The organism is Streptomyces sp. NPDC058697 (genome assembly GCF_042715345.1).
Taxonomy (GTDB): domain Bacteria; phylum Actinomycetota; class Actinomycetes; order Streptomycetales; family Streptomycetaceae; genus Streptomyces; species Streptomyces liliifuscus.
The window spans coordinates 56908-113785 of the sequence record NZ_JBHXSU010000001.1 but is presented as its reverse complement, the minus strand read 5'-3'; the positions used below and the strand labels follow the sequence as shown (position 1 = coordinate 113785).

General features: G+C 70.1%; 51 protein-coding genes (2 of these 51 running past the window's edge). 23 read left to right on the top strand and 28 right to left on the bottom strand.

The genetic code is table 11. The features are described 5' to 3' along the window. Nucleotides 1-594, bottom strand: the 5' portion of a protein-coding gene (locus tag ACFWXQ_RS00490; RefSeq protein ID WP_383948191.1) for a hypothetical protein. The gene continues 525 nt to the left of window position 1, outside the view; 594 of the gene's 1119 nt are visible here — the first part of the coding sequence; the start codon lies at nt 592-594; its stop codon lies beyond the left edge, outside the window. A 161-nt stretch (nt 595-755) separates the two neighbouring features. Continuing rightward, entirely contained in the window at nt 756-1673 is a 918-nt protein-coding gene (locus tag ACFWXQ_RS00485) for an SMP-30/gluconolactonase/LRE family protein (RefSeq protein ID WP_383948193.1), read from the bottom strand. Between the two features lie 131 nt (nt 1674-1804). Here ACFWXQ_RS00485 and ACFWXQ_RS00480 point away from each other — a divergent pair, with 131 nt between their 5' ends. The 3 genes from ACFWXQ_RS00480 to ACFWXQ_RS00470 all read left to right on the top strand — a co-directional run bounded on the left by ACFWXQ_RS00480 (nt 1805) and on the right by ACFWXQ_RS00470 (nt 5100). After that, nucleotides 1805-2242 carry an Lrp/AsnC family transcriptional regulator gene (locus ACFWXQ_RS00480; protein ID WP_383948207.1) on the top strand — a complete coding sequence of 146 codons (438 nt, stop codon included), beginning with the start codon at nt 1805-1807 and terminating at the stop codon, nt 2240-2242. Between the two features lie 96 nt (nt 2243-2338). After that, entirely contained in the window at nt 2339-4390 is a 2052-nt protein-coding gene (locus tag ACFWXQ_RS00475; RefSeq protein ID WP_383948195.1) for an NAD(+) synthase, read from the top strand. Nucleotides 4391-4515: 125 nt separating this feature from the next. Then, on the top strand, nt 4516-5100 hold the full coding sequence (locus tag ACFWXQ_RS00470; RefSeq protein ID WP_383948198.1) for a cysteine hydrolase family protein: 585 nt from the start codon (nt 4516-4518) through the stop codon (nt 5098-5100). 31 nt (nt 5101-5131) lie between these two features. Here ACFWXQ_RS00470 and ACFWXQ_RS00465 read toward each other — a convergent pair whose 3' ends face one another. The 5 genes from ACFWXQ_RS00465 to ACFWXQ_RS00445 form a co-directional block, all read right to left on the bottom strand. Next, on the bottom strand, nt 5132-6073 hold the full coding sequence (locus ACFWXQ_RS00465; RefSeq protein WP_383948201.1) for a TauD/TfdA dioxygenase family protein: 942 nt from the start codon (nt 6071-6073) through the stop codon (nt 5132-5134). 517 nt (nt 6074-6590) lie between these two features. Continuing rightward, entirely contained in the window at nt 6591-7217 is a 627-nt protein-coding gene (locus ACFWXQ_RS00460) for a BlaI/MecI/CopY family transcriptional regulator (protein WP_383948204.1), read from the bottom strand. A gap of 333 nt (nt 7218-7550) precedes the next feature. Next, a complete protein-coding gene (gene argG / locus ACFWXQ_RS00455) occupies nt 7551-9005 on the bottom strand; it encodes an argininosuccinate synthase (RefSeq protein WP_266756234.1) in 1455 nt (484 codons plus the stop codon). A gap of 207 nt (nt 9006-9212) precedes the next feature. Then, complete coding sequence (locus tag ACFWXQ_RS00450) at nt 9213-9788, bottom strand: hypothetical protein (RefSeq protein ID WP_383956951.1); 576 nt, start codon at nt 9786-9788, stop codon at nt 9213-9215. Between the two features lie 451 nt (nt 9789-10239). Next, on the bottom strand, nt 10240-10776 hold the full coding sequence (locus ACFWXQ_RS00445; protein WP_383956956.1) for an AAA family ATPase: 537 nt from the start codon (nt 10774-10776) through the stop codon (nt 10240-10242). 81 nt (nt 10777-10857) lie between these two features. Here ACFWXQ_RS00445 and ACFWXQ_RS00440 point away from each other — a divergent pair, with 81 nt between their 5' ends. The 5 genes from ACFWXQ_RS00440 (at nt 10858) to ykgO (ending at nt 15824) form a co-directional block, all read left to right on the top strand. Further along, nucleotides 10858-11514, top strand: coding sequence for a maleylpyruvate isomerase N-terminal domain-containing protein (locus ACFWXQ_RS00440; RefSeq protein ID WP_386267194.1), 657 nt, complete (start codon nt 10858-10860; stop codon nt 11512-11514). A gap of 334 nt (nt 11515-11848) precedes the next feature. After that, nucleotides 11849-14653, top strand: coding sequence for a M4 family metallopeptidase (locus tag ACFWXQ_RS00435; protein ID WP_386267192.1), 2805 nt, complete (start codon nt 11849-11851; stop codon nt 14651-14653). Nucleotides 14654-14820: 167 nt separating this feature from the next. Continuing rightward, nucleotides 14821-15225, top strand: a complete 405-nt coding sequence (locus ACFWXQ_RS00430; RefSeq protein WP_383945967.1) for a VOC family protein — start codon at nt 14821-14823, stop codon at nt 15223-15225. Between the two features lie 146 nt (nt 15226-15371). After that, a complete protein-coding gene (locus ACFWXQ_RS00425) occupies nt 15372-15632 on the top strand; it encodes a type B 50S ribosomal protein L31 (protein ID WP_383945965.1) in 261 nt (86 codons plus the stop codon). Between the two features lie 69 nt (nt 15633-15701). Beyond that, on the top strand, nt 15702-15824 hold the full coding sequence (ykgO, locus tag ACFWXQ_RS00420) for a type B 50S ribosomal protein L36 (protein WP_383945962.1): 123 nt from the start codon (nt 15702-15704) through the stop codon (nt 15822-15824). Between the two features lie 94 nt (nt 15825-15918). On the opposite strand, the gene mgrA is transcribed toward ykgO, so the two are convergent. Next, nucleotides 15919-16962 (bottom strand): L-glyceraldehyde 3-phosphate reductase, encoded by a 1044-nt coding sequence (mgrA, locus tag ACFWXQ_RS00415; protein ID WP_383945959.1) that lies wholly within the window; start codon nt 16960-16962, stop codon nt 15919-15921. A 255-nt stretch (nt 16963-17217) separates the two neighbouring features. On the opposite strand from mgrA, the gene ACFWXQ_RS00410 reads away from it, so the two are divergent. Next, nucleotides 17218-17799, top strand: a complete 582-nt coding sequence (locus ACFWXQ_RS00410) for a snapalysin family zinc-dependent metalloprotease (RefSeq protein WP_383945956.1) — start codon at nt 17218-17220, stop codon at nt 17797-17799. A gap of 114 nt (nt 17800-17913) precedes the next feature. On the opposite strand, the gene ACFWXQ_RS00405 is transcribed toward ACFWXQ_RS00410, so the two are convergent. Continuing rightward, nucleotides 17914-18051: a hypothetical protein gene (locus tag ACFWXQ_RS00405; protein ID WP_169801986.1), complete on the bottom strand. Its 138-nt coding sequence runs from the start codon at nt 18049-18051 to the stop codon at nt 17914-17916. A gap of 178 nt (nt 18052-18229) precedes the next feature. Between ACFWXQ_RS00405 and ACFWXQ_RS00400 the strand changes: the two genes are divergently transcribed. Further along, nucleotides 18230-19984 carry a serine/threonine-protein kinase gene (locus ACFWXQ_RS00400; RefSeq protein WP_383945953.1) on the top strand — a complete coding sequence of 585 codons (1755 nt, stop codon included), beginning with the start codon at nt 18230-18232 and terminating at the stop codon, nt 19982-19984. A 37-nt stretch (nt 19985-20021) separates the two neighbouring features. Here ACFWXQ_RS00400 and ACFWXQ_RS00395 read toward each other — a convergent pair whose 3' ends face one another. Both ACFWXQ_RS00395 and ACFWXQ_RS00390 read right to left on the bottom strand, forming a co-directional pair. Then, complete coding sequence (locus tag ACFWXQ_RS00395) at nt 20022-21470, bottom strand: M1 family metallopeptidase (RefSeq protein ID WP_383945950.1); 1449 nt, start codon at nt 21468-21470, stop codon at nt 20022-20024. Nucleotides 21471-21534: 64 nt separating this feature from the next. Further along, a complete protein-coding gene (locus tag ACFWXQ_RS00390) occupies nt 21535-22248 on the bottom strand; it encodes a hypothetical protein (protein WP_383945947.1) in 714 nt (237 codons plus the stop codon). A gap of 306 nt (nt 22249-22554) precedes the next feature. Here ACFWXQ_RS00390 and ACFWXQ_RS00385 point away from each other — a divergent pair, with 306 nt between their 5' ends. The 3 genes from ACFWXQ_RS00385 (at nt 22555) to ACFWXQ_RS00375 (ending at nt 26597) form a co-directional block, all read left to right on the top strand. Next, entirely contained in the window at nt 22555-24780 is a 2226-nt protein-coding gene (locus ACFWXQ_RS00385; protein WP_383945944.1) for a glycoside hydrolase domain-containing protein, read from the top strand. A gap of 31 nt (nt 24781-24811) precedes the next feature. Continuing rightward, nucleotides 24812-25522, top strand: a complete 711-nt coding sequence (locus tag ACFWXQ_RS00380) for a hypothetical protein (protein ID WP_383945970.1) — start codon at nt 24812-24814, stop codon at nt 25520-25522. A 169-nt stretch (nt 25523-25691) separates the two neighbouring features. After that, nucleotides 25692-26597, top strand: a complete 906-nt coding sequence (locus ACFWXQ_RS00375; RefSeq protein WP_383945942.1) for a helix-turn-helix domain-containing protein — start codon at nt 25692-25694, stop codon at nt 26595-26597. 108 nt (nt 26598-26705) lie between these two features. Here the strand turns inward: ACFWXQ_RS00375 and ACFWXQ_RS00370 are convergent, their stop codons facing one another. Continuing rightward, nucleotides 26706-27521, bottom strand: a complete 816-nt coding sequence (locus ACFWXQ_RS00370) for an SAM-dependent methyltransferase (RefSeq protein ID WP_383945939.1) — start codon at nt 27519-27521, stop codon at nt 26706-26708. Between the two features lie 355 nt (nt 27522-27876). On the opposite strand from ACFWXQ_RS00370, the gene ACFWXQ_RS00365 reads away from it, so the two are divergent. Next, nucleotides 27877-28983 carry an NAD(P)/FAD-dependent oxidoreductase gene (locus tag ACFWXQ_RS00365; protein ID WP_383945936.1) on the top strand — a complete coding sequence of 369 codons (1107 nt, stop codon included), beginning with the start codon at nt 27877-27879 and terminating at the stop codon, nt 28981-28983. A gap of 149 nt (nt 28984-29132) precedes the next feature. Beyond that, nucleotides 29133-30533 carry a cytochrome P450 gene (locus ACFWXQ_RS00360; RefSeq protein ID WP_383945933.1) on the top strand — a complete coding sequence of 467 codons (1401 nt, stop codon included), beginning with the start codon at nt 29133-29135 and terminating at the stop codon, nt 30531-30533. Nucleotides 30534-30556: 23 nt separating this feature from the next. Here ACFWXQ_RS00360 and ACFWXQ_RS00355 read toward each other — a convergent pair whose 3' ends face one another. The 5 genes from ACFWXQ_RS00355 to ACFWXQ_RS00335 all read right to left on the bottom strand — a co-directional run bounded on the left by ACFWXQ_RS00355 (nt 30557) and on the right by ACFWXQ_RS00335 (nt 34763). Then, a complete protein-coding gene (locus ACFWXQ_RS00355) occupies nt 30557-31804 on the bottom strand; it encodes a MalY/PatB family protein (RefSeq protein ID WP_383945930.1) in 1248 nt (415 codons plus the stop codon). A 111-nt stretch (nt 31805-31915) separates the two neighbouring features. Next, nucleotides 31916-32407, bottom strand: coding sequence for a DUF6069 family protein (locus tag ACFWXQ_RS00350; protein ID WP_386267187.1), 492 nt, complete (start codon nt 32405-32407; stop codon nt 31916-31918). 20 nt (nt 32408-32427) lie between these two features. Next, entirely contained in the window at nt 32428-32697 is a 270-nt protein-coding gene (locus ACFWXQ_RS00345) for a hypothetical protein (protein ID WP_383945925.1), read from the bottom strand. A 5-nt stretch (nt 32698-32702) separates the two neighbouring features. Next, entirely contained in the window at nt 32703-33716 is a 1014-nt protein-coding gene (locus tag ACFWXQ_RS00340) for an RNA polymerase subunit sigma-70 (protein WP_383945922.1), read from the bottom strand. 306 nt (nt 33717-34022) lie between these two features. Further along, nucleotides 34023-34763: an SDR family oxidoreductase gene (locus ACFWXQ_RS00335; protein ID WP_383945919.1), complete on the bottom strand. Its 741-nt coding sequence runs from the start codon at nt 34761-34763 to the stop codon at nt 34023-34025. 95 nt (nt 34764-34858) lie between these two features. Here ACFWXQ_RS00335 and ACFWXQ_RS00330 point away from each other — a divergent pair, with 95 nt between their 5' ends. Then, nucleotides 34859-35419, top strand: coding sequence for a TetR/AcrR family transcriptional regulator (locus ACFWXQ_RS00330; protein WP_383945916.1), 561 nt, complete (start codon nt 34859-34861; stop codon nt 35417-35419). Nucleotides 35420-35794: 375 nt separating this feature from the next. On the opposite strand, the gene ACFWXQ_RS00325 is transcribed toward ACFWXQ_RS00330, so the two are convergent. Further along, entirely contained in the window at nt 35795-36799 is a 1005-nt protein-coding gene (locus tag ACFWXQ_RS00325; RefSeq protein WP_383945913.1) for a LacI family DNA-binding transcriptional regulator, read from the bottom strand. A 239-nt stretch (nt 36800-37038) separates the two neighbouring features. On the opposite strand from ACFWXQ_RS00325, the gene ACFWXQ_RS00320 reads away from it, so the two are divergent. The 5 genes from ACFWXQ_RS00320 (at nt 37039) to ACFWXQ_RS00300 (ending at nt 40780) form a co-directional block, all read left to right on the top strand. Beyond that, nucleotides 37039-37974: an amidohydrolase gene (locus tag ACFWXQ_RS00320; protein WP_383945910.1), complete on the top strand. Its 936-nt coding sequence runs from the start codon at nt 37039-37041 to the stop codon at nt 37972-37974. Further along, the gene (locus ACFWXQ_RS00315) at nt 37971-38471 is read left to right on the top strand and encodes a cysteine dioxygenase (RefSeq protein WP_383945907.1); all 501 of its coding nucleotides are present in this window, start codon (nt 37971-37973) and stop codon (nt 38469-38471) included. Before ACFWXQ_RS00320 ends, ACFWXQ_RS00315 begins: the two co-directional genes overlap by 4 nt. A gap of 660 nt (nt 38472-39131) precedes the next feature. Next, entirely contained in the window at nt 39132-39740 is a 609-nt protein-coding gene (locus ACFWXQ_RS00310) for a hypothetical protein (protein ID WP_383945905.1), read from the top strand. 160 nt (nt 39741-39900) lie between these two features. Beyond that, nucleotides 39901-40314, top strand: coding sequence for an ArsR/SmtB family transcription factor (locus ACFWXQ_RS00305; RefSeq protein WP_383945902.1), 414 nt, complete (start codon nt 39901-39903; stop codon nt 40312-40314). Further along, the gene (locus ACFWXQ_RS00300) at nt 40283-40780 is read left to right on the top strand and encodes an SRPBCC domain-containing protein (RefSeq protein WP_383945899.1); all 498 of its coding nucleotides are present in this window, start codon (nt 40283-40285) and stop codon (nt 40778-40780) included. Before ACFWXQ_RS00305 ends, ACFWXQ_RS00300 begins: the two co-directional genes overlap by 32 nt. 48 nt (nt 40781-40828) lie before the next feature. Here the strand turns inward: ACFWXQ_RS00300 and ACFWXQ_RS00295 are convergent, their stop codons facing one another. From ACFWXQ_RS00295 to ACFWXQ_RS00265, 7 genes are all read right to left on the bottom strand, one after another. After that, complete coding sequence (locus ACFWXQ_RS00295; protein ID WP_383945896.1) at nt 40829-41245, bottom strand: universal stress protein; 417 nt, start codon at nt 41243-41245, stop codon at nt 40829-40831. 1 nt (nt 41246) lies between these two features. Further along, a complete protein-coding gene (locus ACFWXQ_RS00290) occupies nt 41247-42740 on the bottom strand; it encodes an APC family permease (RefSeq protein ID WP_383945894.1) in 1494 nt (497 codons plus the stop codon). Between the two features lie 106 nt (nt 42741-42846). Further along, entirely contained in the window at nt 42847-44082 is a 1236-nt protein-coding gene (locus ACFWXQ_RS00285; RefSeq protein ID WP_383945891.1) for a saccharopine dehydrogenase family protein, read from the bottom strand. A gap of 173 nt (nt 44083-44255) precedes the next feature. Then, the gene (gene secD, locus ACFWXQ_RS00280; RefSeq protein ID WP_386267182.1) at nt 44256-46541 is read right to left on the bottom strand and encodes a protein translocase subunit SecD; all 2286 of its coding nucleotides are present in this window, start codon (nt 46539-46541) and stop codon (nt 44256-44258) included. A 63-nt stretch (nt 46542-46604) separates the two neighbouring features. Then, the gene (locus ACFWXQ_RS00275; RefSeq protein ID WP_383954825.1) at nt 46605-47072 is read right to left on the bottom strand and encodes a hypothetical protein; all 468 of its coding nucleotides are present in this window, start codon (nt 47070-47072) and stop codon (nt 46605-46607) included. A gap of 129 nt (nt 47073-47201) precedes the next feature. Beyond that, nucleotides 47202-47450 carry a helix-turn-helix domain-containing protein gene (locus tag ACFWXQ_RS00270; protein WP_383954823.1) on the bottom strand — a complete coding sequence of 83 codons (249 nt, stop codon included), beginning with the start codon at nt 47448-47450 and terminating at the stop codon, nt 47202-47204. Beyond that, nucleotides 47450-47947 carry a DUF2975 domain-containing protein gene (locus ACFWXQ_RS00265; protein ID WP_383954821.1) on the bottom strand — a complete coding sequence of 166 codons (498 nt, stop codon included), beginning with the start codon at nt 47945-47947 and terminating at the stop codon, nt 47450-47452. The genes ACFWXQ_RS00270 and ACFWXQ_RS00265 overlap by 1 nt, the downstream gene beginning before the upstream one ends. Before the next feature lie 72 nt (nt 47948-48019). Here ACFWXQ_RS00265 and ACFWXQ_RS00260 point away from each other — a divergent pair, with 72 nt between their 5' ends. Then, nucleotides 48020-48994, top strand: coding sequence for a hypothetical protein (locus ACFWXQ_RS00260; RefSeq protein WP_383954819.1), 975 nt, complete (start codon nt 48020-48022; stop codon nt 48992-48994). Between the two features lie 133 nt (nt 48995-49127). Further along, nucleotides 49128-50360, top strand: a complete 1233-nt coding sequence (locus ACFWXQ_RS00255; protein WP_383954817.1) for a cysteine desulfurase-like protein — start codon at nt 49128-49130, stop codon at nt 50358-50360. A gap of 40 nt (nt 50361-50400) precedes the next feature. Here ACFWXQ_RS00255 and ACFWXQ_RS00250 read toward each other — a convergent pair whose 3' ends face one another. The 3 genes in view from ACFWXQ_RS00250 to ACFWXQ_RS00240 are tightly spaced (at most 5 nt apart) and all read right to left on the bottom strand, a layout consistent with a single transcriptional unit that may run on beyond the window. Next, complete coding sequence (locus tag ACFWXQ_RS00250) at nt 50401-52224, bottom strand: hypothetical protein (RefSeq protein WP_383954815.1); 1824 nt, start codon at nt 52222-52224, stop codon at nt 50401-50403. Further along, on the bottom strand, nt 52221-56003 hold the full coding sequence (locus ACFWXQ_RS00245; RefSeq protein ID WP_386267179.1) for a DUF5682 family protein: 3783 nt from the start codon (nt 56001-56003) through the stop codon (nt 52221-52223). Before ACFWXQ_RS00245 ends, ACFWXQ_RS00250 begins: the two co-directional genes overlap by 4 nt. 5 nt (nt 56004-56008) lie before the next feature. Beyond that, on the bottom strand, nt 56009-56878 hold the 3' portion of the coding sequence (locus ACFWXQ_RS00240; protein ID WP_386267178.1) for an AAA family ATPase. Its footprint extends 300 nt past the window's final position; 870 of the gene's 1170 nt are visible here — the last part of the coding sequence; its start codon lies beyond the right edge, outside the window — the gene reads right to left on this strand; it ends in the stop codon at nt 56009-56011.

The following is a 56878-nucleotide window of genomic DNA, read 5'->3' as shown; positions in this document are numbered from 1 at the left end:
GGACGGCGCCTCGGTCGCCGTGCTCGGCAGCAGCGCGCACCAGCGCCACTCCCGCTTGTTCCAGTGCAGCAACCCCTGCCCGTCACTGTTGCGGCCGGAGACCCAGGCCCGCCCGTCGGGGGCGACCGTCACGCCGGTGAGTTCGGTCCCCGTGTCCTCGTACCCCGGGTACGCCACCTCCTGCCAGGTGACGCCGTCCCAGGCCAGAAGGTGTCCGTGGCCGGAGGTGTCGGTGCCGACGGCCCACGCCGCGTCGGAGGAGATGCCCGCGACGGAGTGCAGTTGTCCGGAGAACGCCAGATGGTTCACGCCGGTCCGTGTCCACGCCGTACCGTCCCAGGCCATCGCCAGGGGCCTGCCCCGTGTGGAGCCGTTCCGGCCCTCCTCGCCCACGGCCCATGCGAGCTCGGGCGCGGCGGCAGCCACGTCCAGGAGCTGCGCGGCCTCCTGCCCGTTCGGTACGGGCACGGGCTGCCAGCCCGGGGGAAACGCGGCGGCGGAGCTGCGGGCGGCCGCGAACGGCCCGGCCGCCGTGGTCAGCCCGAACCCTGCCGCGGTGCCGATCAATCCACTGACGAAGTGCCGTCTTCGCACGGGAACTTCCCTTCTTGTGCGGAGTAGGGAGGATCCACCGTTGGGCAGTACGCCGAAGAGGTCAATGCACGGAGGTGAGCATCTCGCGGCCCGTCGAGAATCGGCCGAAACACCCCGGCCGACGCTCGGGAGTAATGGTGCCGGGAAGCCCCGTACGGCCCTCACCGCACCCGGGGCAGGCCTGTCACGGACATCATGAGTGAGTAGAGCGAGGTCGTGGCCGTGATGAAGAGCCGGTTGTTCTTCGGGCCGCCGAAGGCGATGTTGGAGACCGGCTCGGGCACGCGCAGTCGTCCGATGAGCGTGCCGTCGGGGTCGTAGCAGTGCACGCCCTCGTCGAACGCGGCGGCCCACAGCCGTCCTTCGTCGTCGAAGCGGATGTTGTCGAAGCCGCCCTCGGTGTGCTGGGCGAAGACCTTGCCGTCCGAGGGGGTGCGATCCTCGTGCACGTCGAAGACGCGGATCTGTCCGGCCTTCGTGTCGGCGACGTACAACTGCCGTTCGTCCGCCGAGAAGACCAGGCCGTTCGGTCCGCCGAAACCGTCCGCGACCCGGTGGACCGCGCCGGTCACGGGGTCGATCCGATAGACGTCGCAGCTGCCGATCTCGCTCTCGGCGCGGAACCCCTCGTAGTCGCTGGTGATCCCGAAGTCCGGGTCCGTGAACCAGACGGAGCCGTCGGAGCGTACGACCGCGTCGTTCGGGCTGTTGAACCGCTTGCCCTCGAAGCGGTCGGCGAGCACGGTGACGCGGCCGTCGTGCTCGGTGCGGGTGACCCGGCGGTTGCCCTGCTCGCAGCTCACCAGCCGGCCCTCGCGGTCGAGTGTGTTGCCGTTGACGTGCCCGGCGGGGGAGCGGAAGACCCCGATCGCGCCCGTGGCCTCGTCCCAGCGCAGCAGGCGGTCGTTGGGAATGTCGCTCCAGATCAGCTGCCGCCAGGCGGGCAGATAGAGCGGCCCCTCGGCCCAGCGGCAGTCGGAGTGCAACCGCTCCAGCCGTGCGTCGCCGTTCGCGCACCGCCCGGTGCGAAAGCGCTCATCCAGGACCTCGTACAGATTGTTGAGAATCTCGCCGGGCATGGCCAACCTCTCTCCGCGCGAATCTGAGCGTCATACGGTTCCGAACGGCACACCGATCTGAACACCATTCGCTGGGATCATAATATGACCGAACCAGATATGGTGGAGGCATGGGGATGGTCAACGGGATCGTGGACGACGTCGACAGGGCGCTGATCGCGGAGCTGCAGCGCGACGCCGGACAGGCCTACGCGTTGCTCGGCAGGGCGGTCGGCCTGTCGGCGGGCGCCGCTCATGACCGCGTACGTAAGCTCCGTGAACGCGGCGTGATCCGCCGCACGACCGTGGAGGTCGACCCGGCCGCCCTCGGGCAGGGCGTGCTCGCCTTCGTCATGGTCGACTCGTCGGCCTGGATGGGGGAGGCGTCCGAATCCTTCGCCGCCATCCCCGAGATCCAGGAAGCCCACGTCATCGCGGGCACGGCCTCCGTCCTCGTGAAGGTGCGCACGGCCACCACGGAGCAGTTGCAGGACGTCCTGCGGCGGCTCTACGCGATCGAGGGCGTGAACGGGACGCAGGCTACGGTCGTGCTGGAGACGTTCTTCGAACGGCCGGTCCGCGCCGACTGATGTTGCTGGGCCGATGGAGTCGGGTGCCAGGAGGCAGCCGGGGGCCGGGAGGCGCTCCATCGTGAAACTGCTTGCTGGAAAGGGCACTTCGAAATCGTGAATCTTTGGTCGATCTACCAGCACGGCTTCGCGCGGATCGCCGCGTGCACCGGCCATGCGGCCATCGCCGACCCGCCCGCCAACGCGGAGGCGGTCCTGCGACAGGGCCGCCGATGCGCGCAGGAGGGGGTCGCCGTCGCCGTGTTCCCCGAACTCTGCCTGTCCGGCTACTCGATCGAGGACCTGCTGCTGCAGGACGCGCTGCTCGACGAGGTCGAGGCGGCGCTCCAGACCGTGGTCGCAGGGTCGGCGGACCTGCTGACCGTGCTCGTCGTCGGCGCCCCGCTGCGCCATCGCCACCGCATCTACAACTGCGCGGTGATGGTGCACCGCGGCCGGATCCTCGGAGTAGCGCCCAAGTCCTACCTGCCGAACTACCGCGAGTTCTACGAGAAGCGGCAGATCGCCGCGGGCGACGACGAGCGCGGCGGGACGATCCGGGTCGGCGGCGAGACCGTGCCGTTCGGCACGGACCTGCTCTTCGCGGCTGAGGACGTCCCGGGTCTGGTGCTGCACGCGGAGATCTGCGAGGACATGTGGGTGCCGGTGCCCCCGAGCGCGGAGGCGGCGCTCGCCGGAGCCACCGTCCTCCTCAACCTCTCGGGCAGCCCCATCACGGTCGGGCGGGCCGAGGACCGGCGGCTGCTGTGCCGTGCCGCGTCCGCCCGCTGCCTCGCCGCTTACGTCTACGCGGCGGCCGGACTGGGCGAGTCGTCCACCGACCTGTCCTGGGACGGCCAGACCATGATCTACGAGAACGGTGAGCTGCTGGCCGAGACCGACCGGTTCCCGCTCGACGACCAGTACGCGGTGGCGGACATCGACCTCGACCTGCTGCGGCAGGCCCGCCACCGGATGGGCACGTTCGACGACAACCGCCGCACCCACGCCGCGCGCACCAGCGGCTTCCGGTCCGTGTCGTTCCGGCTCGACCCGCCCGCGACCGACCTCGGACTGCGCCGCCGGGTCGAGCGGTTCCCGTTCGTGCCGGCCGACCCCAGCCGCCTCGCCCAGGACTGCTACGAGGCGTACAACATCCAGGTCACGGCTCTGCAGCAGCGCCTGGCGGCCATCGGCGGCCCGAAGGTCGTCATCGGAGTGTCGGGTGGCCTCGACTCCACGCACGCGCTGATCGTCGCCGCCCGGGCCATGGACCGCGCGGGCCGCCCGCGCAGCGACATCCTGGCCTTCACACTGCCCGGTTTCGCGACCAGCGAGGGCACCAAGGGCAACGCGCACAAGCTGATGCGTTCGCTCGGCGTCACCGCCGCCGAGCTGGACATCACGCCGACGGCCCGGCTCATGCTCCAGGAGATCGAGCACCCGTTCTCCTCCGGTGAGCCGGTGTACGACGTGACCTTCGAGAACGTGCAGGCCGGGCTGCGCACCGACTACCTGTTCCGGCTGGCCAACCAGCGTGGGGGCATCGTGCTCGGCACCGGCGACCTGTCCGAGCTGGCCCTCGGCTGGTGCACCTATGGCGTCGGCGACCAGATGAGCCACTACAACGTCAACTCCGGTGTCCCGAAGACACTCATCCAGCACCTGATCCGATGGGTCATCAGCAGCGGCCAGTTCGAGGAGGAGACCAACGAGACGCTGGCCGCGATCCTCGACACGGAGATCAGCCCGGAGCTCGTGCCGGGAGAGGAACTGCAGTCCACCGAGTCCAAGATCGGCCCGTACGCGCTGCACGACTTCACCCTCTTCCACATCCTGCGCCACGGCTTCCGGCCGTCGAAGATCGGCTTCCTCGCCTGGCACGCCTGGCACGACCAGGGCGCCGGTGTGTGGCCGCCCGGATTCCCCGAGGCCAAGCGGACGGCGTACGACCTGCCGGAGATCCGCCACTGGCTGGAGACCTTCTGCCGCCGCTTCTTCGGCTTCGCACAGTTCAAGCGCTCAGCCATGCCGAACGGTCCGAAGGTCCTGGCCGGCGGCTCCCTCTCCCCTCGCGGCGACTGGCGCGCCCCGTCGGACAGCACGGCGGCAGTCTGGCTCAGGGACCTGTCCCGCTGGGACGCGGCGCGGGAACCGGAAGGGGAGTAGACGAACCTCGGAATCGCGGACAGAGCCCCGGAATCGCGGACAGAGACCCGGAATCGCCCACCATGGCCCGGTCGATTGCCCAGACTTGCTCTTGATTCCACTGAAGAGCAGAAGGGACCGCGCGCATGGCCAACACCGCTCTCCTCGTGATGGACGTCCAACAGGTCATCGTCGACATCGCCGACGACGGCTCCGGATATCTGTCACGCCTGCGCCGGGCGATCGACGGCGCCCATGCGGCGGGCATTCCCGTGATCTACGTGGTCATCGGGTTACGGCGGGGGCAGCCCGAAGTCAGCCCGCGCAACAGGGTGCTCACCGCCGCCGTGGAGGCCGGCCTCTTCAGGGAGGGGGACCCCGGCACCGAGATCCACCACGATGTCGCTCCTAAGAAGGGCGACATCGTGGTCACCAAGCGGCGGGGGAGCGCGTTCTCGGGCAGCGACCTAGACCTGGTGCTCAGGGCTCGCGGTATCGACAGCCTTGTGCTCACCGGCATCGCGACGAGTGCTGTCGTGCTGTACACCCTGTGCCAGGCCAACGACCTGGACTTCGGGCTGACCGTCCTGTCGGACGCCTGCCTGGACACCGACCCCGAGGTGCACAGGTTCCTCACCGAGAAGCTGTTCCCTCAGTGGGCGGATGTCGTCGCCGTCGAGGAGTGGCTCAATGCTCTCGCACCGGGACAGGAACCTGTGTCCGAGGGATGAGGGACGAGCCCGTCGCTGCCGAGTGGTGAGGCTACGCGTACGGCCGGTCGCCCGCGATGGCGACCCGTTCCGCGACCCGGGGGTGCGGGGCGTAGTCGTTCACCGCGTAGTGCTGGGTCGCGCGGTTGTCCCAGAAGGCGACGTCGCCCGGCTGCCACTGGAACCGCACCTGGTACTCCGGGACATGGGCCTGCTGCGTGAGGTAGCGCAGCAGGCGGTCGCTGTCCTCGCGGTCCATGCCGGTGATCCGGGTGGTGAACGAGGTGTTGACGAAGAGCAGTCGCCGTCCCGTCTCGGGGTGGGTGCGCACCACCGGATGCTCCACGGGCGGAAAGACGTCCTGGAGCGGTACGAGCCGCTCGGGCGGGTAGAAGCGGGCGAACCCGGGGATGAAGTCGTGCACGGCGGTGGCCCCGTCGACGCGGTCCTTCACCTCCTGCGGCAGATTGTCGTAGGCGGCGGCCATGTCGGCCCACATGGTGTCCCCGCCGAGCGGCGGGACCTCGTGCAGCTGGAGCACGGCGCCGAGCGCGGGCCGCTCCCGGAAGGTCACGTCGGCGTGCCACACGTTCTCGAAGGTGGGTGCGGATCCACTGCCCTTGTCGAAGCGGACGACATCCTCACTGGAACCCTGGGCGAGCAGCGGGTTGGTCTCCAACTCCCCCCACTGCCGGGCGAAGTCACGCTGCTGCGCGGATGTCAGCCGCTGGCCGCGGAAGAACAGCACCTTCCACTCCAGCAGTGCCCGGTTCACCTCCTCGCGCAGCGCGTCCCCCAACGGCCGCGCGAGGCTGAGGCCCCGTATCTCCGCCCCGATCGTGCGTCCTTGGGGCACCACCTCGAAGTGTTCGTACGGCCGCTCCTCCCACCCCTCCGGCAGACGGCGCAGGACACGCGCGCCCTCGTACATCCCGCCCTCGGGTACGCGGGCCTCGCGCAGTGCGGGCTGTGGTCCGGCGCTCATGACAGTCATGGCTTCCAACTCCTCATGCGGGTACTTCCGATGGCAGACGCCAGGTTGCTCGGGAGATGTGCCCTCGCCTGCCGTGAACGGAGGAGTTCAGCGACACGGTGCGAACGTGCACCGGGAGTCGTCCGGGCCATGAGGAAGTGGGAGTCGGTCAGGACCGTGAGGAAGGAAGACCGGCACTGTCAGGGCGGGGGCGCGGCGAGCGACGGCTCGACAGCTGCCCGGCTAGCGGCCTGAGCGCTCGCACCCGGTCCGATCTGGGACGCGCAGTGGCCCCGTCGTGTCGAACCAGTGTCCGGTCATACCGATGAGTGTGTGAGTTCCGCCGGGCAGTGTCAACATGGCTTCGCGCGTGGGCCTGGTGACCCGCTGGTGCGGTGGCCGCGGCGGGGTGTTGTCCGCCGGGCGGCGGCCGCGTCCGGCCGCCGCTGTGCCACCTGCCCGCACCCCACGATGGGGTGAGACGTGTCACCCGGACCATGTCACCCCGACAAGGCAGACGTCAGGGACAAGGCAGAGGTCAGGCGGTGACCGGCTCCTGCTTCGCGGAGTCGTCAGCCGCAGGAGTCTCGGCCGCCGTGTAGAAGACGGACGAGCCCTGCTTGGTGCGCTGGACATGGCCCTTGGCGACGAGCCCCTCCACCGTGGTGCGCACGACCTTGGGCTTGATCTCGCGGTCGGGGTGGGCCTCGGCGAGCGCGGTGCTGATCTCCGCGGAGGACCGCGGTTCGGACTGCCGACCGAGGTGGTTGTGGATCAGCTCCACAAGGGTGGGCAGCTTCGCCCCAGGTGAAGACGCCTTCGTCTCGGGGGACTTGGCGGCTGCCTTCTTCGGCTTCGAGGCAGTTGACTTCCTGCGCCTGCCCGACTTGGTCTCGGCCGAGGCCTGTCGCGGCAGCGAAGGCCTGGCTGCCGTGACACCCTCCTCCTCGCTCGAACCTGCTTGTTCCAGGTTCTCGGCGCCCAGCGTCCGCTGCAGGTTCACCAGCAGGGACTGGTCGTGCTGCAGGGCACTCAACTGCTCCTGAAGCGCGGCCACTTCGGCGCCGATACGGTCCTGTTCCTTGGTGTTGCGCTCAAGGTCCGCAGCCACCTGAGCGGCGTACTGCGTCTTGAGTTCCGTGGTCGCTGACTCGACTTCGGACATGGCAGCTACCTCTCCTCCTGCATTGTGTGGTGCTGACGCCGGATGGTACTCGCATCATCCACGCCATGATCCTCACTGTGTGCAGGCTTGTCCTGCAGATCCATGACAGGGATACAACTGCCTTGGGCTGCATATGCCTGGGGGAGAGTGCACTCGGGTGGCGTCAGCACCTCCCTCACGTGCTGTCTCAATTTCAACGTTCAATTTCAACCTTCAAGGTGAACGCGAAGCAGGAACGGAGAGGGGGGGGGGGGGGGGGGGGGGGGGGCGCGCGCCCCCCCCCCCCCGCCCCCCCCCCCCCCTCTCCGTGGTGCGGTGCACCTCCGTGGACGGTCAGTCCGTGCCGGACTCCATCGCGGCGCGGTCCAGCAGCGCGTCCTCCTCGGAGACCTCACCGCGGGAGGCGATGGCCTCGGCGCCGCCCTCCGGCATCTCCGGCATGGTGCCGATGAGGCCGGTCGCGGCGGCCTGGGAGGCGCCGATCGCGGGGCTGCCGGTGCCGATCAGGCCGAGGCCGACGTACTGCTCCAGCTTGGCGCGCGAGTCGGCGATGTCGAGGTTGCGCATGGTGAGCTGGCCGATCCGGTCCACCGGGCCGAACGCCGAGTCCTCGGTACGCTCCATGGACAGCTTGTCCGGGTGGTAGCTGAACGCCGGGCCCGTGGTGTCGAGGAGCGAGTAGTCCTCACCGCGCCGCAGTCGCAGTGTCACCTCGCCGGTGACGGCCGCGCCGACCCAGCGCTGCAGCGACTCGCGCACCATCAGCGCCTGCGGGTCCAGCCAGCGGCCCTCGTACATCAGCCGGCCCAGGCGCCGGCCCTCGTTGTAGTACTGGGCGAGGGTGTCCTCGTTGTGGATGGCGTTGACGAGACGCTCGTACGCGGCGTGCAGGAGGGCCATGCCGGGGGCCTCGTAGATGCCGCGGCTCTTGGCCTCGATGATGCGGTTCTCGATCTGGTCGGACATGCCGAGGCCGTGCCGGCCGCCGATGGCGTTGGCCTCCATGACGAGGTCGACGGCGGAGTCGAACTCCTTGCCGTTGATCGTCACCGGGCGGCCCTGGTCGAAGCCGATCGTCACGTCCTCGGTGAGGATCTCGACCTCGGGGTCCCAGAACCGCACGCCCATGATCGGCTCGACGGTCTCGACGCCGGTGTCCAGGTGCTCCAGCGTCTTGGCCTCGTGGGTGGCACCCCAGATGTTGGCGTCGGTGGAGTACGCCTTCTCGGTGCTGTCCCGGTAGGGCAGGCCGTGGGCGAGCAGCCACTCCGACATTTCCTTGCGGCCGCCGAGCTCGGTCACGAAGTCCGCGTCCAGCCAGGGCTTGTAGATCCGCAGGTGCGGGTTGGCGAGCAGGCCGTAGCGGTAGAACCGCTCGATGTCGTTGCCCTTGAAGGTCGAGCCGTCGCCCCAGATCTGTACGTCGTCCTCCAGCATCGCCCGCACCAGGAGCGTGCCGGTGACGGCACGGCCGAGGGGGGTGGTGTTGAAGTACGCGCGCCCGCCCGAGCGGATGTGGAACGCGCCGCAGGTGAGCGCGGCCAGGCCCTCCTCGACCAGCGCGGCCCGGCAGTCGACGAGGCGCGCGATCTCCGCACCGTAGGCCTGCGCACGGCCGGGCACCGAGGCGATGTCGGGCTCGTCGTACTGGCCGATGTCGGCGGTGTACGTGCACGGGACGGCGCCCTTGTCGCGCATCCAGGCGACCGCGACCGAGGTGTCGAGTCCGCCCGAGAAGGCGATACCGACGCGCTCGCCGGTGGGCAGGGAGGTGAGGACCTTAGACATAGGAAGAGTATGCACGATGGCGCATGATCATACAAAGCCGGTTCGAGTCGGGCCGCTGGCCGCCGGTCGTCGAATACGCGAAACGCGGGGGTGGGCCAGGTCGACGAGGCCGCAGGCGTGGTGAGCTTCCTGTTCCCGGACGAGGCCGCCGTCGTCACCGGCTCCGTCCACGAGGTCAACGGCGGCCAGGCCCAGCTCTGAACGCTGTCAGGGCGTGAACGTGTCCGTGAGGCGGATGCTGTAGCCGTCCTCTTCCATCAGGACGACGGTGACGCCGAAGGGGGAGGGGTGATCCATCTCCAGTGGGGTGAAGGAGAAGTCGACGGCGGCCCGGATCGGCGGGACCAGTTCGCCGCCCTGCTGCGGCTCGGGCGCGGGAAGCCAGTCGGGCGCGGCCGACGCCTCGCCCTCGGGCGACTGGGACGAAGGCTGCTCGGCGTAGGGGAGCTGGTGGAGTACGTGGCCGCCGTCCTTCGTGGCGTGCACCATGTTCAGACAGGGCGCCGGGCCGGTGACCGGCAGCTGACAGGCCGTGGCGACGTCCTGGGTCTCCCAGACGAGAACGACTTCGTCGGCGCCGGCCGCCGCCGCGATGTTCGAGAGCTGGGCGATGCCGGTCTGCGCGTCCCTGCCGACGCTGGTGGGGCGTACCTGGATCAGACCGACGAGTTCACCGCGCACCAGCGGCATGATGACCGGGCGGGGCACGGCCCCTTCGCTCAGACCCGCGGTGTACGCGTTCTTCATCGACTCGACCAGCGTGTCCCAGATCTGCGTGTCCACGAACTTCCCCTTACCAACGACCTGTTCACGAGCACGCCGACCCTGTCACGGCAGCCGCTCGGCCGCCAGCGGCCGTGGACAGGGCCGTCGGAGCCGCCGGCTGTCGGATTCACCGGGCTGTCGGAGTCGCCGCGTCACCGCCGTGCGACGGGCGCACCGCACGCAGCGGAAAGCCCCGACTGGACGGGGGAGACCAGCCGGGGCCGTAGGCCGTGGCGTGCGGAGGGCGGTCGCCTCTCGGCGGGGTGCTCCATGGGGCTTCAGCCGAACGATCGTCCCCATGGGCTTGAGGTGAGGCCCGGGGACACTGTCCCCTCCGCAGCCACATACAGAAGAACGGCCGGCCACCCCTGCTTGTTCCGCGAGGGCAGCCGGCCGCCTTGTGAGTTGGGGCACTCAAGGGCGCGCCAGGCTCGGCGGGCGCCCTGCCGAGAGCGCATCCCCCGGGCGCTCAGGGCGTGCCCGGTGCCGCCGCCAGCGCGGCCAGGCCGGAGCGCTGCATGACCTGATCCACGGTTTCGTTGAGGGAGTTGCCTGCGGGAATCACGGTCTCGATGTCGCCGGGCAGGAGGTCCAGGGGCCGGTACCAGTCGCGCAGTTCGTCTTCGCCGACCGTGTGGGCGATCGGTTTGGTGGCGTGCCGGGCGAGGGTCTCCTCGAAGGGGACATCCAGGTAGAAGCAGTGGGTGCGGTTCGGGTGGTCGGCCAGGAGCCGGGCCAGCATCCCGCCGTAGTGCGCGACGTACAGAATGCCTTCCAGCACGGTGTGGAATCCGTGTTCCAGGGCGTGCCGGACCGTCAGGTCGATCAGGCCGATGTTCGCGCCGCCGGGGATGTCCCGCTCGCGAAGCACATCGCGGCGGAGGGTGTCCTGGCTCACCAGGGCGAGACCCCGCCCATATCGTTCGCGCAAGCCGGCGGCCACCGAGCTCTTTCCGCTCGCGCTGTTGCCGCGCAGCACGACCAGTTGTGTGGGGGAGGAGACCATCGTCACCGGGATCACTCTACGGATATCGCCCTCCTCCAAATGCGCTTGTCCGTCGTCGCGGCATCGCACTACCTTGCCGGGGTGGATCTCTTCTCACATTCCTGGACGGCGTTGCGCGCGGTGGTCGCCGGGCTGGCGGACGAGGACTTTCACCGGCCGTCCGGCTGTAACGGGTGGCTTGTGCGGGATCTGGTGTGCCATCTGGTCATCGATGCCCAGGACGTCCTGATCACCCTCGTGACCCCCGCCGAAGCGGAACCGACCCGTGATGCGGTGACCTACTGGGACGTCGCCGGAACGCCACCGACCGGCGACGACCCGCTCGACGCGCTGACCGTCCGGCTGGCCGCCGCGTACGGGGAGCCGTGGCTGCTCAAGTTCCACCTGGACGACGTCGGCTCGGCCGCCGGCCGCGCCGCCGAACTCGCCGACCCGGGCCTGCGGGTCGGCACCCGGGACCAGGTCCTCACCACGGGCGACTACCTCTCCGCGTACGTCCTTGAGTGGACGCTTCACCACCTCGACCTGGTCGCACACCTTCAGGACGCGGCGGAGCCGCCCGCGGAGGGGCTTGCCCGGTCCCGCGAGATGCTGGAGAGGATCGCCGGGTCCGCGTTCCCCGCGTCGTTCTCCGACAAGGACGCACTGCTGGTCGGCACCGGACGGCGTGCCCCGACCGACGCGGAGACCACCGAACTGGGCGAACTGGCCGCGAAACTCCCGTTCGTCCTCGGCTGACCGTCCGCCTGGACTGGACTGCGGCGCGGGAACTGGCCCGCCTTCTGTCGGAACGCCTCGCGCTGGGTGAGCGGGTCCACGAGTAGGCGTAGGCGCCGGACGGCGCCGTCCGCCGTCGCCGAACTGCTGGCGCAGGCCGGGAAGTTCCTCGGCACCCCACGTCGAACACCGGCCGGAAGTCACCTGTGGACACGCCTGCCCCATTGATGGGGTGGCGTATCGCGGCTTCGATGGCCCTTTGCCGGGCGGCGCTCGGCCACCGGCATGGCTGGCTAGGGGGTTGGGGAGCGTGCAGCACTCCAGAAGGGTCAGACGCCGCAGAGGCGGTTCCAGAGTGCAGTTGGGCGGGTTGTCGGGTGCGGCGGCGCTGTTCGGTGTCGCCGCGCTCGTCGTCTCGGCGGTTCCGGCCGGCGCGGCGACAGCGGGGGCACCGCAACCGTCGAGCCCGGGGGAGGTGATCCCGGGCCAGGAGACGCGCACACCGGCGCTCGTACGGGACATCCGGGAGCGGGCGCCGTCGGCCGGCAGCGCGGCGGGCGCGGCCCGCACCTACCTGGACGACAGGCGGAGCCGGTACCGCATCGCGGACGCGCAGCGCGATCTCGTACCCGCCGGAACCACCGCCGCGGGCGGCCAGGAGACGGTCCGGCTCCAGCAGAGGCACCGGGGTGTGCCCGTCCTGGGCGGCCAGTACGTCGTCCGCATGGAGAATAAGGACGGGGAGCGGGTCGTCACCGGCACCTCGGGCAAGTACTTCACCGAACTGCGCACGGCCACGACGCCCGAGGTGGGCGAGGAACTCGCCGTCGAGCGGGCCGTCGACGCCGTGCTCGCCGATCTCAACGCGAAGCACTTCGCCGCGCAGCTGCCGCGTGAGGGGGACGAGGACGAGTCCCCGCTCACGGGCACCGCCCGCGGGCTCGTCGTTCTGCCCACCGGGGCAGGCGTCCTCACCCAGCGGGTCACCGTGCGCGGCACCGACCCGGCGAGCGGTGAACCCGTACAGCGTGAGGTCTACATCGACGCCCGCGCCGGATATCCGGTCCTCCAGTACAGCGGTATCAAGACGTTCGGCGCACCCGGCCAGGCAGCCGGGAAGCCGGCGGCGGGCACCGCGCCGCAGCGGGCCCGGGCTGCGGAGAAGGGCTCAGGCGTCCGGCTGGACGGCACGACCGTCGCCCTCGACGTGGAACTCGACGAGAACCGCGGCGAGTACGTGCTGCGCGACCGCACCCGAATACCCGGTGACGAGTTCGCCGACAACGTCCTGTCCACCTGGGACGCACGCGGCAAGTGGGCCAGTGACGTGGGCGGGCAATGGCCCGACGGCATCCAGGAGTTCGGCTCGCCGGCCCCCGCGTTCGGCAGCGAGGCCACCGAATCGGGCGCCGTCGACGCGCACTGGGCCGCCGGGCAGGTCTACGACTACTTCAAGAACAAGCACGGCCGGAACAGCCTCGACGGCCGCGGCATGACCATCAACTCCCTGGTGGGCATCACCGACTACGGGCAGCCGTATGTCAACGCCTTCTGGGACGGCCAGAAGATGGTGTACGGCACCGGCGACGCCGAGTACCGCCCGCTCTCCGCGAGCGTGGACGTCGTCGGCCACGAGATGACGCACGGAGTGATCGAGCACTCCGCGGACCTCGTCTACGCGGGCCAGTCCGGCGCCATGAACGAGGCGATCGCGGACTACTTCGGCAACGCGATCGAGACCGACGTGTACGGCATCCCGGTGACGGACCCCGACGCGGGTCTCCTCGGCGAGCGGCTCTGCCGTACGAAGACCCCTCGGGAGTGTGCGCTGCGCGATCTCAACGACGGGCGGAACACGGCCAAGTCGTTCCTCGGCGTCGGCTTCGCCACCGACAACGGTGGCGTCCACCTCAACTCGACCATCTTCGGCGGGGCGTTGTGGGACGCCCGCGAGGATCTGGGCGCCGAGGTCACCGACCGGATCGTCTACAAGGCACTGACCGAGTACCTGACGCCGCTCGACGGCTTCACCGAGGGGCGGGCCGCCGTGCTTGCGGCGGCCCAGGACCTGGGCGTTCCGGCGGCCGGCCAGAAGGCGCTGCAACGCGCCTTCACCGCCCACGGAATCGTCCCCGGCTGGGAGCTGGCCCTCGGAGTGGACTCCGACCCGCTCCTCGACCGGGTCAACACGACCCGTACGAACCTGGGTGCGGGCGGCGGCTGGTGGGCGGCGTCCAAGTCCAACGAGGAGGGCTCGGAACCGTACTCGGTGTGGGCCGGACGCGCCGACGGCGAGGGGCAGCTCAAGCTGATGAGCCCCAACGACGGCCGCTACCACGTCAATCCGGCGACCGACGGCAGGACGGTGGTGTGGCAGGCGCACGGGTCCGACGGCGTCGACATCCTGGCCAGGCCCCTCGCGGGCGGTCCCGTGAAGGTGCTGTGGCACGGCAGGGCCGTGGGCAGTTCGGTGGACGTCGACGGTGACGTCGTGGCCTTCGACTACCAGAACCACGGCGGGCGTCAGGGCGTGGCGTATCTGAGTCTCAAGGACCCGACGAACAAGGTGACGACCGGCGGAGGGACCTACCACCGGGCGTACGCCTCGTCGGCGGGCAACGGCAAGGTCGCCTATCAGGAGCGGCGGCGGGTGCGCGCCGAGTACGCGCTGAACACGGTCGTCGTCGATGTCGCGACCGGTGAGAAGAAGGAGATCCAGACGGCTCCTGGCGGTTCGAGCCTCGGTCCGACGGCCATCAACGGCTCGTACGTCTTCTGGCTTCTCGACGAGGGCACGGCCGAGGGCAGGACGGCTCTGCGCCGCGCAGCGCTCGACGGTTCCGGCGTGGTGGACCTCAGTCCGCAGACCGGGCCCGACGCGCTGAACGCGTACGACGTGACGGTGTCCGAGGACGCGGTGACGGTCGGCACCTACCTCCCCGACACCGAGATCCGCAACGAGTCCGTTCCCAAGCTCTACCAGTTCGCGGCGGGCGGCTCGCCCGAGGACCCCGGCACGCGCAAGGGCCGCGTCTCCTGCAACCGCGGCGAGCAGGCGTCGGCCGCCGCGGTGGCGGGCGGCCAGGTGGTGTGGCTGGACGCGACGACCGGCGTCACCGACGTGGTGACCCGCACCCGCCCGACGGGCCGATGCGGCTGACCGCTCGCGGCGACTGACAGCGGGCGGTGGCCTGCCGGGTGACCCACCCGGCAGGCCACCGCCCGCCCGGGCATCGGCCACCCCCGGACCGGACCCGTACGGACGGGGAATCGTCCGGCCGGTCACCCGGTTGGGGAGTCAGTAGCCGAGATCCTCAAGGAGCCGACATGCCCGATGAACCCGCTGTCCGCGGACTCCGCCTGGTGGTCACGGCGGCCGACTACGACGCGGCGCTGCACTTCTACCGCGATGTCCTCGGCCTGACCGAACGCGGCGCGTTCGCCTCCGCCGACGGACGGGTCACCATCCTCGAAGCCGGCCGCGCCACCCTGGAAATCGCCGATCCCAACCATGCCGCCTTCATCGACGAGGTCGAGGTCGGCCGGCGCGTGGCCGGCCACATGCGGGTCGCCTTCGAGGTCGACGACTCCGTCGCCACCACCTCGAAGCTGGCCGCCGCCGGGGCCCAGGTGATCGCCGAGCCGACACGTACCCCCTGGAACTCGCTGAACTCCCGGCTCGACGCACCGGGTGATCTTCAGCTGACGCTCTTCACGGAACTCGACGACTAGGCCGAGGGCTCAGGGGCCTTCCGCTTCTCCGGGGAATACCACTGCGGGGTCCCCTGTTGTACGGCACAGAGTGACATGCCTCCGTCAAATAGGGAGGTAGAGGGTGCCGTCACCATTCGGTGGACGGCCGTGAGGAAGGAAAGCCCATGAGGGTCGGCATTCACCCCGTTTCCCGCCCGGTCGTCTACCGGGACCGCGCCGCGGACGTCGCGTTCCTCACCCGTTCGACCGCGGACTCGGCCAGGACGATCGAGTGGGAGGACGGCAACACCTACCCGGTGATCGACGTGGAGGTCTCGTCGGCCAGCCACCCGTTCTACACGGGGACCTCGCGGGTCATGGACAGCGCGGGCCGTGTGGAGCGGTTCGAGCGGCGCTACGGACGTTCGGCGTCACTGACCCGATGACGCGTCGCCGGCGCCCGGGCAGGAGGAGCGCCGGCATCCGAGCAGGACGAGCAGGAGGAGAGCAGAGCCATGAAGGTGCGCAAGTCGTTGCGCTCACTTAAGTCGATGCCCGGGGCGCAGGTCGTGCGCCGGCGGGGCACGTTGTTCGTGATCAACAAGAAGAACCCGCGCTTCAAGGCCCGTCAGGGCTGACGTACAGCGTGTACTGCGCGTACCGCGTGTGGGCTGCCGGGCCCGACTTCCTCTCCGGAAGCCGGGCCCGGCCTGCTGTGCGCGGGAGTACCGCTCATCCCAGGTTGCCCAGGCGGGCGTCCCTCCAGAGGTCGACGCCGCCGTCGGTGGCGTACTTGTCGATCTCGGCCAGTTCCTCGCTGCTGAAGTCGGGGTTCTCCAGCGCGGCGACGTTCTGTTCCAGCTGCTCGGGACGGGACGCGCCGATGACGAGCGAGGTGACACGTTCGTCCCGCAGGGCCCAGGCGAGGGCCATCTGGGCCAGGCTCTGACCGCGCCGGGCCGCGATGTCGTTGAGGGCGCGGAGCCTGTGCAGCATGTCGTCCGACAGCCACGTGGTGTCGAAAGAGGTGCCCTGCGCCGCTCGCGAGTCCTGCGGGACCCCGTCGAGGTAACGCCCGGTCAGCAGCCCCTGGGCGAGGGCCGTGAAGCCGATGACCCCGAAGCCCTCCTGCTCAGCGGTGTCGAGCAGGCCGTCGGTCTCGACCCAGCGGTTGAGCATGCTGTACGACGGCTGGTGGATGAGCAGCGGAGTGCCCAGGTCCCGGAGGATGGCGGCCGCCTCGCGGCTGCGCTCGGCGTCGTACGAGGAGATGCCGACGTACAGGGCCTTGCCCTGGCGGACGGCGGTGTCCAGCGCCCCCATCGTCTCCTCAAGGGGAGTGTCGGCGTCGAGCCGGTGGGAGTAGAAGATGTCCACGTACTCCAGCCCCGTGCGACGCAGCGACTGGTCGAGCGAGGCGAGCATGTACTTGCGGGAGCCGCCGCCCTGGCCGTACGGGCCGGGCCACATGTCCCAGCCGGCCTTGGTGGAGATCACCAGCTCGTCCCGGTACGGCGCGAGGTCCTGCTTCATCAGCCGCCCGAAGTTGGTCTCCGCGGCACCGTACGGCGGACCGTAGTTGTTCGCGAGGTCGTGGTGGGTGATGCCGAGGTCGAAGGCGCGCAGAGCGATCTCGCGCTGGCTTTCGAAGGACCGGTCGTCGCCGAAGTTGTGCCAGTAGCCCAGGGACAGGACGGGCAGGTCGAGCCCCGAACGCCCGGTGCGCCGGTAGCGCATGGTGCCGTCGTAGCGGTCAGGATTCATGACGTGGCTCATCGAGTGATCTCCGGGTGGTGCGGTACGGGACGGACCCATTGGATCCATCGGGATCGCGGGGATCCGGCTGCCCACACTGCCCCTGCCTGATCCTGAAGTCCAACAGCTCCCCGCCATGGGATTCAGTGGTGCCGCTTCTGAATCGGAAGGGCGCTACTCCGGGGCCGGATTGACGGATTGGCGTCCGGCCTCGCTGGGCAGGGAGCCAAGGAATGTCATGAGCACGACTACCTTTCCCCCACAAGGAGGTCGACCATGCACGTCCGTAAGCCGACGATCGGACTCGCTGCCGTCCTGACGGTGACCTTTTCGCTGATGGGCGGCCAGGCCGTGGCCGCCCCCTCCGCGACCGCCTCTTCCGAGGTCGCGGACAGCGCGGTCGCCGCCCGTGTCTTCACCTACGACGCGAGCGGTTCCGCGGAGTTCAAGTCCGCCGTCGACCGCGGTGCGGCGATCTGGAACGAGAGTGTCGACGCCGTCGAACTGCGACCGGTCGCGACCGGGCAACGCGCCAACATCCGGGTCCTGGCGGACAACGGCTGGCCCCGCGCCCTGCCCACCACACTGGGCAACGGAACCGTCTACATCGGGCGCCAGGCCGTTGACCAGGGCTACAACACGATCCGCATCTCGTCCCACGAACTGGGCCACATCCTGGGACTGCCGGACCGCAAGCCAGGCCCGTGCTCAAGCCTGATGTCCGGTTCCACCGCGGGAATCGCGTGCACGAACCCCTACCCGAACACGGTGGAGAAGGCGGAGGTCGAGGACAACTTCAGCAGCGCACTGGCCCGCACGGGCGGAGCAGCACGGAGCGGTGTCATGATCGTGGACTGACACACGGTGCCGTGTGCGGGTGTTGCGCGGAGGCCGGAACCTCGCGGCGTCCGCCCGCACCCGCACACGGCGACTGTCCGAGCGACCTCTTCGGCCTGTCCGGCCTCTCCGCCGTCAGCCCCGCCGACGCAGCTTGCTCAGGAACCCCTTGGCCTGGGCCCGTCGCCGCGGATCGGCGGAGGCACGGCGTACCTGCTCGATGGTGCGCCGCCCCTGAGGGCTCCTGGCGAACCGTTTGATCTTTTCGATCATCCCGGGCACAACTCCTCCTACGGCAAGGCCGGTGACGCGGATGCCTGCATGCCCTGTATACCCCGTCGCCGCGAAGTAAGCGCCTGACGGACCTGCTCACAGGATCAGCACCTGCCCGTACCGTCTGTTGCCCCGCCCGGGGAAAGCACTGTCGGACGTGTCCTCTAAGCTCCCGCGCATGGGCGAGGGGGACAGCGACAGACGCGTCATCGACGGCCGGTTCCAGCTGGAGTCGCGACTCGGCGGCGGCGGGATGGGCACGGTCTGGCTGGCCACGGACCTCGTGCTGCACCGGAACGTGGCCGTCAAAGAGGTACGGCCGCCGGACGCGGGGCTGGCCGAGTACGACCCGGACGGCGCGCGCATGCTGCGGGAGCGGGTCCTGCGCGAGGCCAGGGCGCTGGCCAGGATCGACCACCCGAACGTCGTGACGATCCATCACATCGTCGACGGCGGCGAGGGCACCTATCCATGGATCGTCATGGAACTGGTCGGCGGCGGATCGCTGGCCGACCGCCTGGGCCGTGGGCCGATGGACCCGGCCGGGACGGCCCGGCTCGGACGCGAGGTGCTGGCCGCACTGCGCGCCGCGCACGATGCGGGCATCCAGCACCGGGACGTCAAGCCCGCCAACGTGCTCCTTCGCCCCGACGGCCGCCCCGTACTCACGGACTTCGGGATCGCGGCGATCCGCGAATCGACGGCTCTCACCGCTACCGGGTCCATCATCGGCACGGCCGACTACATGGCGCCGGAGCGAGTGTCCGGCAACGACGGCGGAGCGGCGTCGGACCTCTGGTCGTTGGCGATGATGTTGTACGCCGCCGTCGAGGGCCGGCACCCACTGCGCCGGGGCACGACGCTGGCCACCCTCGCGGCCGTCCTCTACGAGGAGGTCCCGCCGCCGGTGAAGGCCGGGCCGCTGGCGGACGTACTGATGCGTGTGCTGGTGCGGGATCCGGCAGCGCGCCCGGATGCCGAGACCCTTGACCGGATGTTGGCTTCCGTGGCCGAGGGCGTGGTCGAGGGCGCTGCGGCCGCCGTCGTGGCCGAGGGCACTACGTCCTACCGGCTGACTCCTCCGTCGGCCGCCCCGCCCGCCGCGACCGCCGTGCCGTTTCCATCCGGACCGGGCGAGTTCGGCCCATCGGCCGGGTACGCGACACCGCAGGACGCCGTTCCCCGGCTGCCCGCCGCCCCCACGTCGTCCCCGGTGGCACCAGCCGGTGCACCGGCGCCCGGCCGGTCGTCCGGGCAGAGGCGCTGGTCCAGGGTCGTCCTGTCCGCTGCGGCGACAGCGCTCGTCGGCGTCCTCGTGTGGACGCTGGTGCCGGACGGGGAGAAGTCCGGATCCTCGTCCTCCGGGGGCGCCGGGAACGGGGCGGGCGCGAAACCGTCGAGCAGCAGCACACCGACGACCGAATCGTCCACCGATGCCTCTACGCCCACGCCCGGGCAGACGGAAAAGGGCAGCACCACCGATCTGCTGACGCCCGACGGCATCCGCACCGCGATCAAGGCGTTCAAGAAGGAGACGGGCAGCGACCTGTTCGGCGATCTAAAGGTGTACCCCGAGCACATCTCCGCCTACGTGATGGTCAAGGGCAGTCGGACCCGGTACGACACGTACACCTACCGTGTCGACCGGGGATTGGAGAAGGGAATCATCAAGGGCTCGTTGTCCGGCGGAGCCCAGGTGTTCAACCCGGACGAATTCGACTGGGACACGGTCCCCACGCTGATCGCCGAAGCCAGAAAGAAGCTGAACGTCGACACCCCCACGAGCCGCTACTTGCTGGTCGAAGGGCCGAACGAGCTGCGCGACACCCCCGCCGCCATGGCTGTGTACCTCAGCAACGAGTACAGCGAGAGCGGCTATCTGGAGGCCGATATCCACGGCAAGGTGACCAAGGTGATGGCCGCCGACGGGTGATCCCGGGCCGTCATCCCGTCGTACGCGACGCGCGGTCTCAGCGAATGCGGTACTTCGTCCAGAAGGGGCCCAGATCCTTGTCCGTCACGGACTGTGCGGCCGTTTTGAAGTCGGCGGTGGTGGAGAGGCCGTACCAGTGGTCGCGGGCGTACCGCTTGAGGAGGCGTGCCATGGTGTCGGCTCCGAGGGTGTCCTCCAGGCGTGCCAGGGCGCAGGGGCCGGCCGTGTAGACGACGTGGTACTCGTTCCGGTGTTCGGCCCAGTAGGCCATCGAGTTGGTGAGCGCGGTGCTCTCGCTCGGCCAGTCGTCGTCCGCCCAGCAGTCGCTCGTATCCCAGCCGTAGAAGCGGGCGTTGGCGTACTGGGCGAAGCTCTCGTCCAGCCAGGGCGCGCCGTATTCGTCGTTGCCCACGATGCCGTACCACCACTGGTGGGCCACCTCGTGGACGACGGCGCTGCCCTCTTCGGTGGTGCCGAGGAGGACCAGGCCGGGGTACTCCATGCCGCCGCCGAACTCCTTGGTCATCACGAGGTCGATCTCGCCGTACGGATAGCGGCCGAACTCCTTGCCGAAGCGGGCGACGGCGGCGACACCGTCCTGGCGGTTGAGGCGTACACCCGCGGCGGGTGTGTTCGGCGCCCAGTACGACTTCACGCGCACGCCCCCGGGAGAGGTCTCGGTCGCCGTACGGAACGGGCCCGCCGCCCACGCGAAGTCCCGTACCCGGTGCGCGACGCTGTGCGTGACCGTGCGTCCGGGCTTGCCGGGACTGGTCCAAGTGCGGCCGGTCGCCGGGACCTTGAGGGCCGCGGGGTGGTCGATGCGTGCCCGGAAGTCGCTCGCCAGGGCGTAAAAGCTCTCGCCGGTCGACACGTACGGATCGAGGTGCCAGCCCTTCGCGTCGTGCACGGCGAGTACCGGCAGGGCGTTGCCCAGGAACCGGAACGCGCCCTCACGGCCGAAGCGGTCGTTGCGCTCGGGCACGGTGATGGACACGTCGAAGGCGACGGCCGTCCGCTCGCCGCGCGCGAGCGGCTTCGGCAGGGTGATGCGCAACGCCGTGCAGTTCACGGTGAGTTGGCCGACGGTGCCGCCGCGCACCTTGGACAGCCTGACGGGGGACGGCTTGCCGGGCGTGCCGCACTTGTCGTGTCCGTTGCCCCACAGGCGTACGTACACCTCGTGCAGGGGCCGGTCGGAGGCGTTGCGGAACGTCACCCGCTGGCGGCCCGTCCAGTGGGAGCCGTCGGCGTCGCCGCGCAGGGTCAGGTCGTAGCGAAGGCGATCGGGTGTCGCGGCTTCGGACCTGATCGCTTCGGACCTGATCGCCTCGGACCTGTTTGTCCCGGGTCTGCCTGTCTCGGTCTCGGGTGCCGTGACGGCATCGGCATCGGCATCGGGCGTGCCCGTCGCCACGAGCAATGCGACCAGGCCAACGAGCAGACGCCGAAAGGGTTTTGACTGCCAGGCAGGTAGCGACGACATGGCAGCGGATAATGCCACACCAGTCCGACATTTGCGCCCGCCGCCGCTGCAACTGACAGATCGTTCAGTGCAGGCGCTGGACATCCGTGCAGGAGACTTCAGGGGAACCGCCGTACGGATCGGTGACGGTCTTCGTGCCGGTGACGTTGCCGGACAGGCACAGCAGACCGCCCAGCAGCCGCAGGTCGAGGGTGAACTCCACGCTCTCGCCGGAGCGTTGTGGGCCGTGGATCCGCCGGTCGATGTAACCGAGGCGGCGCAGGACATCCTTGACCTGTCCTGGTGTCGGATCGGGCGTGCCCTTGAGGGCTTTCGTGATGCGGCGGGAGTGGAGACGGGCATCGCATTTCTCCACGGGGCTCAACTCCACCTCTTTCCTGGCTTCTTCAGGGTCTCCGGGTTCCACCGGGGGCGGCGTCGCGTCCGGCGGTAACGGTTCAGGCAGGGGTGTGAGGGGCGGCTCCGCGGGATCCGGCTCCTCCGGCGGTTCCATAGGGGGCTCCTCGGTCGGCTCGAACTTCAGGCAGGGTTCGGCGATGGAGACGAGGAGTTCCATGAACGGCAGGAAGTCGGGGTCCGAGGACTCGGGGTCCGAAGAGTCGGTGGGGGAGACCGTGGAGGGGGCGGTCGCGGTCCCGTCGGCCTCGACCCGGTCCTCGGTTCCGGCCCTCGCGTCCTTGTCCGCCGCTCGTTCGGAACCGCAGGCGGTGAGCGTGAGGGCGAGCGCGCACAGCGCCGCAGGTATCGCGCCGCGGCGGATGCGTGAGGGTCGCTGCATGCGACGAATGCGATGATTTTCTCTGGAAAGTCGCCTCATACCGGCAGTGTGTGCGCGGGCAGCGGACCGCACATGAGTACGGCTACTCAGAGCAAGTCAGCAGTGCGCGCCCGGAGTTCACCCGGCGCGGCCACGGGGCCGTGACCCGAGAGTTTCGGGCTCCGCCGAAACGAGTGGTGCGTTCGGTGTGCCGACCCCCAAGCTGGGGGCGCAGACGGGGCCTCGACCTGCCCCGAACGGGAGATGACAGCGCCCGCACGCCTCACCCCTTTGTCTTGGACCTCAATAGCGAAGGAATGCCCCCACATGGCAGACGAGTTGGTCCTGCGCGCCCAGAGATTCGTCAACCAGGCCTACGGCGACAAGATCGGCATGACCGTCGAGGAGAACGGCCGTACGGGCTGGAGCACCATGTATGCCCTCACCAGGGCTCTCCAGTGGGAGTTGGGCATCAGTCCCGTGGCGGACAGCTTCGGCCCCACCACCCTGCGCACCCTGACGCAGAAGTTCCCCCGGCTCAACAGCGCCACCGTGCCGTCGGCCAACTTCTGCCGCATCATCCAGTCGGCGATGTACTGCAAGGGCTATGACGGCGGTGACATCGACGGCGTCTACAACGAGAACGTCCAGGCCGGCATCACCAAGCTCAAGCAGGACATGGGGGTCGACGGTGTCTACCCCGGCTCCGACCTGAATCCGAAGGTCTTCAAGGGCCTGCTGAACATGGACCCGTACGTCCTCGTCAGGTACGGGGACAGACCCGGCGACGAGGACATCCGCTCGATCCAGCGCTGGCTCAACGGGCGCTACATCCACCGGCAGGACTTCTTCGTCATCCCCTGCGACGGTCACCACTCCCGCGATGTCGCCAAGTCCATGTTGTTCGCCATCCAGTACGAGCTGGGCATGGCCGACGGAGTGGCCAACGGCTCCTTCGGTCCCGCGACCCAGGCGGGTCTCAGGCAGCACACCCTCAGGGTCGGCAGCACAGGTGTCTGGGTCAACCTGTTCACGGCCGCCATGATCCTCAACCAGCGGCCCCATATCGCGTTCGGCGGCACCTTCACGTCCGACCTGTCCTCGGCCGTCTTCGAGTTCCAGGACTTCGTCAGGCTCTCCCCGAACGGCGACGGAGACTACCCCACCTGGGCCTCCCTGCTGATCTCCTACGGCGACCAGTCCCGCTCCGGCGCCGCCTGCGACTGCATCACCACCATCACCCAGGCCCGCGCCCAGTCCCTGTTGTCCGCCGGGTACGTGTACGTCGGCCGCTATCTGTGCAACGTCCCGAACGGCCGGGACAAGATGATCAAACCCGGTGAGCTGCAGACCATCGCGGCCAACGGCCTGAGCTGCTTCCCGATCTACCAGACCTTCAGCGACGGGGCCGCCTATTTCAAGTACAGCCAGGGCACCCGCGACGGCCTCGACGCGATCGACTGGGCCAAGTACCACGGATTCAAGGACGGCACGCGCATCTACTTCGCCGTCGACTACGACGCGTTCGACCACGAGGTGACCTCCAACATCCTCCCTCACTTCAGGGGGATCTCCCGGGCCGTGCAGGAGAACTCCCGCTACCGGGTGGGCATCTACGGGCCGCGCAACGTGTGCCGCAGGGTGCGCGAGGCCGGGTACACCGACGCCAGCTTCGTCTCCGACATGTCCAGCGGGTTCTCCGGGAACCTGGGCTTTCCGATGCCGGGGGACTGGGCCTTCGACCAGATCGCCACCGTCACCGTGGGAACCGGTGCGGGAGCCATCGAGATCGACAAGAACATCGCCTCCGGACGAGACGTCGGGCAGAGCAGCTTCAACCCCGGGGCGGACACCGCGGGACTGGACGTCGACTTCAACACGACGTACCGCGCCGCCATGCTCCAGGAAGTGCGCTCGTACCTGGAGTCCATCGGCGTCCCCGAGACGGGTGGCGACGGCTGGACCGACACGGACTGGGCGACCCTGGGAGGCATCTCCAACACCAACGCGTTCGACCTGGTCCTGGCCGCCGACTGGCTGTTCACCTCGCTGGCACGGCAGCTCAGGGTGCGCAAGGCGCTGATCCAGGCTCCGGTGCTGTGGGAACTGCGGAAGTTCAACCCACTGGACGTCGTCGCCGACACGGCGGTCAAGACCGGCGTGGACGACGACTGCAGCACCGGCTGGGCCCAGATCTTCGCCTGGGTGGCGATCGACGCGAGGAACTACTGCGTCGAGCAGGGCATCATCAACGGTTCGATCCTGGACGACCCCAGGGACAAGCCGTCGGTGTGGACCCAGTTGAACGAGGACCCGATCTACAACGTCAAGTCAGCCGCCTACCTGACAATCTTCAACGCCCACCAGATCAACCTGCCGAGGCCCGGGCTGAACACGAGTGAGGGTGACTCGGAGAGAATCCTCAGCCGCTACAACGGTCCCCCTGTGACGAACGAAGGGGAACCGAACCTTCCCGCTCTGCAGTACGGCCGTGAACTCGTCGGCCTGTACCGGGTGTTGGAGAAGTACTACCGGCTTTCCCGCAATGGCTGACCTGAAGGGGACGAACAGCGTGACAACTGACATGACAGGCATGACACGACGTGATGTCGTCAGGCACACCGCGGTCCTCGGCACCGTCACCCTGGTGGGCGGCGGCTCCGTGCTGGCACTGCCCACAGGGGCGGCGGCCGCCGGGAGACCCGGGCCCGACGGCGCCCCGAAGCGGCCGACCTCGCCCAACGGCTGGGAGCTGGAGGAGAAGGCCAACGACGTCTCCACGGTGTGGACCCGGCCCGTACCGGGCACCGGCCTCGACATGGACGTACGCATCGGAGACGTGGAGACGGTCCTCGTGCACGTCGTCCGGCGCTTCCACTACGAGATCGACGAACTCCGCAAGGGAGACCTGGCCGGCTGGCGCGCACCGGCCCGGGTGAAGCTGAAGCGGGCGGAGGGCAACCAGGCGTCCGGCACTGCCGTCGCGATCCGGCCGGGCTCCTACCCGCCCGGAGCCAAGGGAGGGTTCTACTCGCCCCAGCTCATGGTGATCCGCGACATCCTCGCCGAGTGCGACGGCGTGGTGCGGTGGGGCGGGGACGACGACCGCCCGTACGAGGCGCTGTTCTCCATCGACGTACCGCCCGGTGACAAGCGGCTGACGGCCCTCGTGACCAAGCTGCGGACCTGGGCGGACGAGCCCGGAGCCGGCCCTGGCACCCAGGTGGACGTGGCCGACACCGAGCGGCGCAAGGCCGCCACCGCGCTGGAACGGCGGCAGAAGAAGACCGCCTGACACCGAACCCCCGGCACCGGCAGGTGGCCGTGGATCCGTGTGATCCACAGCCGCCTGCCGTACGCCCCCGGCGGCGCCGACGGCCGGGTCCGTGGACCCGGTCATCTAGAATGACGGCCAACGCGCTTGTATGAGCGTGGAGTTGAGTACAACGCCGGGGAGAACATCCATGGGCGCCACAGAGGCCGTAGGCACACCGGAGGCGGGCTCCGAGCCGGACGCCCTGACCGCGGGACCGACGGTGCCACGCCTGGTGCTGGGGGCTCGACTGCGCCGACTGCGCGAGGAACTGCACTTCTCCCGCGAGGAGGCGGGCGAGGCCATCCGCGCCTCCCAGTCCAAGATCAGCAGAATGGAGTGGGGCCGGCACGGGTTCAAGATGCGTGACGTGTCCGATCTGCTCACGCTCTACGGAGTCACGGACGAGGCCGAGCGCGCCACCTTGCTGGCGCTGGCCAGACAGGCCAACACCCCTGGCTGGTGGCAGCCGTACAACGACGTGGTGCCCGCCTGGATGCAGGCCTATCTCGGGGCCGAACAGGCGGCGAGCCTCGTCCGCTGCTTCCAGCCCCAGGTCGTCCCCGACCTGCTGCAGACTCCTGACTACGCTCGCGCCGCCATCCGGCTCACCTGCCCGGAGGCTTCCGCGGAGGAGTTGGACCGGCGGGTCACCCTGCGCATGCGACGCCGGCAGATCCTGCACCGGCAGGGAGCGGCTCAGCTGTGGGCCGTGATCGACGAGGCGGCGCTGCGTCGTCCGGTGGGCGGCAGCGCCACGATGCGCGCCCAGCTCCAGCACCTCATCGAGATCTGCCAACTCCCGCAGGTCACCGTACAGATCGTGCCGTTCCTCGCCGGTGGTCACGCCGCGGCCGGCGGTCCGGTCACCATCGTGCGCCTGCCCGGCGGTCTGCTGCCCGACATGGTGTACCTGGAACAGCTCGCCAGCGCCGTCTATCCCGACAGGCCGAGTGAGATCGAGTACTACTGGGGTGTCCTGAACCGTGTGGTCGTCCAGGCCGATTCGCCGGACGCGACGTGCACGATCCTCCATCGCATCCTTCGGGAGACCTGACCCGGGCGGATCAGGACTCGCGATGGCCGCTGGAACGCGTGCCGGTCGTCGCGCCCGGCGGCCGCCACGGCGGCGGCGTACGCCAAGTGGGCCGCCGGGCGGGGGACTTCAGCGCTTGAGGGCGACGCCTCCGTACTGATGCACTTCCGCCGGGAGACCCAGGGCCTCGGTGTCGGGGCGCCAGCGCGAGCACGATGCCACGCCGGGTTCGAGCAGTTCCAGGCCGTCGAAGTAGCGCTCGATCTGCTCGGGGCTGCGAAGGATGTACGGGATCGAGCCACCCTCGTTGTACTGCCGGATCGCATCGACATAGGCGTCGCTGGTGTCGGTGCTGTCGTACTGCACGAGGTAGCTGCCGGAGGGCAGACCGTCCACCAACTGCCGCACGATCGCACGTGCTTCGTCATGGTCCTCGATGTGGCCGAGGATACCCATCAGCATGAGGGCGACCGGCTGGTCGAAGTCCAGCGTCTTCGCCGCTTCCCGCAGGATCGTACTCGGATCGCGCAGATCGGCGTCGACGTAGTTGGTGACCCCCACCGAGCTGCTGACCAGCAGCGCGCGGGCGTGCGCGAGCACCAGGGGGTCGTTGTCGACGTAGACGATCCGGCATTCCGGGGCCACCCGCTGGGCTATCTCATGGGTGTTGTCCACATTCGGCAGCCCGGTGCCGACGTCCAGGAACTGCCGGATTCCCTCCTCGGCGGCCAGATGACGGACGGCGCGGGCGAGGAAGTAACGGGCGGCACGGGCTCCTGTCTCGATCCCCGGGAAAATGTCACGGAACGCGTCACCGGCTGTGCGGTCGACCTCGTAGTTGTCCTTGCCGCCCAGCCAGTAGTTCCAGATCCGGGCCGATTGCGGCACCGTGGTGTCGATCTTGGAGAGTGCCTCCTGGTCGGAGTTCTCCCGTGCATCAGTCATGGACACTCCTGTTGTGTACGTATGCGTGTACGTATGCGTGTACGTATGCGTATGTGTGTGCGTAGTGCGAGAACCGCGAAACCGTTGAGCACCAGCCGTGGAGAGTCACGCTATTCCCCCGGTTTGGATCATGTAAATCCACTGGCCCAACCTGTCCGTGCTTCGTCGGCCAATGACTTGATTGCGTTCTCCGGACGGGCCGGAAGTCGACATCCATTCCGTCACTTCACAGAACGGGCACAGAAGTTCATCAGCCCTTTAGGTTTCAACCGTTACGCTCGCCGACAGTCGAGTGGCCGATGTCGGCGCCCCACCCGCCGCGGCCCTCGCCCCCCAGAGGCACAGGAGATTCGGCGTGCGTGACGGCGACGTAGTGGTGATCGGCGGCGGCTATGCGGGCGTCCGGCTGGCGAAACGGCTTGACGGGACGGCGCGGGTCACGCTGGTCGATCGCAAAGAGGTCTTCTTCCACCGCATCGCCTCCCTGCGCGCCGGTGTGCGTCCGGAATGGACGATGGCCCCGTTCATCCCGTACGACCGGCTGCTCGGCAACGGCCGGGTGGCGGTGGGCAAGGCGGTCCGCGTCGACACCGCCGGGCGAGAGGTGGTGCTGGCCACCGGCGAGCGCCTCCCGTACGACGTGGTGGTGATCGCCACCGGCGCCGACTATCCGGAACCGGCCCGCTTCTCCGGCACCACCGCGGAGGAGGCGGCCAAGTCGTTCGCCGGGCACCAGCAGAGCGTCGCCACCGCGGATCATGTCCTCGTCGTCGGCGGCGGACCCTCCGGCGTCGAGCTCAGCGCCGAGATCCGCCTGGCCCGGCCGGACGCCCGGGTCACCCTCGCCCACTCCGGCCCGGCCCTGCTCCACTCCACGGGCAGCGAGCGGGCCGGGCGCAAGGCCCGCGCCTGGCTGGAGTCCCACGATGTGGAGGTGCGGCTCGACTCGTTCATGTCCCCGGGCCACGACTTCGGTACGTACCGCGACGCGCGCGGGAACGTGTTGGAGGCCGACCGTTCCTTCTGGGCGACGGGCACCACCCCCAACACGCTCTGGCTGCGCCTGGCCGGACACGGCGACTGGCTGAACGCGAGCGGACATGTGAAGGTCGACCGGATGCTCCGGGCCGAGGGCCGACTGGATGTTTTCGCGGTCGGCGACGTGAACGACGCGAGCGAGCTCAAGATCACCCCCGCCGCGCTCGCCCAGGCGGACCTCGCCGCCCACAACATCCGCGCCTACCTCGGCAGTTCGGGCAAACACCGCACACAGTCCCGCTCGTACCGGCCGATCCACCGCACCCCGCTCATCGTGCCGTTCGGCCAGGCGGACGGAGTGACCATGCTGCCCGTACTGGGCGGCGAGACCGCGGTGCTCGGCGGGCGCACCACCACCCTGGCCAAGGCGAAGACCCTGATGACCCCCTACATGAGGCGCCAACTGGGGTACTCCGCGGCCTGACACACGACGCGCGGCTCCCGCACACGAACGACGACGCCAGGGTGGCACCCGTCGTTCGCCCACGTATGCGCGCTGGGGTAAGGTCCCCACGTTTCCAACTACCGGCTGAAGGCGAGCCGGTACGGGGAGTGCGGAAGGGCGGCAGGGCGATGGAATCCCAGTTGGGCGACGGCGGATCCGTGGACGTGGACGAGACACCGCTGGAGGCGATGACTCCCGAACCGCTGCTCACCAGGGACTACGAGACACGCCCCTCACTGGTGTACGAACGGCTGAGGCAGCGCCACGGCCCGGTAGCACCGGTCGATCTCCTGGGCGTACCCGCCTGGTTGGTCCTCGGCTACCGGGAAGCGCTCGATGTACTCCAGGACGACGACGGATGGCCGAAGGGCCTGGAGAACTGGCGGGCCCGCTCGGAGGGCCGAGTACCGTCCGACTGGCCCCTCGGACCGTCCCTTGAGGTCAACCACATCCTGATCCAGGGCGGTCCCGGATACCCGCAGTTGCGTACGGCGTGGGACACGGCTCTCAGGCCGTTCCAGGACCCGCGCCACCCCCAGGCCAAGAAGCTCAAGACGGCCGTCACCGCCTACGCCGACGAGCTGATCACCCTGGTGGGCCAGGCCGGCGGAACGGGTCTCGCGGACCTGTCCGCCCAGTTCTCCCGCCCCCTGCCGCTGATGGTGGCAAGTCACCTGCTCGGCTTCCCCGGTTCACAGGGCGACGACGCGCTGATGGACATGTGGCGGGTCCTGGACGCCGGTCCGGACGCCGAGCCCGCCCTGGAGCGCCTGTTGGCGACGCTGGCGGACCTGGCGGCGATGAAGCTGAAGACGCCGGGGGACGACTTCCCCTCGCACCTGCTCGCCGCACACCCGGACCTCTCGCTCGACGAATTGGCCCGCGAGCTGTTCATGCTCCTTGGCATGACGTCCGACCACGTCGGCATCCTCATCTCCAACACGGTGGTCGAAGTCCTCTCCGGAGACGGCGGCGCGCGTGCCAGCCTGTCCGCAGGGATGGTCAGGGAGACCATGAACCGGGTCGTCATGCGCAAGCCGCCGCTGGTGAACTTCGTGCCGCGCTTCGCCGCCAGGGACACCCCGCTCGGCAACTACACGATCCGCGCGGGCGATCCGGTCTGGGTCTCCTCCGCGGCGGCGCACGCCGACCCGCTCTTCGCCGACAGCGCGGCGAAGAGCACCACCGTCAGCACCCGGGCGCACCTGTCCTGGGGCGCGGGCCGCCGCCAGTGCCCGGCGCGCGAACTCGCGTCCACGGTCGCGGCGGTCGGCGTGAGTCGCCTCTTCGAGCGGTTCTCCCACCTCGACCTCGCCCTCCCCGTCGACCAACTCCCGTGGCGCTCCTCGCCCTTCATGCGGGGCCTGCGCTCGCTGCCCGTACGGTACGAACTCGCCTCGGTGCCCGATCAGCCGCCGGCGCGCGACCCGGCAACGGAACCGGCCGAGGCGGCGCTGCCGGACCCGTCCGCCCGACAGCGTTCATCACTGTGGCGCTATCTCACGAGCCTTATCCGCTCCGGCCGTTGACGCAGGGGGCGCGCGTGACGGCCTCACCTCAGGTCCCGTACCGCGCGTCCCATTCTGTCCAGCGCCTGGCGCAGAGTGGCCGGTGACGCGGCGAAGTTGAGGCGTACGCATCCGGCGCCGCCGGTGCCGAAGACGTGGCCGGAGCTGAGGGCGACGCGGGCTTCGTCGAGGAACATCTTCGCCGGTCCGGCGAGGTCGCCCACGACGCCCGGCCCGTTGGCCCGGTGTTCGTCGTGCAGTCCCAGCCGTGTGCAGTCCAGCCAGGCCAAGTAGGTGCCCTGGGGCGGCAGATACCGGATGCCGGGGAGGTGTTCCTCGACCAGCTGCCCCAGCAGGGTTCGGTTCGCGTCGAGCCCACCCAGCAGTTCGTCGAGCCAGTCCCCGCCTTCCTGGAGCGCGGCCGTATGGGCGAGGATCCCCAGGTGGCTGGGTCCGTGACCGACTTCCTCCGGCATCCGGCGAAGGTCGGCTGCGGCCTCCTCGCCCGCGATGGCCAGGGCGGCTTTGAGCCCGGCGAGGTTCCAGGCCTTGGAGGCGGACATCAGGGCGAAGCCGTTCTCGGACCCGGACACGCTGAGGAACGGAGTGAACGTGGCGCCCGGCAGTACGAGCGGGGCGTGGATCTCGTCGGACACCACGCGGACGCCGTGCCGACGCGCGAGCGCCGCGATGGCCTCGAGTTCCTGGCGGGTGTGGACGACACCGGTCGGATTGTGCGGGTTGCACAGCAGAAAGGCCGGACATCGGCCGTGCCGCCGTGCCCGTACGAACGCGTCCTCAAGGGCGCCGAGGTCGATACGCAGGTCGGGGCCGAGGGGAGCCTCGATCACCTCGCGGGCGTCGTGGCCGACGAAGGCGTAGAACGGCGGGTAGACGGGCGAGCACATGACGACGGCGTCACCGGGGTCGGTGATGAGGCGCAGAACCTCGACGATGCCCATCATGACGTCGGGCACGACGGCAGTGTTCCCGACGCGAAGGCCGCCCCACTGCCAGCGGTCGGCGGCGAAGGCGGCCAAGGCCTCGGCGTAGGCGGTTCCGTGGGCGTAGCCGGTGTCGCCGAGGCCGATGGCCCTGTGCAGCGCGTCGACGACGCAGGGAGCCAGCGGAACGTCCATCTCCGCCACCCACAGAGGCAGTACGTCCTCGGGATGGGCGCGCCACTTCATGCTGGTACGCCTCCGCAACTGCTGCAGGGACACCTGCACGAGCGGATCGGTCCGCCTGCTCTCGGCGTCCTCGGATGCTGCCTGCTTCGTCGTTTCGGTCACACGATCCTCCAACGTCCGGGCGATGCGGGCCTGCTGGGCGGTTTCGGGACCCCTCCCCACGCCTCCCGCCTTGCACGCCCTTGCGCCGCGCATTGTCCCCTTGCGGGATCGTCAATCGGTCCGGGTGCGCAGGCTCCGGGTCAGGGCGGGGATCATCACCGCCGCAGGGATGAGGTGCAGCCCGAGGAGGGCGGTGGTGGTGGCTGTGTTCGCCCCGGAGAGCAGGGGTGGGACCAGCGAGATCGCGGTCAGCGACACTGCCGTCCACACGAATCGCGTGGCGGGGCGAGCGCTCCAACGAAGAAGGGCGACGGCAATGGCAGTGCCCACGACCGAGAAGAAGCCGGTCACCACGGCGAACCCTGACAGCGGGATGGTCTCGCCACCATCGGGGATCTCGAAGTCGACGCCGATGGCCTGGGCAAGTGCCGCGGCGAGGGTGGTGGCCGCCATCGCCGCGAGCGTGGCAAGGAAGCCGGTGCCGACGAGTCCGCGGAGCCGGTGGATGTGGCTGCTCCGGCCCGATGCCGGGCCTGCGACGACCCCGGTGTCATCCAAACCGTTCAAACCGTTCAAACCGTTCGTGTCGTTCATGTTGTTCATGTCGTTCCTCCAGCATTCGGCTACTGGCGTACGGGGTGTCGACCGGCATGTGACGGTCCTGGCCCGGGGGTGACGATGCGCACCGTGGCCGTGCGACGGCCGGGGTTGCGCAGGGCGCGGACGCCGGTACCGCGGAGCCAGAACCCGGCGTCGCGTCCGAGGACCGGCCCGGGCTCGCCGTCGCGCAGCTCCAGTTGCACCCGCCCGCGGGTGACGACGCCGAACGCGTCGTACCACTCCGCCTCGACCACCGCGACACGCGCGCCACCGCGCAGCGTGAGCGTCCGCACCGGTACTACTCCGTGCCGTCCGCCGGCAGGCGCTCCGGCAGCCCGAGCCGCGGGAACCGGTCGTCGTGGAACGTGATGATCTCGGTGATCGCGCCGCCGGTGACGCGCAGGACGTCGATCGTCAGAGGCAGGTACGCGCCCTCCTGCTTCCGCCAGTGGTAGAAGGCGAGGGCAGGCTGCCGGTTCACAGAGGTGGGGATGGCGCGCAGGCCCTTCATGCCCTCGAAGCCGCTCTCGATCATGTAGTTCACCACCGTGTCGCGGCCGACGTACAGGCCCGGCGTGGGCGGCATCGAGCAGCGGACGTCGTCCCTCAGCATCGCGGCGAGCGCCGGGACGTCCGTGGCCACGCTGGCGTCGGTATAGCGGCGCACCAGCTCGCGCGTCCCGGCGTCCTGTTCGCCGCCGGTCCAGTCCTGCCGCTCGGCGGGCAGGTGCTCCCGCATGCCGGCGCGGGCCCGCTGCAGCGCACTGTTCACGGAGTTGACGGAGTCCCCGAGGAGCGCCGCGACCTCCTTCGCCGGCCAACCGAGCACGTCCCGCAGGATCAGCACGGCCCGCGGGCGCGGCGCGAGGTGCTGGACCGCGACCAGGTACGCCAGCTCGATCGTCTCCCGCGCGACGGCGACAGTCTCTGGCTCGTCCGCGTCGCCCGCAGGGAGCTCGTCGAGCAGCCGGTCCGGGTAGGGCTGCAGCCACAGCACCTCACCGCCGGTAGCGGCCTCCGGTCGGCGCTTGGCGAGCAGGTCCAGGCAGGCGTTGGTGGCGATCCCGTACAGCCAGGCCCGGAACGTCGACCGCCCCTCGAAGGTCTCCCGCCGCCGCCAGGCACGCAGGAACGTCTCCTGCACGGTGTCCTCGGCGTCCTCGAACGACCCGAGCATCCGGTAGCAGTGCACATGCAGCTCCCGCCGGTGCCGCTCCGCCAGCCCCGAGAACGCCGCCTCGTCGACCTCGCCCAGCCCGCTCCCGCTCAGACCGCTCACGCCCAGCTCCTCCAACCGCGTGTCCGCACTCATCACGTCATCCTTCCGCCTCGCCGTGTCCCGTCGTAGGTGTGACGGGTGGGGATGCGAAAACTCATCACTGGGGTCGGCCGGCGCGGCGGAGCGTTTCTCATCCTTGGTGGGTCGGGTCTCCGACGTGGTGGAGAGCGAGGATTGCCTCGCGCCACAGCTTCGGCCGGTAGCGGCACCACTTGAACGGGATACACACGAAACCGCCGGCGCCCTGATACGCCTTGTCCGCGAAAGCCATCACGCCATCACGTCAGCGTGGGGTGCAAGCCGCAGGAGGCCGTCTCAGCCGACCGGTGGCCGTGAGTGTCACGCCTGGACGGTGGGGCGAACGTTGATTTCGCCGATCTCGACGTCGGCGGGCTGCTCGATGGCGAAGGCCACCGCGCGGGCGACCGCCGCCGGAGGGATGCCCATCGCGTCCATGTGCTTGCGCGTCTGCTCACGGACGTGCGGGTCCGCCATGGACTCGGCGAGATCGGTACGGATGTATCCAGGCGAGATGGCTGTCGTGCGCACCACCCCGTCAGTGGACTCCTTGCGCAGCCCCTCGTGGACGGTGCGCACCGCGTTCTTCGTGGCGGCGTAGACCGCCATCGAGGGGGACACGGAGAGGCCGGCCACGGAGACGATGCTCACCAAGTGGCCCGACCCCTGCTCGCGGAAGGCGGGCAGCGCGGCGGCGATGCCGTTGAGAGTGCCGCGAAGGTTGACATCGATCATGGCCGACCAGCCTTCGGTGTCGAGGTCGGCGAGCGGGCTGATCGGGGCGATGCCGGCGTTGTTCACCAGGACGTCGATACGGCCGTACTGGTCGATGGCGGTGGAGACCAGGCGCCGCAAGTCCTCGGCCTTGGTGACGTCGACGACGCACGTGGCGGCGCGGCCGCCCTGCTCCCTGATGTCCTGCGCGATGGCGTCGATGCGGTCGCTGCGGCGCGCCGAGAGTACGACCGCGGCGCCGCGCTCGGCGAGCAGCCGGGCCGTGGCCTCGCCGATGCCGCCACTCGCTCCGGTGATGGCGACGATCTTGCCGTCAAGAGTTAGCACTACTGCCTCCAAGTAAAGTGGACACGTGTCCGGTGTGTCATTCAGCCTACCGGACACGTGTCCACTTGTCGGAGGCGGAACATCAGGAGAGGCCCATGAGTACGCCTGCACGCCGTCCGGACGCGGAGCGGAACCGGACCCGCATTGTGGAGGCCGCCCGTGCGGCCCTTGCCGAGTCCAGCCACGTCCACCTCAACGAGATCGCCAAGCGCGCCGGTGTAGGGCAGGGGACGCTCTACCGGAACTTCCCCAGCCGTGAGGCGCTCCTCGCCGAGGTCTACCGGCGCGACGTCGAGGAACTCGTGGCCGCCTCCTCTGCTCTACTGGCGGACCACGAGCCCGTGGAGGCCCTGCGTCACTGGCTCGACCGAGTGATCGACTACGCCGAGATCAAGCACGGCGTCCTGGCCGCGCTGGAGCCGGCCGCGTGGCAGGACCTCGTCGCCCACAGCCATAACCCCATCGAAGGCGCCCTCGGTCACCTGCTGGACGCCGGGAAAGCGGCCGGCGCCATCCGTACGGATGTGGACGCCCACGGGGTCCTCCTGCTCATCGCCTACCTCGGCCGACTGAACCGGGATGAATGGGAGTCGATGGCACGGCCTCTGATGAACGTCATCCTCGACGGCCTTCGCCGACGGGACGCGGACCGGTGAGGGCTGCGGAGCAGGGTGAGGGCGGAGACGAGGCTAAGCGTCGCGGATCGGTGAGGGCGGGGGAGGAGGCAAGCGCCGCGGATCGGGACACGCGGCTTCTGGTTGCCGGCCGAGTCCAGTGAGGGCGCGGGACAAGGCGCTAGCCGTCGCCGCGGCCGTTAAGGGCCCCGTTCGCCCGGAGGTGATCCGCCCACGACCTTCAGGTGGCCTCGACCGAGACGATCGCCGAGCTGACCTGGGCGATCGAGCAGCGGAGCCGCGGTGTCGGTCCCTGTTCCACTGGACCGCCGAGGCCCGCTGGACCGCCGAGGCCCACTGGACGGTCAAGGCTCCCTGGACCCGCCAGGGTCCGCTGGACCGCCGAGGGCTCAGGTCTCACACCCGCACGGCAGACCCGCGCTCGCTCATCTGTGGTGCACACAGCACCCGCTTCTTCCGTACGCGCTTGCCCTCGATCGCCGCGACCGTCAGCCGGGCCGCCTCCGCCGCGATCTGGGTCAGCCCCCAGTCCACGGTGGTCAGCGGTGGCGTGAGCACGCGCGACACCGGGTGGTTGTCGAAGCCGACCACGGAGACGTCCCGGCCCACCTCCAGCGAGGCGTCCGCCGCGGCCGCGTACACCCCGTACGCCAGTGAGTCCGAGAAGCAGAACACGGCCGTCGCGGGGCGGGTCCCGTCGAGGACGCCGCGCGCCACCGCTGTCGCTTCGCCCAACTCCTGCGGGCAGGGGACCAGTTCGGCCTGGAGTCCGAGCCGGTCGGCCGCCTCGCGGACGTAGACGTCGGCGGGCCGGTCCGGGGTGCTCGGGCGGGTCGGGGTCAGCACGGTCACCCGGCGATGGCCGAGGCCGTGCAGATACTCCAACACGGCGTCGATGCCGGCCCGGTTGTCGAAGATGACCTGGCCGGCCGTGCGGGCCCGGCTCAGCGAGTCGCCGACGGCCACCACCGGCAGTGAGTCGGCGATCGTGGCCCAGCCCTTCGCGGACGGGTTCACGGGCGACACCAGCAGCGCGTCGACCCGCTGGTCGCGCAGCTGCTTGGCGAGGGCCAGTTCACGGTCGGGGTCGCCACCCGCGTCGAGGATCAGCGCGTAGCGGTCGCCGGCCAGCAGTTCCCGGCCGATCGCCGCCATCAGTTGCTGCTGCCAGAGGTCCTGGAGGTCGCCCGCGAGGACGCCGACCATGCTGGTGCGGCCGCTGACCAGTGCGCGGGCGATGGGATCGGCCTCGTAGCCGAGTTCGGCCGCGGCCTGGCGCACCCGCTCCTCGGTCTCCTTGGAGACGTGTTTGCCGCGCAGGGCGTAGGAGACGGCGGCGGTGGAGAGGCCCGTGGCCTCGGCCACCTCCCGGAGGGTGGTGCGCTTGCTGGGCCTGGCCATGCCCGGAAGCCTACCGGGAGGCGTCCGCATTGTGGGCACGCGGCCCGCCGGGCGCCGCCGTGGCCCCGTCCGCGGTCGAGCGCCGATCCTGGGCGCGAGGCCGTCGTCGCCGCCGACGCATGCTTGACAGGTCCGCTTGTTAATCGCTTAAGTTAACCGTATAAGTGAAACGCTTAACCTGGGTTTGACCGCCCCCATCTCACCCTTGCCGACATCCTTGCCAGCCCGAGGACCGCCGAGTGCCCACCGACGTCCACCAGCACATCTGGCCAACCGGCTTCATCAAGTTGCTGCGCTCCCGCACCACACCGCCGTACCTCGACGGCTGGACCCTGCACGCGGACGGCGAACCGCCCTACGAGGTCGACCCGGCCGACCACGACATCACGGCCCGTACGCGTCTTGCCGCCACCGACGGTCTGGGCCTCGCCCTGGTGTCCCTGTCCAGCCCCCTCGGCATCGAGTACCTGCCGCCCGCCGAGGCCGACCCACTGCTGGCGGCGTTCCACGGCGGAGCCCTCGCGCTCCCGGCCCCCTTCGGCGTCTGGGCCTCTCCCTGCCTGTCGGCACCTGACCCCGAGGCCGTCGAACGCGAACTCAGGCGTGGCTGCGCGGGCCTCCAACTACCCGCCACGGCCCTCCTCGACGCGGCCGGCTGGACCAGGTGCGCCCCGTTCCTCGACGTCCTCACCCGCCACGGCAAACCCCTCTTCATCCACCCGGGCGCCGTCCGGCCCACCCCCGACGCCCCTCCTTGGTGGCCCGCCCTGGTCCCGTACGTGCACCAGATGCACGCGTCCTGGTTCGCCTTCCGCGCCTTCGGCCGCGCCCGCCACCCCCGCCTGCGCGTCTGCTTCGCCGCCCTAGCGGGCCTCGCCCCACTCCACGGCGAACGGCTCGCGATCCGCGGCGGCGGGCGGGGCCAGGTCGACTTCGACGCGTTCTACGAGACCTCCTCCTACGGAACTCGCGCCGTGGACGCGGTCGTTCGTGCCGTCGGCATCGACGTGGTCGTCGGCGGCAGCGACCGCCCGTACGCACCGCCCGTCATCCCCGACCTCGGCGCGGCCGCCGCCGTCCACGCCCTGCGCACCACCAACCCCGCCCGCCTCCTGTACGGCCGCGACCGAGCCGTGTCCCCGTGGCGGACCCGACCCGAAGGGAGCCCCTCATGACGTACGAGTCCCTGCCCGACCGCACCCTCGACAAGCGCGAACTCCAAGCCCTCGTCGACGACCTCGCCACCCGCCCCGACCTCTGGCGCGAACAGGTCGCCTTCTCCGACGAGCAGCGGCACTTCGCGTCCTTGTACCGGGACGAGTACGTCGACGTCTGGCTGCTCTGCTGGACCCGGCAGAACGACACCGGCTGGCACGACCACGACATCTCCTCCGGCGCCGTCGGCATCGTCCAGGGCGCGCTCCACGAGTCCAACCCGCGCATCGGCGGCAGCCACCTGTCCGTCACCGTCGCCACCGGCGAGTCCTTCTGCTTCGGCCCCGAACACATCCACCGGCTCACCGGCGCCACCGACGACGCCGTCTCGATCCACGCCTACTCACCACCGCTGTGGCGCCTCGGCCAGTACGACATCACCGAGGACGGCCTGATGCGCCGCATCTCCGTCTCATACGCGGACGAGCTCCGCCCGCTGGACACCCCGGCGGCCTGAGACGGACCGTCTCGACCGACCCGGCATGCTCGACGCGCGGCGCGGGATCGTGGCCGAGCCACGGCTCGCCGCCGTCCATCAGATCAAGCCAGTCCCGCCAGTTCTCGAGACCGAAACAGCACCCGGGCGCCACTGTGACCCCGGTGGCCGTGTCCCGGACCCGCAGGCCACCGGGAGCAACGACGCACTCGGTCGCCAACAGACGCCCGACCTGCTCCAGACTGTCCTCCGGCGCGCCCGCCCGGCGCCGGCGCTGCCCCTTGTTGTAGTTCGTCAAGACCGCCATGGCAGTGCCGAGTTCGCGCGAAGACAACTCGCCAGACAGGGCCAGGAGCCGATCCGGAGGCGAGTCGGCAAGGGGCCACAGAGCGAAGTCGGCGGCCACGTAAGTCTCCAGTACGGCATCCACGATCAGCACGTCTCCAGTGTTGCCCGTCAGGGACGGGGACACCGCAGTCAAGTCCCCCAATGCTGCGCCCGTGTCAGCTGCTTGACGAGGGTCGGTGTCTCGTCTCATCGGAGTTGGACAGGTCCCACCGAACTTTGACGACATGGGTGTTCGTCTCAACGAACCTTGACCTGGCTCACGCGGGCTCGACGCCGCCGACCGTCCTGACGGCTTGTCCCGGCCGCTGTCGAGGGCCGGGATACTGTGGCCGGGTGAACGGATCGAACGCACCGGCCGAGTCGGGTGGACCTGCCCGCCGCCTCGATGCGCCAGGGGCATTGCTGTCCCTCCTGGGGACCGACGAAGCGGCCGTCGCGTTCTTTGCCGGCGTGGCAGACCTCGACGCGACCGACCCGGCCTCCCACGAGCTGGAGGAAGGGATCCAGCTCGCCTCCGGAACCCGGCTGGAGCAGTTCGCGCATGCCGGCTCGGGGGACGCGTTCTGCTTCGTCGGCGAGGGCGGCGAGGAGCGTCCGGTGGTGTACGTGAGCTTCGACGGTCAGGCTGGTCCGATCGCGGTTGGACTGCCGGAGTTGGTGCGGCTGTGTCTCGTGGCACCGTGGTGGCGGGACGCTCCCGGTCGGACGGCCGAAGAACTCCAGACGGTAGCCGACGTGTATCGGGGTGACCTGCCCGACCTCGACCGGCGACGCGACCTTGCGGCCCGGGCGCTCGGTATCGACCCCGCCGAATTGCCATCAGAGACGACGGCCCTTGCCCGGCTCGTGGAACTCTCCCGGGGGCCAGTGGCCGAGGCCTGTCTTGTCGTCGGATATGAGGGCCATCCGCTCGATCCCCTCTTCGATGCTGACCACCTCTGATCGTCTGGACATCGGGGCCGGACCAGGTGCCGGGTTGCTGGCCTCCGGGCCTGGCGTACAGCTACCGGCCAGCGGCCAGCGGCGAGTGGTCAAAGTGCAGTGAGATCGGTCCCGAAGCCCAACTTGCTAGGCCCGGTGGTAGCGGCTAACGTACAACCTGATGGTTGTACATCTGGAGTCTGCCGAGCGAGCTGATCGCATCTTTGGTGCCTTGGCCGATGCGACGCGGCGCGAGATCGTGGCTCTCACCCTGGCCGGTGAGTACTCGGTCTCGGACCTCGCGCGGCGGTTTCCGATGAGTTTCGCGGCCGTGCAGAAGCATGTGGCGGTCCTGGAACAGGCCGGGCTGGTCACCAAGGAGCGGCAGGGCCGGGAGCAGCGAGTCCGCGGCAACGCGGACTCCCTGCGTGAGGCCCATCGACTGCTCGACCAGCTGGCAGATGTGTGGCGTGGACGGATTGACCGGATCGGCACGATCCTTGCCGATTCTGAGCCTGATTCGGAGCCCGCCCTTCACCCCCGAGACGGCAAGGAGCACTCTCATGACCGTGATCGACGTTCAGAAGAATCCTGAAGCCCTCGCGTTGACGATCACCGCGCGGTTCGACGCGTTGCCGGACCGGGTGTGGCAGGTCTGGGAGGATCCTCGGCAGTTGGAGCGGTGGTGGGGGCCGCCGACCTATCCCGCGACAGTCGTCGACCATGACCTGAGCCCCGGCGGAGCGGTCACGTACTTCATGACCGGTCCGGAAGGTGACAAGCACCATGGGTGGTGGCGCGTCGTGGCCGTCGACAGCCCGCATCGGCTGGAGTTCGAGGACGGGTTCGCCGACGACTCCGGCAAGCCCAACCCGGACATGCCGACCATGACCGTCCGCGTGCGGCTCACGGCGGACGGCGAGGCAGCCACCCTGATGACTGTCGAGAGCACGTTCCCCACCGCCGAGGCGATGGAACAGCTGGTGTCCATGGGCATGGCCGAAGGCATGACCGCAGCCATGGGTCAGATTGATGCTCTGTTGGGCGAACCCGCAACCTGACCCACGACCTGACCCGCAACCTGACCCACCACCTGATGGCCGGGTGAGTCATTCCTCGGTCGGCACGCACAGGACAGGGACCCTCGACAGGTGCAGCAGCTTGTGGGGAGTCGAGCCCAGCAGCGCCCCGCGCATCGGGCTCTCTCCCCAGCTGCCCACCACGATGAACCTCGCCCCGTGGCGTGACGCGGCGTCGAGCAGCGCCTGGGCCGGCTTCTGGTCGATGATTTCGACCGTTGTCCGTACGTCGGCCTCGTCGGCCACCCTGACGGCGTGGTCGAGTGCGACGCGTCCGGCCTCGCGGACCGCTTCGCGGTGAGCCCCGTACTCCTCGCCCACGGTTCCCGGAGCCGCGGCGCCGTAGACCAGCACGAGCGGCTCGTCGAACGCGGTGGACACCTCGATCGCGACGCGCAGTGCGCGTGTCGCGCCCGGCGACTCGTCGTATCCGAGGACAACCGACATCTCAGGACTCCTTGCCGTGGACGAGATCGGCGTCGGCCACACCAGGGCGTTCCGACCAGAAGACCGGCGACATCAGCCGCCGTACGACCATGAGCACCACACCGATGAGGGCGATCCCGATGCCGATGACCAGCGGGGGACCGAGACCGAACCACGAGACACCGCTGTAGGAGTTCTCGGGGTCGGCCATGTCGGAGACCGATTCCACCAGCAGCCAGGCCAGCAGCCCGGCGCCGACCAGCGGGCCCAGACCGATGAGTACGAAGTAGCGCACGCTCTCGGTCAGATGGCGGCGGTAGTAGACCGCACAGGCGACACCTGTGAGCGCGTAGTAGAACGCGATCAGCAACGACAGCGCGGTGAGCGAGTCGAAGAGGGCGTTGGTGCTGATCTGGTTGACGATGAGGTACCACGCGATGGCGATACCTGCGACCCACCACGTGCTGACGTCGGGCGTACGGAACCGCGGGTGGATGTGTGCGAAGTGCTCGGGCAGCGCGTGACGGCGTGCCATGGACAGCGCCGTGCGTGATGCCGGGATGATCGTCGTCTGTGTCGACGCCAGCGCGGACGTCGACACCGCCAGCAGTACGACCCAGTCCCAGCCGCCCATCACCTCGGTGGCGAGCAGGGCGAAGACGAACTCCTCCTCGTCGGCGTTCTCGGCGAGGAAGGTCGTGCCGGCGTAGGCCACGACCGCGAAGCCGACCGACAGATAGGTCACCAGCAGCACGACCGTCGACCAGATGCCCGCCTTGCCGGGAGCGGTGGCGGAGTTCTCGACCTCCTCGGTGAGATTGACCGCCGACTCCCAGCCCCAGTAGATGAACACTCCCAGCAGCAGGGCTCCGGTCAGCGAGGCGCCGCCGGCCCCGAAGGGGTCCAGCCACTTGAAGGCGGGGTCGATGGAGTCGAAGGAACTGGTGCCCGCGTAGACCCGGTAGAGCGCCACCACGACGAAGGCGAGCAGACAGGCTACCTGCGCCAGGATGAGGACGTTCTGCACCTTGGCCGACACCTCGGTGCCGACGACGCACACGGCCGTCATCACGAGGATGAGCAGCACCGCGAGCAACTGGCGTACGAAGTCGTTGTCGGCCCAGCTGTCGAGGCCGAACGCGAGCAGCGCGAAGCTCACAGCGACGTCCGCCAGCGATCCGACGACCAGAACGCCTGTCATCGCGATGGCCCAGCCGCCGAGCCAGCCGGCCCACGGCCCCATGGCCCGGGTGACCCACGAGAAGGTCGTACCGCAGTCCTGGTCGACCTTGTTGAGGTAGTAGAACGCCGACGCGATCAACAGCATCGGCACGAACGACGCGACCATCACGCCCGGGGCGTAGATGCCCACCAGCGCCACGATCGGACCGATGACCGCCGCCAGCGAGTACGCCGGGGAGGTGGAGTTGAGACCGATGACGAGCGCGTCGACGAAGCCGATCGCGTTGGCCTTCAACCCGACAGGTGGGGGTGCGTCCGCAGTGTCGTTGGCCATGTTCCCTCGCTCCGGTTGTGCGTGAATCCATACAACAGGGCGTTGTGGAACTTTTTACGCTATTGAGGGCCTCTTGGATATGCATGTCACCTGGGTAGACGTCCGCCTACGTGTCCTCGCGCATGCCCCACGGTGAGCCGTACTCCGTCAGCAGGTCGAGGAACGGCCGGGGCGGCAGTGCCTCGGGGCCGAGCACTCCGCTGCCTTGCCAGGCTCCCGACGCGATGAGTTCGAGAGCGGCCACAGGGTTGATCGCGGTCTGCCAGACCACGGCCTGGGAGCCGTACTCCCGCATCGACCACTGGTTGTCGACCACGTGGTAGAGGTAGACCTCCCGGGGCCGGCCGTCCTTGGTGCCCTTGACCCACGTACCCGCGCACGTCTTGCCGTGCATACGGTCCCCGAGGCCGGCCGGGTCGGGCAGACAGGCGGCGACCACGTCCCGCGGGGAGACCGTGACCTTGCCCGTTCCGGTGCCGGTGCCGCCGTTCACGGTGACCGGGTCGGTGCGGTCCAGGCCCAGCTTGTGCAGGGTCTGGAGGACGCCGATGAACTCGTCGCCGAGACCGTACTTGAAGGTGACCCGCCGGGCCTTCAACCACCGGGGGACCAGCAGCACTTCCTCGTGCTCGACGTTGACGCACTCCACCGGCCCGATGCCCTCCGGGAAGTCGAAGACCTCAGGCTCGCTGAAGGGCGGCGTGGTGAACCAGCCGCGTTCCGCTTCGTAGACGACCGGTGGGTTGAGGCATTCCTCGATGGTCGTCCAGATACTGAAGGAAGGGGCGAAGTCGTAGCCGTCCACGACCAGGTTGGCGCCGTCGCGGATGCCGATCTCCTCGATCTCGTCGAAGAGGACGTCGGCGGCGTAGCGGGCGAAGACGTCCGACATGCCCGGCTCCACACCCATGCCGACCAGCGCGAGCCGGTCCGCCGCCTCCCACTCGGCGGACCGCGCGAACTGCTCGTCGCCCAGTTTCACGCCGCACTCCTCGTAGGGGCGGGTCGGGTGCGGCCGGGACAGGGACATCGCCATGTCCAGGTAGTGGGCGCCATGGGTGAGTGCCGCGTCGAACAGTGGCAGCACGAAACGGGGGTCGGTGGCGTTGAGCAGGACGTCACAGTGGTGCTCGGCGAGGGCGGCCCGCACACCGGCCGTGTCCGAGGCGTCGAGCCGCACCGCTGTGAACCTGTGCTCGTCCTCCCCGAGCGCCGCGACGGCCGACTCCGCCCGCGCCGGGTCGTAGTCGGCGACGACCATGTGCTCGTAGAAAGAACGCCGGGCCGCGATCCTCGTGATCGCGGTCCCGACGCCTCCCGCTCCGACCAAGAGAACTCGCATGGCGCAGCACTCCTTCGTCCCGCCGTCGCAGGGGGAGCCCCCTGGCTGTTCGGTGGGCCAGGACGATATCAGCCGGACCGCCCGGTGAGAGGTGACTGATCCGGAGATGTCGCGCCATGCTCGATCGACTTCGTATGGCCAGGTCAGAGGCGGAGTTCCACTGTGCTGTCTCCCTAGATCATTGCCGCGCCGCGTGGGGCCGAACGGGGTGTGGCGGTGGGCGGCGGTGGGGTGCTGCGGGCCTGGAGTTCGATGGCCAGGGGTGCGGCGGTGAACATCGAGGAGTACGTGCCCACGACGATGCCGATGAGCAGGGCGAGGGCGAAGTCGGTCAGGGAGTCTCCGCCCAGCAGGGTGAGGGCGGAGAGGATGAACACGGCTCCCATGCCCGTGTTCACCGTGCGGGGGAGGGTTTGCAGGATCGCGGTGTTGGCGAGGCGCGAGAACGGGGTCTTCCGGTCGCCTGCCGACAGTTCCCTGATCCTGTCGAAGACGACCACGGAGTCGTTGACGGAGTATCCGATCACGGTCAGCAGGGCCGCGAGGAACACTCCGTCGATCGGTTTGCCGAGCCAGGCGAAGACACCGACGAGGATCAGGGCGTCGTGCGCCATCGCGGCGACCGCGGATGTGCCGAAGGTCCAGCGGAAGCGCACCGCGAGGTAGAGCAACTGGGCGGCCAGGGCCGAGGCGAGGGCGATGAGAGCCCCTCGGCGCAGTTCGTCCCCGAGGCTCGGGCCGATCAGCTCGTCGCGGATCTTCTCGGCACCGCCCGCGAGGTCACCGATCGCCTTGTCCACCTTCACCGCCTCGGCGTTGGACAGCTGATCCGTCCGTACGGAGAGGTCGTCGTCGCCGGAGGACTGGACGACCGCGCGGGGCAGACCCGCGTCGGCCAGCGCGTCCCGGGCGCGGTCGGCGTCGACCGGGGCGGAGGTGGCGTACTCCATGAGCCGTCCGCCGGTGAACTCGACGCCGAAGTTCAGCCCTCGGAGCGCGATGCCCGAGGTGGCCAGGACGAGGGCGACGCCGGACGCGGCCAGCCAGGTGCGCCGACGGCGCATCAGGTCGGGATCGCGGCGGACCAGCCAGTCGCGGACCCTTCCGGTGTCCGCGATGCCCGTGAGACGGGGACGGCGTCGTACGGATCGACGGGCGACCGCGTATTCGGCGAGTACACGCGTGATGACCAGGGCGCTGAGCATGGAGGCGAGGACGCCGATGCCCAGGGTGACACCGAAGCCGCGGACGGGTCCGGACGCGAGGAAGAAGAGCAGACCCGCGGCGATGAGGGTGGTGATGTTCGAGTCGGCGATGGCGCTGAACGCGTTGCGGAACCCGGCGGTGAGGGCGGCTCGCAGGCCCTTGCTCTGGCGGGCCGCGTACTCCTCGCGGGTCCGTTCGAAGACGAGCACATTGGCGTCGACGGCCATGCCGATGGCCAGGACGAACCCGGCGAGCCCCGGGAGGGTGAGGGTGGCGCCGAGCGCGGCCAGAGCCGCGTAGGAGATGACTCCGTAGCAGGCCAGGGCCATGGCGGCCAGGGCGCCGAGGAGCCGGTAGACGGCGATGATGAACAGCGAGGTCAGCGCGGTGCCGATGATGGCCGCCCGGGCGCTGGCCTCGATGGCGGTGGCGCCCAGGGTCGGGCCGACGGTGCGCTGTTCGACGGTCTCGACCGGCACCGGCAGGGCTCCGCCGTTGATGAGCAGGCCCAGTTCACGGGCCTCGTCCCGGCTGAAGGAGCCGGTGATCTGGGTGGATCCGCCGGCGATGCCCGTACGGCAGGCGACGGAGGAGTTGACCTGGGGCGAGGAGATGACCTTGTCGTCCAGGACGATGGCGACGCGGCGGGCGGGATCGCCGGCGGGACGGCACGCCGCCTCGCCCGTCAGGCGGGCCCAGGCATCGCCGCCCGCTCCCTTGAAGTCGATGCCGACGTACCAGCCGGCCCCGCTCTGCGGGTCGATGCGCGCCTCGGCGCTGTCGACGTCCGCGCCGGTGAGCGCCGACGGACCCAGGCGTACGGGCTGCCCGGATTCGTCGGAGAGGACGCGTTCCGCCGACTGCTCGGGCGTCGGCTGTTGTGAGGATTCGCCGGTGTCCGCGGTACCGAGGACGGGATGGAAGGCGAGTTGGGCGGTACGGCCCAGAACGTCGGCGGCCTCACGCGGGTCCTGGATGCCGGGCAGCTCGACGATGATCCGGTTGTCTCCGGAACGGGCGATGGTGGGTTCGGCGACACCGAGCGCGTCGATGCGGTGGCGCAGTACCTCCAAAGTGCGGTCGGTGGCCTCCGAGTTGGCCTTGGCGGTGGGCGAATCACGGGTTTCCAGGACGATCTGAGTGCCGCCGCGCAGATCGAGTCCGAGGCGGACCGGCACGGTCAGGGTGATGTAGAGCGACAGGGCGAGAACGGCAAGGGCGAAGAACGCCCGCACGCGGATGGCGCGCGTCAAGGGTGCCTCCAACAGGCATACCGCAGCCGTGAGAAGGGTGCGGTGAGGATCGACTGGGTGACGTCAGATGCTGTTGGAAGGTGGCGGGCCGCGCCCGCTGTGACGCTCGTTGTGCTGTGGAGGCGTGAAGGTGCCCTGCGTGAGCGGCAGTTGCGGCCCGGGCTCCGGAAGCGGAAGCACCAGTGTGGGCGGGACGGACACCCCGCCCGGAGACAAGGTGTGCCACTCGCCCGGCGTGGCCCTGCTTACGCGGGGCTGTGGGCCGCAGGTGGTGGTGCAGGTGTCCTCGGCGTTGCTACGGGCGTCGGCCGTGGTGGCGACACTCGTGGCCGGGGGGATCCCCGCGGCCGGTGCCAGGCTCTGGTGTACGGCGGCTGCGACCGGCGTTGGCGCTGCGGTCGAGGCCGCGGCGGGGATGCCCTGGAGGCCGAGTACGCCGAGGAGTGTGAAGAGCGCCGCCAGAAGGGCGCCGGTGATGGGTGTGGGGTTCCGGCTGTTGGAGGTGGAGGACGCACGGGTCTGCTGTGCCATGCGATACCTCGCCTCCTCTGGGTTGGGCCGCTACCCGTGGCGGCCTTTGAGGACAACGCATGAGGAACGCATAAGGTTCGCGCGGGACGGTACGGACGGTACGGACGGCGAATCCGGTCCGGGACTTCCTCAGTCGCCGTTCTCGTTGTCGTTCTCGCCGTCGTTCGTGTCGTCGTCGGGAACCCAGCGCAGTACGTCGCCGGGCTGGCAGTCGAGGGTGCGGCAGATCGCGTCGAGGGTCGTGAACCGCACCGCCTTCGCGCGGCCGTTCTTCAGTACGGCGATGTTGGCGGGCGTGATGCCGACGGCGGCGGCGAACTCGCCCACCGACAGGCGGTGTCTGGCCAGCTGGACGTCGAGGTCGACGATGATCGCCATCAGACGACCGCGGCGATCTCGGTCTGCAGATCCGTCGCCTTGCGCAAGAGGCCTCGCATGATGACGGTGAGCATCGCGAACGCCGCTCCCACGCCCACGCTCGTGATCGCGGCGCCCAGGGCGCTGAGTTCATCCATGCCGTCGTCGGGAGACGGGATGTCGGCCACGAAGAGATGTCCGGCGACCCCCATCGCCAGCAGCGTCGCCACGACGGAGGATCCGATGACGATGTCGACCCACCGGAAGGCCAGCGGCGAGAAGATCGCGCCGCGTCGGACCATGGCGAGCAGCATCCACACCGCGACGAGGGCGACCTGGACACAGACAACCCCGACGATCGCCACCGTCACATACGGCGTGGCGAACGGGGCGTAGGGAGGGAAACGGTCGACCTCGTCCGCCGCCGTCGTCGGAATGACTACGATCTGGCCGAAGAGACCGACCAGGATCGCGGCGGCGATGCCGGCGCGGAGCGCGGCTATGAAGAGACGGTGCATACATCGATTATCGATTGATTTCGATCGAAAAGCAATCGATTTTGGGACGGGAACTCACCCGGGAGGTGCGCCGTGTCGAGAGGACCTGGGTGGCGGACGGCGGGCCTGGCCGGTCTCGCCCTGACACGGCGCTCCTTCCAGCGGCGGCGTCCCGCCGTACGTCCGATGCTCGATCTGCTAGAGCCGTGGGAGGAGGAGGTCGACGAGCAGGCCGCGCGCGTCCAGGTACTCACCGGGATCCGCGGGTTCCCTTATCGTCCGCGCCGAGTCGAGGACGTGCCGGGCGATGCGCTCGCTGCACTTCGCCGGGCCGTTGGGATCAGAGGGGTCGAGGACCTGTTCGTCGTTCCTGCCCAGGTCCGGCCCGGCCGCGGAGGCGGCCGCCGGCAGATTCTGACGCCTGCCAGTGTGCTCGGGTTCGGACCCGGCGGCGTGGCGATGTGGGTCGGTGCTCCCGCACTCCCCGGTGTGCGAGTGGTCCTCCGTCCGGAGCAGGTGGCCGCGATCGAGACCGCGCACATCCTGCTGTACGCCCGGCTGACGATCCTTGCCACCGACGCGCGGCTGAACATCCACTACAACGCCGTCGCCGACCACGAACTGCGCCCTTTGCTGCTGGCACTGCGTCGCCGTGTCGCCGGCACCGAACTGGAGCTGCCCGCCGCTCCCGAGCCGAACGCCGGGCTGCCGTACAAATGGCGACGCCTGCTCTCCTCAGGTGCGGCGTGCCTGGACGACGGCGATACGGTCGTTGCGGTCGCGGGTGCCCTGCCCGTGCCCCGGTGGGCCGAAGCCGCGTACGCCGCCGTCGTGCTCACGTCCCGCGAACTTGTCGTCCTCGCCGACCCTGTGCACGCCGATGGGGCCGGTGCCCGCCACGGAGTGGACACTCACTGTATTCCCCGGGCGAGGATCGAGCAGATCCGCGCGGACGGCCAGTTCCTGCGAGTGCGGGTCGGTGGAGCCGACCTCCAACTGCCGTTGGGTGGAGAACTGGCTGCCCGGGTCGTCGACGCCTTTGCTCGGCATCTGCCCACAGCTCAGTAGTTCTCGGCGGACGAAGCCGGAAGGTGCTGGACCCATGAGCCAGTCCTGGGCGAGATCTCCGTGAGGGCAGTCCTGGACGAGGTGCGTACTCTCGTCCAGGAACTGCCCCGGCACGGCACCCACAGGAGCTCTCGTGACGTACGACATCGCCGCCCTCCGCTCCCAGTTCCCGGCGCTGAGCGCCGGAACCGCGCACTTCGACGGTCCTGGTGGCACTCAGACTCCGCAGCCCGTGATCCGGGCCATCGCCGAGGCGTTGGCGCAGCCCCTGTCGAACCGGGGGCACGGGACACCGGGGGAGCGGAACGCCGAGAGCATCGTCACCAAGGCCCGTCAGGCGCTGGCCGACCTGTTGGGAGCACAACCGACAGGGATCGTCTTCGGCCGCAGCGCCACCCAGCTCACCTACGACTTCTCCCGCGCTCTCGCCAAGACGTGGTCGCCCGGGGACGAGGTGGTCGTCACCCGTCTCGACCATGACGCCAACATCCGCCCCTGGATTCAGGCGGCCGACCAGGCCGGTGCCACCGTGCGCTGGGCCGACTTCGATCCCGCCACCGGGGAACTGACCGCCGACGACGTCCGTGCCGTTCTGTCCCCGCGCACCCGGCTGGTCGCCGTGACCGCCGCCTCCAACCTGATCGGAACACGTCCCCCGATCGCCGAGATCTCGGGCCTGGCGCGCGATGCCGGAGCGTTGACGTACGTCGACGGCGTCCACTACACCGCCCACACGCTGGTCGACCTGGAGCGGCTCGGTGCGGACTTCTTCGTCTGTTCCCCGTACAAGTTCCTCGGCCCCCACCACGGAGTCCTCGCCGCCCGGCCGGAGTTGCTGGAAACGTTGCGGCCGGACAAGCTCCTGCCCTCCACCGACGCGGTCCCGGAGCGCTTCGAACTGGGCACACTGCCCTACGAGTTCCTCGCGGGCACGGAAGCGGCGGTCGAATTTCTCGCCGGCCTCGACACGGATGCCACAGGGACAAGACGACAGCGCCTTGCTTCGGCATTCGCGGCGCTTGAAGCGCATGAACAGGCCCTGCGCACGCAGCTCGACAAGGGCTTGTCCTCGCTCCAGGGTGTCCTGGTCCACTCCAGGGCGGTCGACCGCACTCCCACTCTGTTGCTCACGTTCGAGGGGCGCTCGGCGGTTGCGTCGGTTGCGTCGGCTGCGTCGATGGAGGCCTACCGGTTCCTCGCGGAGCGTGGCGTCCACGCGCCGTCCGGGTCCTTCTACGCGATCGAGGCCTCCCGTCGACTCGGCCTCGGCGACACCGGTGGCCTGCGGATCGGCCTGGCCCCCTACAACAACGCGGAGGACATCGAACGGCTCCTGGAAGGCCTGTCCGAGTTCCTGACGCTCTGAGGGAACCTTCGACTCGTTCAAGGGGCAGGCCCCCACTCGTTCAAGGGGAAGGCGGTAGCGCCGGATCCGCTCCCCACGCCGCGGCGCACAGCGATCGGTCGACCTCCTCGGTGTAGTGGGCCGCCGCGAGCCAGGCGTGGGCGAACCGGTTGATGTCGGCGGGGACGAGACGGCCGAAGACGTCCCGGGACCGGTCCGCTGCGGCCGAATGGAGTTCGTCGAGGAGGTCCCCGGCGCAGGCGAAACCGTAGCGGTCCAGGCGCCGGCTGTCGGTGGCACTGTTTCCGGCAAAGGCGAGCACGCGACGGCCCGCCGAGGCCGCCTGGTGGACACGGCGGCGCAGCAGATGCAGCGGTGCCTCGTCCGGGGTGGCTCGGGGTCCGGCGGGCGCCATCGCCGGGGCGGGCAGGTCCGCGTGCTGCAGGCGGTCGAGACCCAGGTCGAGATGGGCCCCGGAATCACGCGGATGGTCCGTGGCGAGGAGCAGTGCCCGGGGCAGGGGAGACGGGCCGAGACGGGCGACGACACGCAGTCGGGTGCCCGTAGCGCCCGCGAGGAGACGCAGGTTGTCGCGGTAGGGCAGCGCGGGGTGGTCATGGGCGGCGGCGAGACGGAGCGTCAGTCCGTCGCAGTCGGCGAGCAGACAGTCCCCGGCTGCCTCGCGGACCGTACCGGTGAGGGTCACGTCGAGGAACAGCAGGCCGTCCCCGCCGGTCAGGGCACGTGACACCTGATCGGCGACGGGCAGTTCCCACAGGCCGGCGAGAGGACCCTCGCGCCAGGCGGCGCCGGACGCGCGCACCGCCCGTACGCCCGCGCCCGCACCCAGTCGGCCCGTCGGGGAGACGGTCGCACCGGAAACGGCGAGCCCGGCCCGTGACAGTTCGCGGTGGGTGAGAGCCGTGTCCCCGATGCGTACGGCCCGGTCGGCCGCACCCACCGCCCGGCCGGGTCCTCCCGGGACGACGTCCGAGACCGTGTAGAGGCGGCCCTCGGCGTCTGCCGTCCAGGTGACCGCTCCCGCGTATCCGGTCGCCGTGAGGACCGGCTCGGAGAAGAGGCCGTACAGCCGCAGGGACCCGTCCGGGGTGTACGGCTGCCGTGCGGTGCCGCGCAGGGCGGCGAGTTCGGGGCCGGTGGAGCCCGGAAGGCGATGGGCTGTCCCTAAGACGTCGCGGAGGGCGGCGGTCAACTCGGTGAGGCGGTACGCCGGTTCGGCACCGCGGGCGGCGCGCAGTTGCGTGACCACGGATACCGCCGAGGCCGCGATCCGGGGCAGACCGCTGATCCGCGCGGTGTGGGCGGCGCGCAGCAACTCCGCCTGCAGCACGGCTCCCGCCCCGTCCGTACCGGCTTCGAGTACGGCGGCCGCGGCGTCGTACATGGCTTGCGCGGCGGTGCGCTGGTCTGGGGTGGGGGCCTCGGGCTCCGTGGGTGACACGGGCTGGGTGTCCGTCGAGATCACCTTGTTCGCGGAGGCGGCCGGTGTGCGCGGGGAGCCGGTCACGTCCTGGCCGACCGATGCGGGCACGGCGCCCGGTGTCGACTGTGGCTGAGGCTCGGACTCGAGCTCGGGTTCGGCGATCGGTGCCCCCGAGGCCGCGGCCGCGCGGTGGAGGCAGTCCGGTGCCAGCAGGCAACCGCAGCGGATCGCGTCCGCGCTGGTTACCGTGCCGCCGGGGGCGTGCAGTTCGAGATGGGTGTCGTCGTCGACGGCGATGCGTACGGTGTCGCCGTCGCGGACGGCCGGCCGCCCCGCCAGCTTGGTGACGCCGGCGTCCAGCCTCTTGCGGAGGCGGGGCGTGAGCCCTTGGACGAGTTCGGCGGTGACGGCCGGGGCGACCGGAGGCAGGTCGAGGCTCAAGAGACTTTCTCCCCTACCCAGCGGGCGAGTTCGAGTGGGCTGAGGGCGGCGACGGGCATGCCCGCGGCGACGAGCTGGCCGGCGACGCCGGTCGAGTACCGGGGGCGGCCGGAATCGTCCAGGCTCGCGCAGCCGAGTACATGGCAGCCGGCCCCGACGAGACTGCGGACTTCGGCGAGCAGACCACCGAGGGGGTAGCCCTCCTCGAAGTCGCTGATGACCACGACGAGGGTGCGGGACGGCACGGTGACGAGTTCGCGGGCGTGGCGCAGCCCCGCGGCTATGTGGGTGCCGCCGCCCACGCTGACCTCAAGCAGCAAGGACAACGGGTCGTCGACATGGTCGGTGAGGTCGATGACCTCCGTGGAGAAGGCCAGGAAATGCGTGGACAGGGTCGGCACTCCGGCCAGGACGGAAGCCGTTAGGGCGGCCCAGACCGTCGACGCCTCCATGGAACCCGAGACGTCGGTGACCAGGATCAGGCGCCAGTCCGCGGCGCGTTTGGCGCGCGAGCGGAAGACGGGGTGCTCCGGGATGACCTGGACGGTGCCGTCCGGACCGCGGCGCGCGGTCGCGAGGTTGGCGCGCAGCGTGCGGGGCAGATCGAGGCCGCCGCCCGGCCGTCGGCTGGGGCGCGGCAGGACCGTTCCGTGCAGCGCGGGACGCAGACGCGTGGCCAGTTCCCGGGTCAGCGCCTCGACCAGGCGGCGGACCAGCGGGCGCAGGGCGGCCAGTTGTGCCTCGGGCAGTCCTCCCGCGTGCTGGAGCATGGCGCGCAGCAGGTCGACGGAGGGCCGCACGACGTCCGGGTTGAGCTCGGCGATCACGTCCTTGCGGCCCGATGCCGCGGCCGCCGCCAGCACCTCTTCCCGGATGCCGGGGCCGAACAACGCGGCCAGTTCCTCGGACCACTCGCGCACTCCCGGGTACGAAGGCTCTCGGCCGCCCCCGCCACGTCGGCGAGGTCCGGTCAGGTCGCCCCTGCTGCCCTCACCGCGTCCACTGCCGTACAGCTCGTCCAGCGCCGTCGCGAACGCCGAGGCCGAGCCCGGCAGTTGATCCGTACGACGGCCGAGTACGAGCCGCCAGCGGTCGGCGGACGCGAGGACGTGATCCTCGGGGGAGCGCTCAGCAACTCGCTCGGTCGGTTCGGCCGGCTCGGTTGCTTCGGGGTTTTCGGACGCCGGAACGAGGGTGTCCCCCTTGGGCGGAGGCAGTAGCCCGAGCGTGCGCAGGGCGGCGCGGGCCGCGAGGTCCGCGCGGGTCCAGGTGGCGAGTGCGGCGGGGTCGACGCCGCCGGTGTCGGCGAGATGCGTGGTGGCGAGGCGCTCTTCGACGGTGTCGAGGAGCCGGTCGCGTGCCGCCGGACTGAGGGTGTCGAAGCCTCCCCGGAGCGCGGGGAGCCGATCGAGGAACTGCCGGTCGGGCATGTCGACGATGCGGTTGAGCAGCGGCTCCAGGGCGGGAGCCGCCGCTTCGAGGAGCGGACCCGCGGCGGTCAGTACCCCGATGAGCCGGTCGGTGAGGGCGGTCCGGGCTTCCGGGGTGCCGGCCGAGTCGACCCACGAGGCGATGCGATCGCCCAGAACATGCGGGTCCTCTTGACCGAGGAGAACGCGTACGGCTCCGGCGGCGCCGCGCATCAGCGGGGAGCCGTCGGCGGCCAGCCGGGCGAGCGCGTCGGCGAGGCGTATCCCGCCCAAGAGGTCCGCGCGATGGGCGAGTTCGAGCAGCGCGTGCGCGTCGCCCCGGTCCTCGGAACCCATGAGACCGTCCACCTGCCGCACCGCGGCGGCGGTCAGCAGCTCGGCGACGGCGCCCACCGTGTCCGTACGTTCCGCGTCACGTTCCTCGTCGGCCCCGAGGCCTGCGACATGACCTGCCCGCAGTCGGTCCAACAAGGCCAGAGCGGCGAGGAGTTCCGGCAGCGTGGCGGACTGCGGCAGCACGTCGCGGACGTCGGCGAGGCGTTCGTCCGTGAGGGCGGGCAGGCCGCACTCCGCCGCCTGCCGAAGGCCGTGCAGGGTCTGCGCGGCCGTGGGCCCGCCCTCGTCCCGCTCCGCACGCCGACGCTCGCGCAGCAACCCCTCGGCAGCCTGCGCGGGGGTGACTCCCCGGATACCGGCCGCAGTCAGCATGGCCGCCGTGGCGGGCGTCCAGCGCACCTCCCAACGAGAGGTCAGAGCCTCGGAACCGCCGGCGCCGACAACCTCTTTGGAGTCTCCGTACGGAACACCGCACACGGTCAGGCGCTGCAGCAGGAGCTCACGGCGGCGGTCCAGGTCGGAACGCAGCGGGTCCAGGCGCAGATCCCGCGTGGCGTCGGCGCCGCGGCTGTCCGGCCCGGGCAGCCCCAACGCCGCCAGCTCCGCTTCCACCGCCGGAGCGAGCCCGCTGCGGGGCGCCCCCGGTGCGGGGCGGCCGCCGCGCGTTCCCACGAGCACCCGTTCCATCGCCTGCGCGACGGCCCGGCCGCGCCCGTACGGCTCACCCTGTGTGAGTACGGTCTGCACGGCTTCGACCAGCTCGCCCCGGCCGGCCGCGGGGAGTCCGCGCAGCCGGGCGAGGTCTCCCGCGAGGCGGCAGATCTCGCGGGCGTCGGCGGGTCCCGACGGGTGGCCGAGAGTGCGTAGTTGGGCGCAGATCTGTACGGCGGCACGGGTCAGGGCGTCTTCCAGCGCGGCCGGGTCGCCTGCCGCGCCCAGGACCAGGTGCTGCCATTCCGGGTCCCGGATGCCCGCCGGGTAACCGGACCGCTCGTCGAGAAGCGCGTAGGTGTAGGGGATGAACGACGTCGTCCATGCCGGGCCCCCGGCGGCGTCCGGGCCGCCGGGTGCGGGCGACCGGGGTTCCGCCGGTGTGCCGGGTGACGTCAACGCCGGGGCGTGGAAGGCGCCGACGACCACGGCGGCGCGTTCGCCGTTCGAGGTGGCGGCGGCAAGCCGGGCGCGCATCCACGCCTCGCGCCGCAGGTCCAGCTCGGGCACGCCTCCCGAGGCGGCCGCGTCCTCGCGCAGCGCCCAGCCCGTCAGGAGGGCGGCCCGCCGCAGCGCTTCGGGAGGCGAGCCCGGGGCGGTGGCCTCGACGAGGCGGTCCCACAGGTCGTCACCGGTACGGCCCGTGAGCCGGGCTCGTAGCGCGGTGGCGAGACCGGCTCGGCCGGACGTCTCGTGGACGCCGACGGGATCGGGAGCGTCCGGTGTCTCGCCAGTGGCCGGTGAGGGTGTGGGGCCCGCGGCTGTCTGTGCGGTTGGTGTGGGGGCGGGGCTGCCGGGCGCTTGTGCAGGGGCCGGAGCGGTGGGACTGCCGGCAGGCGATGCGGACGCCGGAACGGTGGAAGGGGCGGGCGGCTCCGGAGCCGAGGACCCGTCCGTGCCGTCGTCCGGGCACGCCGGGGCATGCCGTTCGGCGCTCCACGCCCGGTCCGCGAGCGGCAGGTCGCAAGCGACGACCGGCACGTCGTGCCGCGCGGCCCAGCGCACGGCGGCGAGTTCGGGCGAGAAGTCGGCGAAGGGGTAGAAGGCAGGGCCCCGGCCGCCGCCCCCGTCGCGGGGAGCGGCGGCGAGGGCGACGGGGGCCCGCGTCTCCTCATGACCGAGCCAGGGCAGCCATTCCTGCATCTCGTCGGGGAGTTCGACGAGCAGCACGTCCGGCTTGGCCGCGTCCAGCAGCGCGGGCACGGCCGCGGCCAGGGAGGGCGCGTGGTGCCGTACGCCGATGAGATAGGGCGCCGCCGGGTCGGTGAGGGCCGCGACGGCTTCGTCGGGGGAGAGGGGCACGGCGGTCAGTCCTCCAGGACGGTGCGCAGGTCCCACAGGGTGCGCCAGGTGGCGGAGCCCTGTTCGGCGCGGCGCCTGACGGGGCCGTCCCAGTAGCCGCGGAGCCGGGCCGCGTCGGCGGGGTCGTCCTTGCGGACCACACCGAGCAGGTGGCCCGGCAACAGGCCGAGGACGTCACGGTCGCCCGGGAAGTAGGCGGCGGCGAGCCCCAGGGCGCCCGCCACGGAGACGGCTTCCGCGGTGCTCATCACCGTGGAGGGCCGCTCGACCTCCCAGCCTTCCGCGGACCGGCCCTCCCGCAGGTCCCGGAAGGCCGTGATGAGGGCTTCCAGTACGGCGTCGTCGACCCGGAAGGGTGCTCCGGCCCGCTCGACCGAGGCGCGTGCCTGACTGCGTACGAGCGCGGTCTCGGCGTCGAGGTCCGTGATGGGGCCGACGGTCTCGAAGTTGAAGCGCCGCTTGAGCGCGGCCGACATCTCGGAGACCCCCTTGTCGCGCAGGTTGGCGGTGGCGATGAGGCTGAAGCCGGGTGCCGCGTGGGCCAGGGAGTCCTCGGTGCCCGCCAGTTCGGGTACGGCGATGCGCCGTTCGGAGAGCAACGACACCAGTGCGTCCTGCACTTCGGGCAGGCAGCGGGTGACCTCTTCCACCCGGGCGACGGCTCCCCGGGTCATGGCGGTCAGGACGGGCGAGGGCACGAGGGCCTGCCGGCTGGGCCCCTGGGCCAGCAACAGGGCGTAGTTCCAGCCGTACTTGAGCTGGTCCTCCGTCGTGCCCGCGGTGCCCTGGACTACCAGGCCGCTGGTGCCGCAGACGGCGGCGGACAGCAGCTCGGACAGCATGGACTTGGCGGTGCCGGGTTCGCCGACGAGCAG

Excerpts from the sequence above, each read along its gene's own strand:
- ACFWXQ_RS00340 (WP_383945922.1), bottom strand. The coding sequence starts at position 33,716 with ATGAGTGCGGACACGCGGTTGGAGGAGCTGGGCGTGAGCGGTCTGAGC.
- ykgO (WP_383945962.1), top strand. The coding sequence starts at position 15,702 with ATGAAGGTGCGCAAGTCGTTGCGCTCACTTAAGTCGATGCCCGGGGCG.
- ACFWXQ_RS00460 (WP_383948204.1), bottom strand. The coding sequence starts at position 7,217 with ATGTCCGAAGTCGAGTCAGCGACCACGGAACTCAAGACGCAGTACGCC.
- ACFWXQ_RS00370 (WP_383945939.1), bottom strand. The coding sequence starts at position 27,521 with ATGACTGATGCACGGGAGAACTCCGACCAGGAGGCACTCTCCAAGATC.
- ACFWXQ_RS00350 (WP_386267187.1), bottom strand. The coding sequence starts at position 32,407 with ATGAACAACATGAACGACACGAACGGTTTGAACGGTTTGAACGGTTTG.
- ACFWXQ_RS00275 (WP_383954825.1), bottom strand. The coding sequence starts at position 47,072 with ATGGCACAGCAGACCCGTGCGTCCTCCACCTCCAACAGCCGGAACCCC.
- mgrA (WP_383945959.1), bottom strand. The coding sequence starts at position 16,962 with ATGAGCCACGTCATGAATCCTGACCGCTACGACGGCACCATGCGCTAC.
- ACFWXQ_RS00330 (WP_383945916.1), top strand. The coding sequence starts at position 34,859 with ATGAGTACGCCTGCACGCCGTCCGGACGCGGAGCGGAACCGGACCCGC.
- ACFWXQ_RS00405 (WP_169801986.1), bottom strand. The coding sequence starts at position 18,051 with ATGATCGAAAAGATCAAACGGTTCGCCAGGAGCCCTCAGGGGCGGCGC.
- ACFWXQ_RS00360 (WP_383945933.1), top strand. The coding sequence starts at position 29,133 with ATGGAATCCCAGTTGGGCGACGGCGGATCCGTGGACGTGGACGAGACA.
- ACFWXQ_RS00465 (WP_383948201.1), bottom strand. The coding sequence starts at position 6,073 with ATGACTGTCATGAGCGCCGGACCACAGCCCGCACTGCGCGAGGCCCGC.
- ACFWXQ_RS00315 (WP_383945907.1), top strand. The coding sequence starts at position 37,971 with ATGACGTACGAGTCCCTGCCCGACCGCACCCTCGACAAGCGCGAACTC.
- ACFWXQ_RS00295 (WP_383945896.1), bottom strand. The coding sequence starts at position 41,245 with ATGTCGGTTGTCCTCGGATACGACGAGTCGCCGGGCGCGACACGCGCA.
- ACFWXQ_RS00485 (WP_383948193.1), bottom strand. The coding sequence starts at position 1,673 with ATGCCCGGCGAGATTCTCAACAATCTGTACGAGGTCCTGGATGAGCGC.
- argG (WP_266756234.1), bottom strand. The coding sequence starts at position 9,005 with ATGTCTAAGGTCCTCACCTCCCTGCCCACCGGCGAGCGCGTCGGTATC.
- ACFWXQ_RS00425 (WP_383945965.1), top strand. The coding sequence starts at position 15,372 with ATGAGGGTCGGCATTCACCCCGTTTCCCGCCCGGTCGTCTACCGGGAC.
- ACFWXQ_RS00290 (WP_383945894.1), bottom strand. The coding sequence starts at position 42,740 with ATGGCCAACGACACTGCGGACGCACCCCCACCTGTCGGGTTGAAGGCC.
- ACFWXQ_RS00305 (WP_383945902.1), top strand. The coding sequence starts at position 39,901 with ATGGTTGTACATCTGGAGTCTGCCGAGCGAGCTGATCGCATCTTTGGT.
- ACFWXQ_RS00300 (WP_383945899.1), top strand. The coding sequence starts at position 40,283 with ATGACCGTGATCGACGTTCAGAAGAATCCTGAAGCCCTCGCGTTGACG.
- ACFWXQ_RS00385 (WP_383945944.1), top strand. The coding sequence starts at position 22,555 with ATGGCAGACGAGTTGGTCCTGCGCGCCCAGAGATTCGTCAACCAGGCC.
- ACFWXQ_RS00430 (WP_383945967.1), top strand. The coding sequence starts at position 14,821 with ATGCCCGATGAACCCGCTGTCCGCGGACTCCGCCTGGTGGTCACGGCG.
- ACFWXQ_RS00410 (WP_383945956.1), top strand. The coding sequence starts at position 17,218 with ATGCACGTCCGTAAGCCGACGATCGGACTCGCTGCCGTCCTGACGGTG.
- ACFWXQ_RS00285 (WP_383945891.1), bottom strand. The coding sequence starts at position 44,082 with ATGCGAGTTCTCTTGGTCGGAGCGGGAGGCGTCGGGACCGCGATCACG.
- ACFWXQ_RS00390 (WP_383945947.1), bottom strand. The coding sequence starts at position 22,248 with ATGCAGCGACCCTCACGCATCCGCCGCGGCGCGATACCTGCGGCGCTG.
- ACFWXQ_RS00380 (WP_383945970.1), top strand. The coding sequence starts at position 24,812 with ATGACAGGCATGACACGACGTGATGTCGTCAGGCACACCGCGGTCCTC.
- ACFWXQ_RS00375 (WP_383945942.1), top strand. The coding sequence starts at position 25,692 with ATGGGCGCCACAGAGGCCGTAGGCACACCGGAGGCGGGCTCCGAGCCG.
- ACFWXQ_RS00445 (WP_383956956.1), bottom strand. The coding sequence starts at position 10,776 with ATGGTCTCCTCCCCCACACAACTGGTCGTGCTGCGCGGCAACAGCGCG.
- ACFWXQ_RS00470 (WP_383948198.1), top strand. The coding sequence starts at position 4,516 with ATGGCCAACACCGCTCTCCTCGTGATGGACGTCCAACAGGTCATCGTC.
- ACFWXQ_RS00395 (WP_383945950.1), bottom strand. The coding sequence starts at position 21,470 with ATGTCGTCGCTACCTGCCTGGCAGTCAAAACCCTTTCGGCGTCTGCTC.
- ACFWXQ_RS00325 (WP_383945913.1), bottom strand. The coding sequence starts at position 36,799 with ATGGCCAGGCCCAGCAAGCGCACCACCCTCCGGGAGGTGGCCGAGGCC.
- ACFWXQ_RS00400 (WP_383945953.1), top strand. The coding sequence starts at position 18,230 with ATGGGCGAGGGGGACAGCGACAGACGCGTCATCGACGGCCGGTTCCAG.
- ACFWXQ_RS00265 (WP_383954821.1), bottom strand. The coding sequence starts at position 47,947 with ATGCACCGTCTCTTCATAGCCGCGCTCCGCGCCGGCATCGCCGCCGCG.
- ACFWXQ_RS00270 (WP_383954823.1), bottom strand. The coding sequence starts at position 47,450 with ATGGCGATCATCGTCGACCTCGACGTCCAGCTGGCCAGACACCGCCTG.